This window comes from Pseudomonas sp. 13159349 (assembly GCF_013305685.1).
Lineage (GTDB): Bacteria > Pseudomonadota > Gammaproteobacteria > Pseudomonadales > Pseudomonadaceae > Aquipseudomonas > Aquipseudomonas asiatica.
On sequence record NZ_CP045553.1, the window covers coordinates 5,012,046 to 5,067,509 of the forward strand.

Genomic DNA, 55,464 nt, shown 5'->3' on the forward strand with positions numbered 1-55,464 from the left:
CGCCTGTGCTGGCCTCTTCGCGGGCTTGCCCGCTCCCACAGGGATATCACCAAGCCTGAGGGCAGTGATATCCCTGTGGGAGCGGGCAAGCCCGCGAAGAGGCCAGCACAGGTAGTACAAAGCTCAGCCCAGCGGATACTTCTGCAAGTTGGCCATCATCTGCTGCAACGCCTGCAAGCTGTCCTGTGGGTGCACTGCCCCGTCGAAGTCGCCAATCCGTGCCCAGTTCTCCGCCACCTGCTCCGGAGTAAAGCCTTCACGCGGATCGAAGCCTACCCCCAGGCTGCGCTCCCAACGCACCTTGCCCACCCAACCGCCACCCACTTCGAACAGCTCACCACTGCCCTGGCACTGCTCGCTGCCCAAATACACCACCAGCGGGCTGACCAGCTCAGGCTTGAGCCGCTCGAACACCTGGGGCGGGATCAACCCTTCGGTCATGCGGGTGCCACCCGTGGGGGCGATGGCGTTGACCAGGATGCCGTGCTTGCGCCCTTCGATCGCCAGGGTACGTGTCAGCCCATACAGGCCCAGTTTGGCCATGCCGTAATTGGCCTGGCCGAAGTTGCCGTAGATGCCGGACGTGGAAGCGGTGAAGATCACCCGCCCCCAGTTCTGCTCGCGCAGGTGCGGCCAGGCGGCGCGGGTGACCTTGTAAGCCCCCTCGACATGCACCTGATACACCTGCTCCCAGTCGCTGTCTTCCATCTTGTGGAAGGTTTTGTCACGCAGGATGCCGGCATTGTTCACCAGCACATCGACCCGGCCGAAGCTGTCCAGGGCCTGCTCGACAATACGCGCGCCGTGGCTGACCGAATCATGGTTGGCAATGGCACTGCCCCCGGCAGCGCGGATCTCCTCTACTACCCGGTCGGCGGCGGAGGCGCTGGCACCTTCACCGTGGGTGGACCCGCCGAGGTCGTTGACCACCACCCGCGCACCACGGGCAGCGAACAGCAGCGCATGGGCACGGCCCAGGCCGCCCCCGGCTCCGGTGACTATCACCACGCGATCTTGCAGACAGACAGGCTCGCTCATGCTCATGGCTCCAGGCAGGTTCAGGTAGGCCGAGTGTCCGCCGCCAGCGGCGGGCGGACAATCAAGCTCACGCAGGCTGAATGCCTGGCAATAACGCAGCACGATGGTTATGGGGCCGCTTTGCGGCCCATCGCCGGCAAGCCAGCTCCCACACCAACCGCGCCGGCCTCCAGGCATGCGCTGTACCTGTGGGAGCCGCCTTGCCGGCGATGAGGCCCTGTCAGGACCACGCCACTTTCTGCTGGAAACAGCTCAGCGGTTGTTCACGAAAGGCCAGGTAATGGCGTAGCACCTGCACCGGCGCTTCGGTATGCGGGTAATGGCCGATGCCCTGCAACTGCACGGTGTCCGGCTCCGGCACCAGTTGCCGGTACCGCTCCACCATGTGTGCGCCGGAAAGCGGGTCGTCCACGCCATTGATGAAACGCAGCGGCACGCCTTCGTGCTGCATCGCGCCAACCCAGCGGTCCCGGTGCAACCTGCGCTCTGGCATATAACCCACCAGCTTGTGCAGGATGCGCGTGCCACGGTTGGCGGCTATCAGGCTCCAGAAGTCATCCAGCGCACTTTCACTAGGGTGGGTGCAAGGGCCGTAGACCTGGGTCACGTTGCGCACCAGGTCGTCGCGACCGAACGAGCGCCCTACCAGCCAGCCCAGGCGGCTGAGCAACAGCTTCTGTACCAGCAGCATGCGGCAGCTTTCGGGGAACAGCCCGCTGTTGAGGAACACGCAGCTGGCAATGCTGGCGCGCTGTTCATGATGCCGCGCCAGCATTTCCTGGGCCACACTGCCGCCGTAGTCATGGGCCAACAGATGCACCGGCTGGTCGACCTTCAGCTCGGCGAGCAAAGCCTGCTGCAGGTCGGCCTGCTCCATCAGGCTATACACGTGATCGACCGGTTTGGCCGAATCGCCAAAGCCGAGCATGTCACAGGCGATAACCCGGAAGCGCTGGGCCAAAGGCCCCCAAAGGTAGTGCCAATCCCAGCTGGCGGTGGGGAAACCGTGCAACAGAAGCAGGGGCTCTCCTTGCCCTGCGGTCCAGTAACGGATGCTCTGGCCCCGGAAGCTGAAACTCTGTCCCCGGGTACGCCAGACGCACAATGGAATTTCGGCCATGGGCATCAGAACGGTCCCGGTGAAGTGGTGTTGGCGGAATAGAGCAAGGCTGCGGTCATTGCATGTCACCTCGGCACTTACATGTGCTCTCTATGTCGAGGCTGAGTCTAGCCAGCAGCCCATGGGCTGGAACTTGCGTTGCCAGCCAGCTTGATGACTTGGCGAGTCAGTGGCACGAACGGTCAGAGCAGCACAGCCAGCAGCGGTGCCGCGAACAGGTTCAACAGCCCGGTCAGGACCATGACCAGGCCGGCCACCGAACCCTCCTCCCGGCCTACCTCCTGTGCCCGGCTGACACCGGCACCATGGGCGCCCACACCGAACAGCGCGCCCCGCGCCAGCGGCGTGCGCAACGGCAACCAGCGCAGTAGCACGCCGCCGAGCATGGCGCCCAGTACGCCGGTGAACATCACGAACACCGCCGTGAGCTCCGGTACGCCACCCAGGTCATGGGCCAGTGGCATGGCAAAGGGCGTGGTGATAGAACGCGGCACCAGCGACAGGCTGGTCGCGCTGTCCAGCGCCAACATATGAGCCAACCCCCAGGAACTGGCGATCGAAGCGCTACTACCGGCGACCATACCCATCATCAGTGCCGGCCAGTGGCGCGCCAGCATGGCCCGTTGCTGCCAGATCGGCACCGCAAATGCCACGGTCACCGGGCCAAGCACACTCATCAGCCAGTGGGTGTTGCGGGCGTACTCGGCATAAGCGGTGTGCAGCGGCACGGCCACCGCCAGCAACAGTACCGGCACCAGGATCAGCGGCGACAGCAGGTAGCGCCCGCTGCGCCGGTACAGCCAGCGGCTGCCCAGGTACGCCAGCAAGGTCAGGGCCAGCCAGAACAGCGGCATGGGTTCAAGGCTCATGGCGCAACCTCCAGCGGCACACCAGTTCCACAGTCAACGCGGTCACCACCATTACCGTCAGGGTGCTCACGGCAATCACCAGCAGGATGCGCCAGCCCTCGTCACGGATCAGAGCGCCATAATCGAGCAGGCTCATCAGCGCCGGAATGAAGAACAGCAGCATCTCAGCCATCAGCCAGCCTGCGCCCAGTTGCAGCATGGCTGGCTTGAGCACACCTGAGGCAAACAGCAACAGCAGCAATGCCAAGCCCATCACTCCGCCAGGAATCGGCCAGCCCAACCAAGTGGCAAGCTGGCCACCGAGCAGGAACAGAGCACAGAGGATCGCCAGCTCGACGAGCAGGCGCAGGGCTTTTTTCAACAACGCAGGTTTCATGGGGGGGTCCTCTACAGGCCCTCATTTTAAGTTTTGGCTGCCTAGGCCAGAAGCGAATTGTTAGACTGAACAACATTCCAGAATGGAATTGTGATCATGGAATTCAAACAGCTGCGCAGCTTTATCGAAGTGGTCCACCGCGGCGGTTTTACCCAGGCCGCGCAGACCCTGCACATCAGCCAGTCGGCGGTGAGCAAGCAGGTGGCTCAGTTGGAGCAAGATGTGGGCCAGCCGCTGCTGGAGCGCCAGGCCTCGCAGTTGCACCTGACCGCTGCCGGGCGCATCGTCCTGGAGCGCGGCGAAGCCTTGCTGCGTCAACGTCAGGCATTGCTCGGCGAACTGGACGACCTCAGCCAGATGAGCCGCGGCGAACTGCGGCTGGGCCTGCCGATGCTGGGCAGCGACGCGCTGTTCGCCGGGTTGTTCGCCGAATATCGGCGGCGTCACCCGAACATTGCAATCCACTTGCTAGAAGGTGGCAGTCGCAGCATCGAACAGGCGGTCAGAAGTGGCGAACTGGAACTGGGAGGCAGCCTGACGCCCAGTGACGAGGCGTTCGACTACCAGCCGTTCTGCAACGAGCCAATGGATGCACTGTTGCCTGCCGGGCACGAGCTGGCAGGCCAGGAAGCGGTAGATCTGTGGCAGCTGGCCGATACCCCGTTCCTGCTTTACCAACGCAGCTTCGTGCTCAATGACCGGCTGCTGAAGGCGTGCCAGCAGCAGGGTTTTACCCCCAAGGAAGGCGGTCGCAGTGGCCAGGCGGATTTCCTCACGGCGCTGGCAGCGGCGGGCCAGGGTGTGGTGTTGCTGCCCCGTGTGGTGGCGAAAGCGCTGGGGCGCCCCGGTGTGGTGCGCCTGCCCCTTCGCTCACCGGCGGATTTGCGTTGGGATATCGCGTTCATCTGGCGGCGCGGGGCGTATCTGTCACGGGCGGCGCAGGCGTGGTTGTCTTTACTACGCAAACATCACGGCTGACGCGATCCCTGTAGGAGCGGCCTTGTGTCGCGAAAGGGCTGCAAAGCAGCCCCAGCAATATCTGCTGCGCTGCCGAATCCAGGGGCTGCTTTGCAGCCCTTTCGCGACACAAGGCCGCTCCTACAAGGGCTCGCGTGAAGCCTCGAGTCAGGCCTTCAGTGCTTGAACAAGCTCAGCCAACCAAGGCTCTGCATCCGCCTCCGGAGTCACCGTCTCGCTGGCATCCAGGCGCAACATCGGTTGCACTTCGCGCACGCCCAGTTCGGCAAAAAGTTCGCGCATCTGCTCGCCACCACCGCAATAGGTATCGCCATAACTGCTGTCGCCCAAGGCAATCACCGCACCCGGCAGACCACGCCAGGCCGCAGGCAGGGTATCGCGAATGCTGCAATACAACGGCATGAGGTTGTCCGGCAGTTCGCCCATGCCAGTGGTCGAGGTCACGGCCAGCAAGGCGTCGGGGGCGAAACCTTCAAGGTCCTGCAAGGTGGCGCGCGCCGCATGCCAGGCCTCCAGGCCCGCAGCCTTGAGCAGCGATTCAGCGTGACGGGCGACTTCTTCGGCGGTGCCGTAGACCGATCCGGAAATAATGGCGACTTTCATCGGGTAGTGGATTCCGAAACTGAGTGAAAACGTAGGATACTAGCATCCGGCGCTGGCAAAAGGCCGCCTCTACCAAAGTCACCATCCTAAGCCCTGCTTCGCACCCTTGTTTATTCAATGGCCCGAACATGATCAACGCGCAACTACTGCAATCCATGGTCGATGCGTCCAATGACGGCATCGTGGTCGCCGAACAGGAAGGCGACGACACCATCCTCATCTACGTGAACGCGGCCTTCGAACGCCTGACCGGCTACAGCCGTGACGAAATCCTCTACCAGGATTGCCGCTTCCTGCAGGCCGACGACCGCGACCAGCTTGGCCGCGCCCGCATCCGCAAGGCCCTGGCCGAAGGCCGACCGTGCCGCGAAGTGCTGCGCAACTACCGCAAGGATGGCAGCGCTTTCTGGAACGAACTGTCGATCACCCCGGTAAGGCACGACGCCGAACAGCGCACCTACTTCATCGGTATCCAGAAAGACGTCACTCGCCAGGTCGAACTGGAGCGGGAACTGGCGCAACTGCGCGTTCGTCCGAAACCCGACGAACGCACCTGAACCAAGTACGCCACGCACGGTCAATCCCGTTGAAGAAATCGCCATCGAGTTCGATCATGCAAGCAGAAGCGCTCCTGACCCAGGACGAGCTGGATTTCATACAGAACATGCAGCATTCGCCGCAGTTGAACCTGGCCGACCCCATGTCGAGCCTGCTGGTCAATGGCGACCGCCGCATCCAGAGCTTGCTCACCCGCTTGGTGGCCAACGAGCAGGTAACCCTGCAGGCCCAGTTCAACAACCAGCAAATCAGCTTCCCGCTGCAACTGGTGGAAGACGAGTTCCACGCCCTGCACCTGCAACTGGGCTCACCGGAAATCTACGAGGACGGCCCCATGCTGCGCCCCTGGCGCCTGTCGATGGAGAAGCCGAGCGCACTGCTCGATGCCCATGGGCAGGAAACTGGCCTGTGGGTTCGCGAGATCTCGTTCAAGGGTACATTGCTGGAAGTCCGTGGCCTGCCAGCGGCACCAGCCCACTTCGAATTGCGCTTCGCCCCTGATGGCATCCCCCCCATCGAACTGCATGGCGTGCTGGGCCGGCGCATCGGCCCGGACCTGGCAGCCTACGACCTCAGCCAAAGCCCGGCCGAAGAGATCGAACGCCTGCGCGACTACATCCTCCAGGCCCATCGCCGGGCCCACCCCGAGCTACACACTCAGGTATCGAACTGACCGGCCAGAAACTGCCGCAAACGCTGGCGCATCACGCTACCCTGCGCACCCAGGCAAGCGATCGGGCTGCCAGCCAGGCTGTCCTGTGCCAGTTCCGCCGCTTCACCCGCCAGTAACAACGGGCACTCCAGCCCAGCCACCAGGCGCGTCAGCCGCCGTGTGAGCTCCGTCGTGGGCGGCTGATGGGAAAACAGCACCAGGGCATCCGGTTTCAGGCGTTCGCAGACCAGTGCCAGTTCTGCCAGCGGCTGCGCGCTCGCCAGTGGCGTCACGCCAACTTCATCGCAGCCCAAGGTCAGGCTGGTCACCAGCAAATCCAACTCGTGGCACTGCCCCGGCAATGGCGCCAGCAGCACCATGCGGCTGCGCGGCGCGCGGGCGAGTTGCAAGCGGGTATACACCCGGCCACGCAGGAACTGATCGAGGAACAGCCACTCGCTGGCCTGCCCGTAGCCGCCCTGACCGGCCGCCAGGTCATGCCACACAGGCATGAACACTTCACTGAATACCTGGTCCAGGGTGCAGGCGGCAAATACCTCGTCGAACAGGCGGTCCAGGCCGACAAGGTCAAAACGTTGTAACGCCTGGCGAATTTGCTGCTGCCAGCGCCCCCATGCGCCAGTCGCGACACCTGCCTGCCCGGCACGGGCATGGTCGCGCGCGAGGATGCTGGCAACCTTGCTTACCGCAACGCCGCGCTCCAGCCAGCCAAGGATGCGGCGGATGTCATCGATGTCGGCCTGGGAATACAGGCGGTGGCCGCTGTCGGTGCGGGTAGGCTGGATCAGACCGTGGCGGCGCTCCCAGGCGCGCAAGGTCACGGCATTGACGCCAGTCAGGCGGGAAACCTCACGGATCGGAAACAGGTCCTGCGCGAGGCCCGCATCGATTACCGGATTCAGTCCCTGTTCGTTCATCTGCACGGGGTTCCCTGTGTGTCCAAGTTGAACACCTAGTCTACTACGGCAATACCAGGCGCTGGGGCGCAACCGTTTGCCGGCTTACAGTTGCCGAAGATCGCAGATGGGCGATAATCCGCGCCCGATTCTTGCATGCATGCCTGTGTCGCCCACCACCCCGGGCCACTCAGCCAAAGGGGCCGGCTACCCGCCAGCCCCGTTGCCAGGAGATACACGATGTCTACCCCACCCGTCACCTTGATGGTGTCGCGCCGCGCCGCCCATGGCCGCTACCAGGACCTGCTGGCCTGGCTGCATGAAGGCGAGCAGCTGGCCACCGACTTCCCCGGCTACCTTGGCTCGGGCATCCTCGCGCCACCCCGCGACAGCGACGAATTCCAGATCATCTTCCGTTTCAGCGACGAGCCGACTCTGCATGCCTGGGAACATTCCGCCTCGCGTCGGGCCTGGTTGCAACGCGGCAACGGCCTTTTCGAACGCCCCAAGGAAGCGCGCGTGAGCGGCATCGACGACTGGTTTGGCACCAACATGGTGCAACAACCACCACGCTGGAAGCAGGCTGTGGCCATCTGGCTGGCCTTCTTCCCGGTCTCGCTGGTGTTCAACCTGGTGTTCGGCCACTGGCTCGCTGCGCTGGACCTGGTACCACGGGTATTGCTCAGCACCCTGGGCCTGACGCCGGTGATGGTCTACCTGTTCATCCCCCTGTCCACCCGTCTGCTGGCCGGCTGGCTGCATGCGTCCCCCGCCCCTGCCGGCGCCCTGCGCAGCCGCTGAGGCCAGGCCGTACACGCGGTAGACAGTTCGGGTATGCTGGGCGGCAACCAAAGGACAGACAAGTTGACCGCCCCGAACATGAACAGCCCCATTCTCGTTACCGGAGCCAGCCAGCGCGTCGGGCTGGCCCTGGCCCTTGAACTGGCGCAGGCCGGCCATACGGTGGTCAGTGCCAGCCGCAGCGTCCAGCCACAAGCGGCTCACCCGAACATCGTGCAGTTCCAGGCTGACCTGTGCCAGCTGGCCGATCGACAGGCCCTGATCGACTACTTGCACAACCATTACGACGGCCTGCGCGCGATCATCCACAACGCCTCGTTGTGGCTCGACGATGGCCTCGACAACCTCGAGACCATGTTCCGCCTTCACGTCGAAGCGCCCTACCACCTCAACCTGGCCTTGGGCGACCTGCTGGCCAAGGTGGAAAAGGCCGACATCATCCACATTTGCGACGAAACCTCTTCGCGCGGCAGCAAAAGCCACATCGGCTACGCCGCGACCAAGGCCGCGTTGCAGAACATGGTGCTGTCTTTCGCCGAAAAATATGCGCCCAAGGTGCGTGTGAACGGTATCCTGCCCGGGCTGCTGATCCTCAAGGAAGGGGGTGACGAAACCTACCGCCAGCAGACCCTGAAAAAGGCCCTGCTGGAGTTCGAACCCGGCGCCGGCCCGCTGATCGAGACGGTCAGGTACCTGCTCGCCAGCCAGTACAGCACCGGCAGCCAGGTGGTCATCAACGGTGGCCGCCACCTGAAGAACCGCATGACCTGAGAGAAGCCCATGACCCCACAGCAACAGCTCGAACTCGAGGCCGCCGCGTTCCGGCGCCTGGTCGAACACCTGCAGAAGCGCACCGACGTGCAGAACATCGACCTGATGAACCTGTCCGGCTTCTGCCGCAACTGCCTGTCCAAGTGGTACAAGGCCGCGGCTGACGAGCGCCAGCTCGACCTGAGCCTGGATGACGCCCGCGAAGCGGTGTACGGCATGCCTTACGCCGAGTGGAAAGCCCAATACCAGAAAGAAGCCAGCGCCGACCAACAAGCGGCGTTCGAAAAAGGAAAACCTCGTGACTGACCTGAACACCCTGCGCGCCAGCCTGGCCAGCGGCCAACACGTGTTTGCCGACACCCTGGCGTTCATTGCCGACAACTACAGCTACCAGCCACAGGCCTTCGACAATGGCGGCGTGGCGAATGCAGCCGGGCAGAACGAAGGTTCGTGCAAGACCCTGGGCCTGGCGCTGCTGGAAGGACTGAGCGACCAGGAAGCGCTGCTGGCCTTTGGCGAGCACTACCGTGACGTGGTGGCCACGCCCGAGGGCAGCGACCATGGCAATATCCGTGCGCTGATCAAGCATGGGCTGGCGGGCGTCAAGTTCGCCGAGCTGCCGCTTGCGCGCAAGGCTTGAGATAGCCGGGGCTGCTTTGCAGCCCATCGCGACACAAGGCCGCTCCTACAGAAGACCGCGTTCCCTTGTAGGAGCGGCCTTGTGTCGCGATAGGGCCGCAGAGCGGCCCCAAAATCTCGAAACCAACCTCAGCTGATGATGGTTCCCGGCACCCCTCCCGCCAAGCCACCCTGCTGCAACCACTGCAAGGCCACCGGCCACAAACTTTCGCGAAAGCGGTCATGGAAGAACGCGAAATGGCCAATTTCATCGACCGAGATATCCACAGGCGCAATACGCAGGTGCTGGCGCTCGGCGCCCTGCAGATAACCCAGCAAACGCTCGGTCGCCGCCACGGTACCAAAGGGATCATCGGTCAGGCTGATGGCCAGCGTCGCCGCCCGCACCTGGGCGAACGGTAGTGCCTCCAGTGCACGCCCGCTGGGTCGGTGCTCATAGCGCGGGGTACGGGTGGTCCAATCGTGCACCACGCCGGATGGCGTATCCTCCAGCCAACCCAGACGCTTGCCGGGAAAATAACCGAACACACGGGTGAGCAGCGGCATTACCACATGCCACTTGCAGAACAGCTGCCAACGCTGGTCAGCCGCATAATCGCGCCAGTAGGCGAATTGCGCGCCAACCATCACCACCCGGCGTACCTTGTGCGCCGACGGTGCCAGCCCCACTGCGCAGCCGCCAAAACTGTGCCCCACCACATCCACCGGCTGGCCGGGGAAATGTTCTGCGGCATTCACCAGCATGGCTTCGAAATCCAGCCGGCCCCAGTCGCTCCAGGATGCCTGGAAGCCACGCAGCGAGGCCGGGCGGGATTCGCCAATGCCACGGTAGTCGTATGTCAGCACATCGCAACCTTGGGCGAACAGGTAGTCGGCGAAACGCGAGTAGTAGTGGCAGCGTACCGAAGTGGCAGCGTTGATGATCACCAGCGGGCGCTGGGGGTCAGGTCGGGCGTGGCGCCAGCGGAAACCGCCGAGGCTGTAGCCGTCGGCTGCGGTGTGGCGAAAGGCAGTGGCGGGTTGGGTGAGGCTGCTCATGGCACATTCCCTGTTGTTGTGCGCCAAAGCTAGCAAAGATTTTATAGCCTGTACCGGCCTCTTCGCGGGTAAACCCGCTCCTACAGGTACTCCATCTCCCTCAAGTTAAAAGGGATCCCTGTGGGAGCGGGTTTACCCGCGAAAGGGCCGATACAGGCCGGCAGCGATTACAGCTCGATGCAGTCGAACTTCACATCGGTAGCCACGTCTTCGTCGTAGTTGACGTCAGCGCGCTCGAAGCCGAACAGGTTGAGGAACTGCTTCTTGTAACCGGCATAGTCGGTCAGCTCGAACAGGTTCTCGGTGGTCACCTGTGGCCACAGCGCCTTGCAAGCGTCCTGCACGTCATCACGCAGTTCCCAGTCGTCCAGGCGCAGGCGGCCCTTCTCGTCGACTTCGGCCGGCGCGCCGTCGGCACGGTACATGCGGTCGCGGTACATGCGGTCCAGCTGGTCCTGGGTGCCTTCGTGAACACCCTTCTCCTGCATGATCTTGAACACCATCGACAGGTACAGCGGCATCACCGGGATGGCCGAGCTGGCCTGGGTAACCACCGACTTCAGCACCGCCACGTTGGCGCCGCCCTTGACTTCACCGGCCAGCTTCTTGTCCAGGCGCAGGGCGGTTTCGTCCAGGTCCTGCTTGGCCTGGCCCAGCGCACCGTGCCAGTAGATCGGCCAGGTGATGTCGCTGCCGATGTAGCTGAAGGCCACGGTGCGGGCGCCTTCGGCCAGCACGTTGGCGCCAGCCAGGGCGTCGATCCACAACTGCCAGTCCTGGCCACCCATGACGGTGACGGTGTCGGCGATTTCCTGCTCGGTAGCCGGCTCGATGCTGGCCTCGATGATGGTGTCCTTGTTGGTGTCGATGGCGGTCGACTTGTACGGCTGGCCGATCGGCTTCAGGGCCGAACGCACCAGTTCACCGGTCTGCGGCAGCTTGCGCACTGGCGAGGCCAGAGAGTAGATGACCAGGTCGACCTTGCCGCCCATTTCGTTCTTGATCAGCTCGATGACCTTGGCACGGGCTTCGTCGGAGAAGGCGTCACCATTGATCGACTTGCTGTACAGGCCCTCGGCCTTGGCGAACTTGTCGAAGGCTGCAGCGTTGTACCAGCCAGCGGTGCCGGCCTTGGTCTCGGTGCCTGGTTTTTCGAAGAACACGCCCAAGGTGTCGGCCTTGAAGCCGAACGCCGCGGTGATGCGAGCTGCCAGGCCGTAGCCGCTGGAAGCACCGATGACCAGAACCTTCTTCGGGCCATCCTCGCGCACGCCCAGCTTGCGGGTGGCTTCGATCTGGTCACGGACGTTGAGCTCGCAGCCCTTCGGGTGAGTCGTGGTGCAGATGAAACCGCGGACCTTAGGATGAATGATGGCCAATGTCTGTACCTCGTCAGGTTTATGCCGGGGGAAGCGCCGCCATGGGCGATTCCGGTTGATCAGAGGGTGAGACTACCCCCGCAGGTTATCCGACACATATTACGGGGTGATCAAAGGGATTCAAAACCAAGGTTTGCCTGTGCCGGCCTCCTCGCGGGTAAACCTGCCCACAGAGACCGCGCAGATCTTGAGGGCTGCGCAGTAGCTGTGGGAGCAGGTTCAGCCGGGAAGTGGCTGCCAACGTCAATCGCGGTGCCGACGGCGCCCCGTGATCATCGACCACGGCAGGTTTTCCCGCATGCGCACGCTCTCGTAGATTGCCGCCAGCACATGCACGCAAACCAGCACCAGCAGCGCGTTGGCCAGCCAGCTGTGCAGGTCCATCGGCCAGTCGACACCAAACAGTGCGTCCACCTCCTGCGACGCCCACCCGGTAAGGCCCAGGCCGGCGATACAAGTCAGCATCAGCACCATCACCAGGGCGCCAATCGGCGAATGCCCCATATGATGGTCAAGCCCCCCATGCAGCAGCGCACGGGCATGTCCGACCAGGCTTGCCGGGGATGGCCAGAAATCGGCCCAGCGCGCGCTGCGTGGCCCGACAAAGCCCCAGACCACACGCACCACCACAACGGCTAGTGCGTAGTAGCCCAGCCACTGGTGCCAGCCTTCACCCTCTTCGTTGAAGAAGTAGTTGGCGAAGAACACCACGGCGATCGACCAGTGGCACAGCCGCAGCAGGGGGTCCCACAGCTGTACCGTGCCGTCGCTGTTCAATCGTGGTACTCGGTCTTGACTGCCTTGCCCGTCACTGGGTCATGGTAGATCTCGACCTTCTTGCCATCCTTGTCGAAACCGTAGATCTCGTAGCAGTTACCCTTGGTGACCTTGAACTTGTTGATCTTGTAGCCCTGCTCCTTGAGCTGCGCCTGGAATTTTTCCTGATCCTGCCAGGTGCTTTTGTCAGCGGTGGTGCATTCGGTGGCGGCGAATGCAGCGCTGCTGCCGATCAGGAGGGTCATGGCGATCAATGTACGCATGGGCATGTGCTCCCATCCAGATGAGTGTAATAGCGCATCCCTGAGCATAGTTCCGCAGGTCGCTTCGCGCTCATTCATTTGCTTTACACATCAATCGCAAAGAAAAACAAACTTAACAAATGAGCCAAAGCCACCGATGCTTGAGGCATTACGCCCATCGCACGGAGAACAACAACATGAACGACGTGGTCATCGTCGCCGCAACCCGTACCGCCATCGGCAGCTTCCAGGGCGCCTTGGCCACTGTGCCTGCAGTAGACCTCGGTGCCGCCGTGATCAAGCGCCTGCTGGAACAGACCGGGTTGGCCCCGGCGCAGGTCGATGAAGTCATCCTCGGCCAGGTGCTTACCGCCGGCGCCGGGCAGAACCCGGCACGCCAGGCCGCGATCAAGGCCGGCCTGCCCTTCAGCGTGCCGGCAATGACCCTGAACAAGGTCTGCGGCTCGGGCCTGAAGGCACTGCACCTGGCCGCTCAGGCCATTCGCTGCGGTGATGCCGAGGTGGTAATCGCCGGTGGCCAGGAGAACATGAGCCTTGCCCCTTATGTGATGCCGGCGGCCCGCACCGGCCAGCGCATGGGCCATGGCCAGCTGATCGACAGCATGATCAGCGACGGCCTGTGGGATGCCTTCAACGACTACCACATGGGTATCACCGCCGAAAACCTGGTGGACCAGTACGGCCTCAGCCGTGAGCAGCAGGATGCCTTCGCCGCCGAGTCGCAGCGCAAGGCGGTGGCGGCGATGGAAGCCGGCCGCTTCGATGATGAAATCACCCCGATCGTGCTGCCGCAGAAGAAGGGAGAACCCAAGGTGTTCGCGCGGGACGAACAGCCACGCCCGGATACCACCGCTGAATCCCTGGGCAAACTTCGCCCGGCGTTCAAGAAGGACGGCAGCGTCACCGCTGGCAACGCCTCGAGCCTGAATGACGGTGCCGCCGCCGTACTGCTGATGAGCGCCGCCAAGGCAAAGGCCCTGGGCCTGCCGGTGCTGGCCAGGATCGCGGCTTACGCCAGTGCCGGTGTAGATCCGGCGATCATGGGCATCGGCCCGGTGTCGGCCACCCAGCGCTGCCTGGACAAGGCCGGCTGGCAACTGGCCGAGCTGGACCTGATCGAAGCCAATGAAGCCTTTGCCGCGCAGGCGCTGGCCGTGGGCAAGGCGCTGGAATGGGATGCCACGCGGGTCAACGTGAATGGCGGAGCGATTGCCCTTGGCCACCCGATTGGTGCGTCCGGGTGCCGGGTGCTGGTGACCCTGCTGCACGAGATGATCAAGCGGGACGCCAGGAAAGGCCTGGCAACCCTGTGCATTGGTGGCGGGCAAGGCGTGGCCTTGGCAATCGAGCGGTGATCTCGGACTGACTCAAGCAGGCTCGGCCTCTTCGCGGGCTTGCCCGCTCCCACAGGGACCCCACTGAGCTGAATCCAGTGATATCCCTGTTGGAGCGGGCAAGCCCGCGAAGAGGCCGGTACAGGCAACAAGAAAATCAGGCAGTGGCACGCAGCTCGCGGGCAGCTGCGACCATGTTCACCAGCGCTGCCTCGGTCTCCGGCCAGCCGCGGGTCTTCAGCCCGCAATCCGGGTTGACCCACAGGCGCTCGGCCGGGATACGCTGGGCAGCCTTGTGCAGCAGCTTGACCATTTCCTCACGGGTCGGCACCCGTGGCGAGTGAATGTCATACACACCCGGGCCGATCTCGTTGGGGTAGGCGAACCGTTCGAAAGCCGCCAGCAGTTCCATGTCGGACCGCGAGGTCTCGATGGTGATGACGTCGGCATCCATCGCCGCGATCGACTCAATCACGTCGTTGAACTCGCTGTAGCACATGTGGGTGTGAATCTGGGTTTCGTCACGCACCCCCGAAGCACACAGGCGGAAGGCCTCGGTGGCCCACTCCAGATAATGGGCCCAGGCGCCGTGGCGTAGCGGCAAGCCTTCACGGAACGCCGCTTCGTCGATCTGCACGATCCTGATACCCGCCGCTTCCAGGTCGACCACTTCGTCGCGGATCGCCAGCGCCAGCTGGCGCGCCTGCACTTCGCGGCTCACGTCCTCACGCGGGAACGACCACATCAGCATGGTCACCGGGCCGGTCAGCATGCCCTTCATCACCTTGCTGGTCAGGCCCTGGGCATAAGTGATCCACTCCACGGTCATGGCCTTCGGCCGGCTCAGGTCGCCAACGATCACCGCAGGCTTCACACATCGCGAACCATAGCTCTGCACCCAACCAAAGCGGGTGAATACATAGCCATCGATCTGCTCGGCGAAGTACTCGACCATGTCGTTGCGCTCGGCCTCGCCGTGCACCAGCACATCCAGGCCCAGGTCCTCCTGGATTTTCACCGCATGGCGGATCTCGCTGTGCATGGCCTCGACGTAATCGGCCTCGGTCAGCTTGCCCTGCCTGTAGGCCTGGCGTGCCAGACGAATCGCCGAGGTCTGCGGGAACGAACCGATGGTGGTGGTCGGGAACGCCGGCAGGTCGAGCCCCGCACGTTGCTTGACGATACGTTGGGCAAAGGCTGATTTTCGCTGGCTGTCAGCGGGCTTGATGGCTGCCAGGCGGGCCTGCACGCCAGGCTTGTGAATACGCGGCGAAGCGGCGCGGCTGGCCTGCACGGCCTGGCTCTGGGCCAATGCGGCGGCCACGTCGGCGGCGTGCGGGGCATTGATGGCCTTGGCCAGCAGCGCCACTTCCTGGCACTTCTGCACGGCGAAGGCCAGCCAGCTGTGCAGTTCGGCATCGAGCTGGTCTTCACGGTCCAGGTCCACCGGGCTGTGCAGCAGCGAGCAGGACGGCGCCACCCACAGCCGCTCACCCAGGCGCTCATGGGCATGGCGCAGTACCTCCAGCGCCTTTTCCAGGTCGCAGCGCCAGACGTTGCGGCCGTTGACCAGGCCCAGCGACAGCACCTTGTAGGCCGGCAGGCGGTCGAGGATGGTCGGGTACTGCTCGGGCGCCCGCACCAGGTCGATGTGCAGGCCATCGACTGGAAGGTTGGCGGCCAGGCCCAGGTTGTCTTCCAGGCCGCCGAAGTAGGTGGCGATCAGCTTCTTCAGTGGCGCCCGCTGAAGGATGTTGTAGACGCGCTCGTAGGCATTCTTCCAGTCCTGAGGCAGGTCCAGGGCCAGGATCGGCTCATCGATCTGCACCCACTCCACGCCCTGGGCAGCCAGGCGGTTGAGGATCTGGTCATACAGCGGCAGCAGGCGGTCGAGCAGCTCCAGCTTGTCGAAATTGCCACCTTTGGCCTTGCCCAGCCACAGGTAGGTCAGCGGGCCGATTACCACCGGTTTGACCGCATGGCCCAGGGCCTGGGCTTCAGCCACTTCTTCGAACAGTTGCTCCCAGCTCAGGGCAAACTGTTGGTCGGCAGTGAATTCGGGGACCAGGTAGTGGTAGTTGGTGTCGAACCACTTGGTCATTTCCTGGGCGTGCGCGCCGCCGCAGCAATTGTCACCCACGGCGCCACGGGCCATGGCGAACAGGGTCTGGAGAGTGGGCCTGGCAGCGTCGTGGCTGCGGAAGCGCTGCGGGATCACGCCGAAGGTCAGCGAGTGGGTGAGCACCTGGTCGTACCAGGCGAAGTCGCCAACCGGCAGCAGTTCGATGCCGGCGTCTTTCTGCACCTGCCAGTGGCGGGCACGCAGCTCGCGGCCGACGGCGCGCAGGCCGGCTTCGTCGAGTTCGCCCTTCCAGAAGGCTTCCTGGGCCTTTTTCAGCTCGCGGTCGCGGCCGATACGTGGAAAGCCCAGGTTGTGTGCCAGTGCCATGTCTTGTCCCTCAGCATGCATAAATGAATGAGGGGATTTTCCGGGCACTTTCATCTTGAGACAAACTCATTAAATTTGAGATGAACTCAAGACTTATTCATGTTCTTGAATTTGTACTGCCTGTACTGGCCCTTTCGCGGCTAAAGCCGCTCCTACAGGTACCGCGCCACCCTGCGGGAGCGGCTTTAGCCGCGAAAGGGCCGGCACAGGCAAACCCGGATGTCTCATTCAGAGCACCACCCTGCGCATCCGGACATGACCGCACCCGCCTTCTGCCGCACAATGCCAGCCTGACCAAACCAGGTACCCGGCCCCATGAGCCTGCTGAAAACCGCGCTGCGCGAAAACACCTTCGTCTGCGTCATGGAGTTCGTCCCCAAGCCCTCCACAGAACGCTTTGCCGCCATGGACGCGATCCTGGCCCGTGCGCACCTGTGCGGCTGGCCGATGACCGTGGCAATCGGCGACCGCGTCGGCAGCCCGCTGGACATGTCGCCACTGGACGCCCTCGCCTCGTTCAGCAACCCGGTACCCGCCCTGCCGCACTTCTCCGGCAAGGACCGCGAACGCCACCACCTGCTCGCCCAACTGCAACGCATGGATGCCGCCGGCCTCGACCAACTGTTGCTGCTTACCGGCGACCGCCTGCCCGGCCACCAGCCTGGCCAACGCCCGGTGCGCTACCTGGAATCGGTCGCAGCCCTGCAGATCGCCCGCCAGGCCTGCCCACACTGGCTGCTTGGCGCGGCGCTCAACCCGTTCAAGTACTGCGAGGAAGAAGGCGGCGCCCAATACTTCAAGGCCGAGAAAAAACTGGCGGCGGGCGCCGACTTCTTCACCCTGCAACTGGGCTTCGATGCCGGCAAACACCAGGAAGCCATGCACTGGATGAGCCGCCAGGCCATGCCCAGGCCGATGCTGGCCTGCCTGATGAGCCTCACCCACGGGCGTGCGACGATGCTCGAGCACGTGGCTGGCGTGACCGTCACGCCGTCCATGCGCGACATGCTGGAAGCGGAAGCGGCGCAGTCCAAGGCCTTTGCCCAGGCGCGCAGCGTCGACCGCCTGGCCTTGCAGATCATCGGCGTGAAGCTGATGGGCTACGCCGGCGTGCATCTGTCGGGGGTTCACGAACTCAAGCAACTGCTGGCCCTGGAGGCACGCATCGAACACTGGCAGGCGCAAATCCACACACTGGAACAATGGGCGCCGGCCTGGCAGGCCAGCTGGCAGATGCCCGGCCTGCCGGCAGTCAGCTTCCATCCGCCGCAGGCAAGCTGGCGCCAGGGCGAGTCACGGGTCGATGCCTCGTTCAAGGAGAAAGCGCGCTATCACCTGATGCACGGCATGCATTCGCTGCTGTTCAGCCGCCGCAATAGCCTGAGCAAGGCATTTGGCTGGGCCGTACGCCAACCGATGTGGGCTACCCGCCTTGGCGCACAGGTACTGCACAAGGTGGAACACGCGGTGAAGCACCCGCTGGTAGGCTGCGACACCTGTGGCCGCTGCCGCCTGGAGGACACCCTGTACATCTGCCCGGAAACCTGCCCCAAGGGCCTGGCCAACGGCCCCTGCGGCGGCACCGCGCTGAACCGCTGCGAGTTCGGCGACCGCGAATGCATCCACAGCGTCAAGTACCGCACCGCCAAGGCGGTGCGGCAGACGGCGCTGCTGACCGAGCGCCTGATCCCGTGCATCGAGCTCGAGACACGCCACCGCAGCTCATGGCCGCAGTGGTTCCAGGCCCAGACGCCGCGTCAGCTCAGCCCGCAGCCAGCGCCTCGAACCCAGCCCGAATCGTAGCCTCGGGCAATTCGTCAGCGATGAACACCATCACGCTCTCGCGAGTTTCACCCTCGGCCCACTCGGCGTCCCAGTCGAAGCCATAGAGCTTGAGCACACCCTGGAACACCAGCTTGCGTGCTTCACCGGCAATGTTCAGCACGCCCTTGTAGCGCAGCAGCTGCTTGCCGTGGGTTTCCAGCAGTTCGTTCATGAAGTCGCTGAGGCGGTCGATGTTCAGCGCGCTTTCCGTGCGCAGCACCAAGGTGGAGATCCGGTCCGGGGTAGCGGGCTTGAGCAGCGGGCGTAGCGCTGGCTTCAGGTTCGCGCCCAGATCGGGGTTGAGGTTGAAACCACGCACATCCAGCAGCTCGGCCAGGTCGATGCGACCATGCTCGACCACGCGGATCGCCGCCCGGCCATTGATGCGGGCCAGGCGCTCGCGCAGGGCCTCCACCGCAGCGGGCTCGACCAGGTCGGTCTTGCTCAGCAGCAGGCGATCGGCAAAGCCGACCTGGGCCTGGGCGATGGTCTGGGTCAGGTGCAGCTCGGCGTGGGCGGCATCGACCAGGGTGATGATGCCATCGAGGATGTAGCGCTCACGCAGTTCCTCGTCGATGAAGAAGGTTTGGGCCACCGGCGCCGGGTCGGCCAGGCCGGTGCATTCGATTACCAGGCGGTCGAAGGCGATCTCGCCGGCATCCAGGCGTTCGAGCAGCAGGTACAAGGCGCGGGTCAGGTCGCCGTGGATGCTGCAGCACACGCAGCCATTGGCCAGGGTCATCACCTGCACCGGCTCGTCGCCCAGCAGCTGGCTGTCGATGCCGGCCTCGCTGAATTCGTTTTCGATCACGGCGATCTTCAGGCCGTGCTCGGCCTTGAGCATGTGCTTGAGCAAGGTGGTCTTGCCGGCACCGAGGAAGCCAGTGAGTACGGTTACGGGGATAGGCGTCTGCACGCAGAACATCTCCTGTGCAGTGAAATGGACGGGGAGAGCGCGATCCATGTAGGAGCGGCCTTGTGTCGCGATCGGGCCGCAACGCGGCCCCGGATTTTCAGCTTCGCAGCCAAAATTGCCGGGGCCGCGTTGCGGCCCGATCGCGACACAAGGCCGCTCCTACATAGCACCGCGCTAGCCTGGACTTAGCAGCACTTGGGCCCGGACTTGCCGCCGTAACGCGCTTCCTGGCGTTCGCGGAAGAACTCCTCGTACGTCATGACCGGCTTGTCCGGGTGCTTGGTCTGCATGTGCTCGACGTAGTTGTCGTAGTCGGGCATGCCGACCATCAGGCGGGCTGCCTGCCCCAGGTATTTACCCAGTCGACCCAGGTCGTTGAACATCGCAGCAGTCCTCTCAAGCGTCAGGCAGGGCCTGGAACGGGGTTTCCTTGTCGGTGCGCTCTTTGCGGCCGAGGGCGGCGAAGCCGACCTTTACAGCGAAGAACAGCACGCTGAACACCACCACCAGGAACAGCACGGTCAGGCCGGCATTGGTGTAGGCGTTGAAGATCACGTGCTGCATCTGCCCGATGTCCTTGGCCGGGGCCAGTACCTGGCCGGCGTCCAGCGCGGCGCTGTACTTCTTGGCCAGGGCCAGGAAGCCCACTGCCGGGTTCGGATCGAACAGCTTGATCAGGCCGGCAGTGGTGGTGCAGATCAGCAGCCACACGGCCGGCAGCAGGGTGACCCAGACGTAGCGCTGACGCTTCATCTTGATCAGCACCACGGTGCCGAGCATCAGGGCGATACCCGCCAGCATCTGGTTGGAAATGCCGAACAGCGGCCACAGGGTATTGATGCCACCCAGCGGGTCGATCACGCCCTGGTACAGCAGGTAGCCCCACAGGGCCACGCAGCCGGCAGTACCGATCAGGTTGGCAGTCCACGATTCGGTGCGCTTGAGCGCCGGCACGAAGCTGCCCAGCAGGTCCTGCAGCATGAAGCGCCCGGCACGGGTGCCGGCGTCCACTGCGGTGAGGATGAACAGCGCCTCGAACAGGATCGCGAAGTGGTACCAGAAGGCCATGGTGTTTTCACCCGGCAGCACCTGGTGCAGGATCTGCGCGATACCCACAGCCAGGGTCGGCGCACCACCGGCACGAGCCAGCACGGTGTGCTCGCCAATGTCGCGGGCAGTGGCCTCGAGTTGCTCAGGGGTGATCAGGAAGCCCCAGCTGCTGACCGTCTGCGCCACCGACGCCACATCGGCACCGACCACCGCGGCCGGGCTGTTCATGGCGAAGTACACGCCTGGTTCGATCACCGAGGCGGCGACCATGGCCATGATGGCAACGAACGATTCCATCAGCATGCCGCCGTAGCCGATGTAGCGAGCGTTGGTTTCGTTGTCCAGCAGCTTCGGCGTGGTCCCCGAGGAGATCAGCGCGTGGAAGCCGGACACCGCACCACAGGCGATGGTGATGAACAGGAACGGGAACAGGGTGCCCTTCCACACCGGGCCAGTGCCGTCGGTGAACTGGGTCAGCGCCGGCATCTTCAGCTCGGGCGCGATGATCAGGATACCGATGGCCAGGCCGACGATGGTGCCGATCTTGAGGAAGGTCGAAAGGTAGTCACGTGGCGCAAGTACCAGCCATACAGGCAGTACCGCGGCGACGAAACCGTAGCCCACCAGCATCCAGGTGATCTGCACACCGGTAAAGGTAAACGCCGGGCCCCAGGTCGGGTCTGCGGCAATCTGGCCCCCCAGCCAGATCGAAGCCAGCAGCAGCACCACGCCGATGACCGATATCTCACCGATATGGCCCGGACGGATGTAGCGCATGTAGATGCCCATGAACATCGCGATCGGGATGGTCGCCATCACCGTGAACATGCCCCAAGGGCTTTCGGCCAGGGCCTTGACCACGATCAATGCCAGCACCGCAAGGATGATGATCATGATCAGGAAGCAACCGAACAGCGCGATGGTGCCTGGAATGCGGCCCATCTCCTCGCGCACCATGTCGCCCAGCGAGCGGCCGTTGCGGCGGGTGGACAGGAACAGGACCATGAAGTCCTGCACCGCACCAGCCAGCACCACGCCGGCGATCAGCCACAGCGTACCGGGCAGGTAGCCCATCTGCGCGGCGAGTACCGGGCCGACCAAGGGGCCTGCGCCAGCGATGGCGGCGAAATGGTGACCGAAGAGGATGTGTTTGTTGGTCGGAACGTAGTCCAGGCCGTCGTTGTTGAGCACCGCCGGGGTGGCACGGCGAGGGTCGAGCTGCATCACCTTGGTGGCGATGAACAGGCTGTAGTAACGATAGGCGACCAGGTAGATGGCCACTGCCGCGACCACGATCCACAAGGCATTGATCGCCTCGCCGCGACGCAGGGCAACCACACCCAGCGCACAGGCTCCTATGACTGCCAGCGCCAGCCACGGAATGTGGCGTAGCAGGCTATTATTGTTGTTCATGGTTTGCTTCCAGCTGGTGGATTGGAAAAGACCGCCCATCGAGTCTAGGGCGAGTCATCGCGCATTGCCACACTTGCTTTGGTCTAGAGCCTCTGCGGCCAGATTGCGGTACCTGATGTACATACCACTCTAACTATAGTCAGGATGTCACCTGAAGACCTATGCGAGGATCTAACCCATGAGCGACCACGACGAACGCCGCCGTTTCCAGCGCATCGATTTCGACGCCCCCACCGAGCTGCGCCAGGGCCTGCGACGCTGGCCTGCGAAGCTGCTGGACCTTTCCCTCAAGGGTTTGCTGATCGAACGACCGGCCAATTGGGATGTCGACCTGACCCAGGACTTCGATGCCATCATTCACCTGGGCCCCGATGCACGCGTGCAGATGCAGGTTGAACTGCGCCATGAGGAACCAGACCGCCTGGGTTTCATCTGCTTGTACATCGACCTCGATTCGATGAGCCATCTGCACCGTCTTGTGGAATTGAACGTGGCCGACAGCACCGAAATGATGCGTGAGCTGCGCGAACTGATCGAATAATGAAATCTCTTAGCTAGCTAATCGCTTCCCCACCTTTTGTTTCCTGTCTACCCAGACAGCTTTAAGCCTGGGTAGCAGCGCTTTGTACACACCCCTCTAGTACAGCCTCTGACAAGTTGGTACGCCTTCTGCATTGAGCTCTCGCACACCTTGCGGGCGCTCTTGTGCGCGCTCCGATCAAAATATTGTATACAATTCTTGTGGCAATCATTTGTAGGAAGTGTCTACAGTAGCACCACAACAATAAACAGAGAGCCTGCTCCATGACTACGTCCCCTAGCACGTCTCCCGCCAAGCGCCCCGAGGATGAAAACCTCGGCCTTGGTGCCAACCTGGCCTATGGTCTGCAGCATGTGCTGACCATGTACGGGGGGATCGTCGCGGTACCCCTGATCCTGGGGCAGGCCGCGGGCCTGAACGGTGCCGAAATCGGCATGCTGATCGCCGCTTCGCTGTTTGCCGGTGGCCTGGCCACCCTGCTGCAAACCCTCGGTCTGCCGTTCTTCGGCTGCCAGTTGCCGCTGGTGCAGGGCGTTTCGTTCGCCGGTGTGGCAACCATGGGTGCAATCCTCAGCAGCGAGGGCGGCGGTGGCCTGCCGGGCGTGCTCGGTGCGGTCATGGCAGCATCGCTGATCGGCTTTCTGATCACCCCGGTGTTCTCGCGCATCACCAAGTTCTTCCCGCCGCTGGTGACCGGCATCGTCATCACCACCATCGGCCTGACCCTGATGCCCGTGGCCGCTCGCTGGGTGATGGGTGGCAACAGCGCCTCGCCGGAATTCGGCAGCGTGGCCAACATCGGCCTGGCGGCCCTGACCTTCGCCATCGTGCTGCTGCTGAGCAAGCTGGGCAGCGCGGCGATTTCACGCCTGTCGATCCTGCTGGCCATGGTGGTCGGCACCCTGATCGCCTGGGCGCTGGGCATGGCCGACTTCAGCAAGGTCACAGAGGGCCCGATGTTCGCCTTCCCCACGCCGTTCCATTTCGGCATGCCGGAATTCCACATCGCCGCGATCCTGTCGATGTGCATCGTGATCATGGTGACCTTGGTGGAAACCTCGGCCGACATCCTCGCCGTGGGTGAGATCATCGACACCAAGGTCGACTCCAAACGCCTGGGCAATGGCCTGCGCGCCGACATGGCATCGAGCATCCTGGCGCCAATCTTCGGCTCGTTCACCCAGAGCGCGTTCGCCCAGAACGTCGGCCTGGTAGCCGTGACCGGGGTCAAGAGCCGCTACGTGGTGGCCACCGGTGGCTTGATCCTGGTGGTGCTCGGCCTGCTGCCGATCATGGGCCGGGTGATTGCCGCAGTCCCTACTCCGGTACTGGGTGGCGCGGGCATCGTGCTGTTCGGCACCGTGGCAGCCAGCGGTATCCGCACCTTGTCCAAGGTCAGCTACAAGAACAACGTCAACCTGATCATCGTCGCTGCCTCGCTGGGCTTCGGCATGATCCCGATTGCCGCACCGACCTTCTACCACCACTTCCCGAACTGGTTCGAGACCATCTTCCACTCGGGCATCAGCTCGGCGGCGATCATGGCCATCCTGCTGAACCTGATCTTCAACCACTTCACCGCCGGCAACTCGGACCAGCAGTCGGTGTTTGCCGCCGCGTACGAGCGCACCATCCAGTACTCGGACATTTCAGCGCTGCGTGATGGCGACTACTTCAAGGATGGCAAGCTGTTCGATGCCGAGGGTAATGAGGTGCCGATGCTGGAACTGGACGAGCATGGCAATGAAACGGTCAGGCGCAGTGCGGTTGCCGAGCATTGACCGCTGACTGAGCGGTGAGGTGGGGGGCCGATGCGCATCGTCGGCCCCTTTTTCATTTACCTGTACCGGCCTCTTCGCGGGCGCGCCCGCTCCCACAGGGACTGCACAAGTTTCGGAGACTGAGGTGATCCTGTGGGAGCGGGCGTGCCCGCGAAGAGGCCGGTACAGGCGACAAACTATTCGAACAACGCATCCAGAGCCTGCTCCAGCCGGGTAACGGCAATCACCTGCAACCCGGCCGGAGCCTCTTTCGGGGCATTGCCCTTGGGCACGATGGCCCGCTTGAAACCATGCTTGGCGGCCTCCTTCAAACGCTCCTGACCACTGGGCACCGGCCGTACCTCGCCAGACAGGCCGATCTCGCCAAACACCAGCAGGCCATGGGCCAGGGGCCGGTTGCGCAGGCTGGACATCACCGCCGCCAGCAACGCCAGGTCAGAAGCGGTTTCCAGCACCTTCACCCCACCCACCACGTTGAGGAACACGTCCTGGTCATGGGTGGGAATACCGCCGTGGCGGTGCAGCACCGCCAGCAACATTGCCAGGCGATTCTGGTCAAGGCCCAAGGTCACCCGGCGCGGGTTGGCCAGGTGGCTGTCGTCGACCAGCGCCTGCACCTCCACCAGCATCGGCCGGGTGCCTTCCCAGGTGGCCATCACCACGCTGCCCGGTACTTCCTCCTGGGTGCGGTTGAGGAAGATCGCCGAGGGGTTGGACACCTCCTTCAGGCCCCGGTCGGTCATGCCGAACACACCCAGCTCGTTGACTGCGCCAAAGCGGTTCTTGACTGCCCGCAGCAGGCGCAGGCGGCCATCGGACTCGCCCTCGAAATACAGCACGGTGTCGACCATGTGCTCGAGTACCCGCGGGCCGGCCAGCGAGCCTTCCTTGGTCACATGGCCGACCAGGAAGATCGCCGTACCGCTCTGCTTTGCGTAGCGCACCAGCAACGCCGTGCTTTCGCGCACCTGGGCCACGCCGCCGGGTGCCGATTGCAGCTGCTCGGTGAAAATGGTCTGGATCGAGTCGATCACCATGACCCGCGGTTTTTCGACGCGAGCCGTGGCGATGATGGTCTCGATGCAGGTTTCGGTCATCACCTTGAGCTGGTCCTGGGGCAGGCCCAGGCGCCGGGAGCGCATGGCCACCTGCTGCTGCGACTCCTCGCCGGTGACATACAGCGCCGGCATGCCCACGGCAATGTTGCACAAGGTCTGCAGCAGGATGGTCGATTTGCCGATGCCGGGGTCACCACCGATCAACACCACCGAGCCATCCACCAGGCCACCGCCCAGCACGCGGTCCAGTTCGGTGCTGCTGGTGGTGAAGCGCGGGATCTCCTCGACGCTGACTTCGGCCAGGGTCTTGATCTGCGCCTGCTGCCCGGTCCAGCCGGCACGGCCGGTACTGGGCGCAGCGGCACCGCCGCTTTCGATCATGGTCTCGACCAGGGTGTTCCAGGCCCCGCATTCGCCACACTGGCCGGCCCATTTGGGGAAGGTCGCACCGCACTCGGTGCAGCCATACAAGCGCTTGGCCTTGGCCATGGCTGGGGTCTCCTGGAAAAAAACCGCCATGATAGCCGAGCTGGACGTGCCTCGAACGCCTCGGGATGCGACAAAACTATTCGTTCTAACAGCAGTCTGTGGCCCTGAGCACAACGCATGAAGCGTTTGAGTGGCTTACACTGCGTAAACCTTACCTTTTGTTACAAGGAACCAAACATGGGCATGATCAGTGAATTCAAGGCCTTCGCGGTCAAAGGCAATGTCGTCGACATGGCGGTTGGTATCATCATCGGCGCGGCCTTCGGCAAGATCGTCTCGTCTTTCGTCGGTGACGTGGTCATGCCGCCATTGGGCCTGTTGATCGGTGGCGTGGACTTCAGCGACCTGGCAATTACCCTGAAGGCTGCCGAAGGTGACGTTCCGGCGGTGATGCTGGCGTATGGCAAGTTCATCCAGACCGTGATCGACTTCCTGATCGTGGCCTTTGCCATCTTCATGGGGGTGAAGGCGATCAACCAGCTCAAGCGTGAAGAGGCCGTGGCGCCGACTGCACCGCCTGTGCCGACTGCAGAAGAGACCTTGCTGACCGAGATTCGCGACCTTCTCAAGGCGCAGAACCAGAACCGCTTGCCTTGAGATTGCCGGGGGCTGCCTTGCAGCCCTATCGCGACACAAGGCCGCTCCTACAAGGTTTTTGCATCTCCCAGGAATCGCGGTTCCTGTAGGAGCGGCCTTGTGTCGCGATGGGCCGCAAAGCGGCCCCAACGGCCTTACCAGTAGTTTTCCACAGCCACCTGCCCCGGCCGCTTGCTCAGGCTCAATTGCAGGTCGCGCGCCTTCAGTACCTTGCGCGTCTCATCAATCATCTCCGGGTTGCCACACAGCATCACCCGCGAATGTTCCGGCGACAGTTCCAGCCCCGCCGCCTTCTCCAGCTCGCCATTCTCGATCAGCGTGGTAATCCGCTGGTTCAACGCCCCTGGGTGCTGTTCACGGGTCACCACCGGAATGAACTGCAACTTGCCGGCGAATTCGGACAGGTAATCGCGCTGCTCCAGCCCGGCAATCTCGTCCACATAGGCCAGCTCTTTCGCTTCGCGCACCGAGTACACAAGCTTGATGTTGTCGAAACGCTCCCAGGCCTCGAAGTCCTGCAGGATCGACATGAACGGCGCAATACCAGTACCGGTCGCCAGCAACCACAGGTCACGGCCACCAACGAAGCGGTCGAGGGTAAGGAAGCCGAAGGCCTGGCGGTCGATCAGCAGGGTATCGCCTGCCCCCAGCCGGCTCAGTTCGCTGGTGAACTCCCCGCCTGGCACCACGATGGAGAAAAAATCGAGGTGCTCGTCATGGGGCGCGCTGACCATGGAATAAGCGCGCCACACCACACTGCCATCAGCCTTGGTCACACCCAGGCGGGCAAACTGGCCGGAACGGAAGCGGAACCCCGCATCGCGCGTAACCCGCAGGCTGAAGAGGTTCGGCGTGAGTGGCTGAACATCGAGCAGGGTCTGGCGGGTGAACTTTTCGGCGCTAGCGGTCATATCGGGCTCCAGGTTTGGCGTGCGCACAGTGTCGCGCAAAGTGACGCGGATAAAAACCACTGCTTTGTAGGGCCTCGTCTGCGGCGATCCTGCCGAAGTCGCATCGGATCCTGACCGCTATAACAAAAAAATCTCAGCACATTGGTAGGTCCTTTCCTACAATCATGCGGGCACCCAAACGGACTGGACCTGAGGCTCAAGGAGTATTTCAGATGCGCCACTGGAGACCCGAGTATCTTCGTGCGTTCGACGCCGAACGCTGCCCACAGAAGTTGTTCGGCATGGCCGTACATATGGTGCAGGATCTGGGCATGGAGTACCTGGGGTTGAACATTCGCATCCAGATCGCTACGCAAACACCCCACCTGTTCCTGTACAGCAACTACCCCCAAGAATGGATCGAGCGCTACCAGCGCGATGACCTGCACAAGCAGGACCCGGCTGCCGATTTGAGCCACAAATCCACCATGCCTGTGCTATGGACCGATGACCTGTATCGCGGGGCTCCGCTATTTCGTGAAGCTGCCTGCCAGAGCGGTTTGCGCCATGGCTGGACGCAGTCATTGCACGACCAGCAGCACAACGAAAGCCAGATAAGCGTGGCCAGGTCCACCAGGCCCATCAGTATTGTCGAACTCTACAGAAAGGCCGGCAATGTGCAGTGGTTGAGTCACAAACTGCATGAGGTGATCAGCGCACATCACCTCACTGCACTATGCCCGCCGCAGCCGAAACTGAGCGAGCGGGAGCTGGAAGTGCTGAAATGGTCGGCCGCCGGCAAGACCGCCGCCGAGTGCGCCTGCATCCTGTCACTGTCGCAAAGCACGGTGAACTTCCATATCCGCAGTGTCATCACCAAGACCAACGCCGCCAACAAGGCCGGCGCCATCGCCATCGCCGTCATGCGTGGCTGGATCTGACCTTCAAACCTGCGACCTTGGGCAAAGCCCTGTAGAATCGCCCGGCAAAGCCCGGGGCGAACCGCAACGGGCAGTTTCGTACCCGAGCCAGACGCCATGCCCCTGTTGACCACCCCCTACGCCGAACTCGACCTGATCCGCCAGCCGGAACAGGCCAACGACCCGCTGCAGGCTTTCGATGCCGCCGACGAGTACCTGCTTGCGCAGCTGCACGAACAGGCCCCAGGGGCCGACTGCCGGGTGCTGGTGCTCAATGACAGCTTCGGCGCCCTGGCCGCCAGCCTGGCAGGCAAGCTGCAGGTGGTCAGCAGTGGCGATTCGCACCTGGCGCACCTGGCACTGGAAAAGAACCTGGCACGCAATGGCCTGCCGTTCGACAGCGTGCCGTTCGTGCCGGCCAGCGAACATTGGCAAGGCCCGTTCGACCGGGTACTGGTGCGCGTGCCCAAGACCCTGGCCCTGCTCGAAGAACAGCTGATCCGCCTGCAGGGCCACCTGGCACCCGGTGCGCAGGTGATTGCCGGGGCGATGATAAAGCACCTGCCACGGGCGGCCGGAGACCTGATGGAGAAGTACATCGGCCCGGTGCAAGCCTCGCTGGCGCAGAAAAAGGCCCGCTTGCTGACCGCGACGGTGGCCGAACGGCCGGTCGCCCGCTCGCCCTACCCTAGCCGCTACCGCCTCGACGCGCCGGCGCTGGAGCTGCTCAACCACGCCAACGTGTTCTGCCGGGAGGGGCTCGATATCGGCACGCGGGCGTTCCTGCCGCACCTGCCCCGCGAACTGGGCCGCGCGCGAGTGGCGGACCTGGGCTGCGGCAACGGCGTGCTGGCGATAGCCAGCGCCCTGGCCAACCCGGATGCCCAATACACCCTGGTCGACGAGTCGTACATGGCGGTGCAATCTGCGCGGGAGAACTGGCAGGCCGCGTTGGGCGAGCGCCCGGCGGTGTTCGAGGCAGCCGATGGGTTGGCGGGGGTAGAGAAGCAGTCGCTGGACGTGGTGCTGTGCAACCCGCCGTTCCACCAGCAGCAGGTGGTGGGCGATTTCCTCGCCTGGCGCATGTTCCAGCAGGCGCGTGAGGCGTTGGTGGTGGGCGGGGCGCTGTATATCGTGGGTAACCGGCACCTGGGCTATCACAGCAAGCTGGCGCGGTTGTTCCGGGGGGTGGAACAGGTGGCGGCAACGCCCAAGTTCGTTATCCTGAAAGCCCGCAAGTAAGCCTGTACCGGCCCTATCACCGGCAAGCCAGCTCTCATAGAACAACACATGACTCATTGGTTCGGCGAGGTTCTGTAGGAGCAGCCTTGTGCTGCGAAGAGGCCGGTACTGACAAAGCCTGTCTGTTGCTTGTACCGGCCTCTTCGCAGCACAAGGCTGCTCCTACAAAGGCCGCGTCAAACGAGCGATATTTGTTCTCTGCGCGACAGCGCAGCCCAAAAGGGCTGGGTAATCTCCCACAGGTACTGCACTGCATTCAAGGACAGTGACTTACCTGTGGGAGCTGGCTTGCCGGCGATAGGGCCAGAGCAGGCTTACCTCAATGGGTGGTCAGCCCCGCAGCCCCCATGAACAGGCGCATCACGTAGGCCGCCACGCCCAGGGCCGCCACGCTCATCGCCCAGATCAGCAGCAGCCAGCCCAACCGCTGCCACAGGGGTTTCTTCTCCTCCAAGCCAGGCTTGCCGGTCATCATGCAGCCCTCCTAGTGATAGCCGTCTTCATGGGTCACCTTGCCGCGGAACACGTAGTAGCTCCAGAAGGTATACATGAGGATGAACGGCAGGATGAACAGTGTGCCCACCAGCATGAAGCCCTGGCTCTGCGGTGGCGCCGCGGCATCCCAGATCGAGATCGACGGCGGGATGATGTTCGGCCACAGACTGATGCCCAGGCCGCTGTAGCCGAGGAAGATCAGCACCAACGTCAGCAGGAACGGCGTGTAGTGCGCATTGCGCGCCACCGCCTTGAGCAACCCGTAGAAGGTTACCAGCACCAGGATCGGCACTGGCATGAACCAGACCAGATTAGGCATGCTGAACCAGCGCTCAGCGATCTGCGGGTAGGCGATCGGTGTCCACAGGCTGACAATGCCGATCACCACCAGCAGCACCAGCGCCAGCGGCCGGGCAATGTCGTGCATCTTCTGCTGCAGCGCCCCTTCGGTCTTCATGATCAGCCAAGTGCAGCCCAGCAGGGTGTAGGCAACGATCAGCCCCAGGCCACAGAACAGGCTGAACGGGGTCAGCCAGTCAAGGGTGCCACCGGCGAAATGCCGGTCGACCACCTTGAAACCTTCGAGGAACGCACCCAGCGCCACGCCCTGGAAGAAGGTGGCGATCAACGAGCCCCAGATGAACGCCTTGTCCCAGATGTGGCGCTTGTCGGCCTTGGCCTTGAAGCGGAACTCGAAGGCCACGCCGCGGAAGATCAGACCGATCAGCATCAGGATCAATGGCAGGTACAGGGCCTCCAGCACTACCGAGTAAGCCATCGGGAACGCCCCGAACAGCCCGGCACCGCCCAGCACCAGCCAGGTCTCGTTACCATCCCAAACGGGGGCGACGGTGTTCATCATCACATCACGGTCATGCTCGCCCTTGACGAACGGGAAGAGCATGCCGATCCCCAGGTCGAAACCATCCATCACCACGTACATCATGACGCCGAAGATAATGATCACGGCCCAGATCAGCGGAAGGTCGATACCCATGGCTCAGTTCCCCTTGCTCAGGCTGGCGGAGTTGGCCTCTCGGCCATCATCGGCGGCGGACAGCGGTCGCGCCGGCGTGCGTTTGGTGCCAGGGCCACCAGGGTTGTGCTCGTCTCCCTCACCGGTCCGCGGCCCTTTGCGCACCAGGCGCATCATGTAGCCAAGGCCGGTGCCGAACAGGGCGAAGTACACGACCACGAAGGCCACCAGGGTGAAGCCGAGCTGGGCGTAGCTATGGTTGGACACACCGTCTGCGGTGCGCATCAGGCCATACACCACCCAAGGCTGGCGGCCGATTTCGGTGGTGAACCAGCCGGCCAGCAGCGCGATCAACCCGGAAGGGCCCATCCACAGGGCCACGTACAGGAACGGCCGCGAGGTGTAAAGCGTGCCGCGCTTGCGCAGCCAGAGGCTCCACAGGCCGACGAAGATCATCAGGAAACCCAGCCCGACCATGATCCGGAACGACCAGAAGACGATGGTCGAGTTGGGCCGGTCTTCGGGCGGAAACTCCTTCATCGCCGGCACCTGCTTGTCCAGGCTGTGGGTCAGGATCAGGCTGCCGAGTGCCGGGATCTCGAGCTTGAAGCGGGTGGTTTCGGCCTGCATGTCGGGGATGCCGAACAAGATCAGCGGGGTCGGCTCGCCGGGCACGTTCTCCCAGTGGCCTTCGATCGCGGCAATTTTCACCGGCTGGTGCTTGAGGGTGTTCAGGCCATGGAAGTCACCGATCACCGCCTGGATCGGGGCGACGATCAGCGCCATCCACATGGCCATCGACAGCATCTTGCGCACGGCCGGGTTGTCACGCCCGCGCAGCAGGTGCCAGGCCGCCGAGGCACCGACGAAGAACGCGGTGGAAACGAATGCGGCAGTGGCCATGTGCATCAGGCGGTAGGGGAACGAGGGGTTGAATACCACTGCCAGCCAGTCCACCGGCACAACCCGGCCGTCGATGATCTCGTGACCTTGCGGGGTCTGCATCCAACTGTTGGAGGCGAGGATCCAGAAGGTCGAGACCAAGGTGCCGAGCGCCACCATCACCGTGGAGAAGAAGTGCAGGCCACGGCCGACACGGTTCCAGCCAAACAGCATGACCCCCAGGAAGCCAGCCTCGAGGAAGAACGCGGTCAATACCTCGTAGGTGAGCAGCGGGCCGGTGATAGCGCCGGCGAAGTCGGAGAAACGACTCCAGTTGGTACCGAACTGGTAGGCCATGACCAGGCCGGAGACCACCCCCATGCCGAAGTTGACGGCGAAGATTTTCGACCAGAAGTGATAGAGGTCACGGTAGACCTGGTTGTTGGTCCGCAGCCAGAGGCCTTCGAGGACTGCCAGGTAGCTCGCCAGGCCAATGGTGATGGCCGGGAACAGGATATGGAACGACACGGTAAAGGCAAACTGCATTCGGGCGAGCTCTAAGGCCTCTATTCCGAACATGGTGCTTCCTCTTCAGATAATCCGGCGTCCGGGCCGCTGGCCCCGTCGCCCACTGCCCCCACGGTAGTCGAGTGCGGCGCGTTGGAATTGTTCTGTTCGATCGCAGGGATTTCGGCCCAAGGGCCCGATCGTTACATCTGGAACGATTGACCCAGATCAACGATTGCTAGGAAGCATAGTCCTGAATGGCCCGCCGGGCCGTGTGGTTGATTGCCGCGTGACCGGTTGCCCCACCCCCTTTCATGAGACGAGAAAAAGTGCCGTCCCCGGCAAACAGTAACTGTTTGTTACAAACAGATGATACGCTGCGCCCCCCTCTACTGCGCCGAGGCCCCTGGTTTCCGATGTCCGATTCCGCACCGCAGTTGTTGCGTCACCACCGCCCTTTCCTGGCCTTCTGGCTGGCCCGCGTGTTCACCGCCAGCGGCTTCCAGATGCTCACCGTGGCAATCGGCTGGCACCTCTACCAGCTGACCGGCAATGTGCTGGACCTGGGCTTGGTCGGCCTGGTCGAATTCGCCCCACGGGTGCTGTTCATGCTGCATACCGGGCATGTCGCCGACCGCTATGACCGGCGCAAGGTCGCTGCGCTGTGCCAGAGCCTGCAGGGGCTGATAGCCCTGGCATTGGCGCTGGGCAGTGCCACCGACAACGTCACCCGCGAGCTGATCTTCGCCCTCGCCTTCCTGCTCGGTGCCACGCGTTCGTTCGAAATGCCGGCGACCCAGGCGCTGCTGCCCAACGTGGTACCGGCCGGGCTGTTCCCACGCGCGGTGGCAGCTTCGGCCTCGGCCACCCAGTCGGCAACCATCGTGGCTCCGGCGGTGGGCGGCTTCCTGTATGCCTTCGGCAGCATCTGGGTATACGGCCCCACCGTGGCCCTTTACGCCATCGCCTGCGTGCTGACCCTGAGCCTGCAGGCACGCGGCCAGGTGGCACAGCGCGGGCGCGCCAGCATCGAATCGCTGCTGGCCGGCATCCGCTTCATTCGCAGCCGGCCGGACATCCTCGGCGCCATCTCGCTGGACCTGTTCGCCGTACTGCTGGGCGGGGCCACCGCACTGCTGCCGGTGTTCGCCAAGGACATCCTGCTGACCGGCCCGCTGGGCCTCGGCCTGCTGCGCTCTGCGCCAGCGGTGGGGGCGTTGCTGATGTCGCTGTGGCTGGCGCGCTTCCCGTTCGAGCGCAATGTGGGGCGGACCATGTTCACGGCAGTGGGCGTGTTCGGCGTGGCGACCATTGCCTTCGGCCTGTCGACCTCGTTCTGGTTCTCGCTGGCAGTGCTGGTGGTGCTGGGCGCGGCGGACATGATCAGCATGGTCATCCGCGGCGCTTTCGTGCAGTTGGAGACGCCGGATGAAATGCGCGGGCGTGTGAGTGCGGTGAACGGCTTGTTCATTGGTGCCTCGAATCAGCTCGGCGAGTTCGAATCGGGGGTGACCGCGCACTGGTTTGGCACAGTGCCGGCTGTGGTGCTGGGTGGGGTGGGCACTTTGGTGGTGACTGGGGTGTGGATAAAGCTGTTCCCGACACTGGCCAAGCGAGATCGATTGCATAACGGTTGATCGTAGGCCTGTTCTGGCCCTATCGCCGGCAAGCCAGCTCCCACAGGTACACCACAGTTTCCGAACCCTGTGCAGTACTTGTGGGAGCTGGCTTGCCGGCGATAGGGCCGGTACAGGCTATAGAGAACCCATTCCCCAACGGCCATAGGCCCCCGCCGAGCATGCTGGTATGATGCGCGGCTTTTTTCCGCCCCACACAAAACCACGGCAACCGGTACGGTCTGTGCTTTGCTGATGGGGTCGATATATTCATGGCGCCGGGGGCGCCTTGGGGAGCGGGCATGCTGGAAAGGCTGTTTCAACTAAAAGCACACAACACCAATGTGCGCACCGAGATTCTCGCGGGCGTCACCACCTTCCTGGCCATGGCCTACATCCTGTTCGTCAACCCGAGCATCCTCGGCGAGACCGGCATGGACAAGGGCGCGATCTTCGTCGCCACCTGCCTGGCCGCGGCCATCGGCTCGGTGACCATGGGCCTGATCGCCAACTACCCGATCGCCCTGGCGCCGGGCATGGGCCTGAACGCGTTCTTCACCTACACCGTGGTCCTGCACATGGGCCACACCTGGCAGGTGGCACTGGGTGCGGTGTTCCTGTCGGCGGTGATGTTCTTCCTGCTGTCGATCTTCCGCATCCGCGAATGGATCGTGAACAGCATCCCGCTGCCGCTGCGTTCGGCCATTGCCGCGGGTATCGGCCTGTTCCTGGCACTGATCGCCCTGCATAACGCAGGCATTGTCGTCGATAACCCAGCCACCCTGGTGGGCCTGGGCGACCTCAAGCAGCCGGCACCGATCCTCGCCACCCTGGGCTTCTTCCTGATCGTCGGCCTTGAGTCGCTGAAAGTGCGCGGTGCCGTGCTGATCGGCATTCTCGCCGTAACCATCGCCTCGATCCTGATGGGCGTGACGCCCTTCGGCGGCGTGGTCTCCATGCCGCCTTCGCTGGCCCCGACCTTCCTGCAACTGGACATCGCCGGCGCGCTGGACGTGGGCCTGGTCAGCGTGATCTTCGCCTTCCTGTTCGTCGACCTGTTCGACAACTCCGGCACCCTGATCGGTGTGGCCAAGCGCGCCGGGCTGATGGGCAAGGACGGCCACATGCCGAAAATGGGCCGTGCCCTGATCGCCGACAGTACCGCCGCCATGGCCGGTTCCCTGCTGGGCACCTCGACCACTACCAGCTACATCGAATCCGCAGCGGGCGTGAGCGCCGGTGGCCGCACCGGCCTGACCGCCATCGTGGTCGCCGTGCTGTTCCTGCTGGCGCTGTTCTTCGCCCCGCTGGCCGGTAGCGTGCCGGCCTTCGCCACCGCCCCGGCGCTGCTGTTCGTCGCGGTGCTGATGGCCTCGGGCCTGGCGGAAATAAACTGGGACGACGTCACCGAAGCCGCACCGGTGGTAGTGACCGCCCTGGCCATGCCGCTGACCTACTCGATCGCCAACGGCATCGCCTTCGGCTTCATTTCCTGGACCGCCGTCAAGCTGATCTCCGGCCGCCACCGCGACCTGAACCCGGCCCTGGTGATCCTTTCCATCCTGTTCGTCATCAAGCTGGGCTGGTTCAACGCATGAGTGCTGCTTTCGACCCCTCCTCCTACACCACCCAGCTGGACGCCAAGGTGGCCCGGCTGCGCGAGCTGCTGTCGCCGTTCGGCGCGCCGGAGCCGGCTGTTTTCGACTCGCCGCGCGAGCATTACCGCCTGCGCGCCGAATTCCGCCTGTGGCGCGAGGATGGCCAGCGCCACTACGCCATGTTCGCCCCGGGCGAGAAGCACAAGGCGATCCTGATCGAGGACTTCCCTATCGCCAGCCAGCGCATCAATGCACTGATGCCGCGCCTGAAGACGGCCTGGCAGGCCAGCGAGGAGCTGGGCAACCGCCTGTTCCAGGTGGAGTTCCTCACCACCCTGGCTGGCGATGCCATGGTCACCCTGTGCTACCACCGCCCGCTGGACGAGGCGTGGGAAACGGCCGCACGGCAGCTGGCCGAAGACCTGGGCGTCAGCATTATCGGCCGCTCCAAGGGCAAACGCCTGGTCATCGGCCGAGACTACGCGGTGGAAAAACTCGAAGTCGCTGGCCGTGTGTTCAGCTACCGCCAGCCGGAAGGCGCGTTCACCCAGCCCAACGGCGCGGTGAACCAGAAGATGCTGAGCTGGGCCTTCGAGGCCATGGGCGAACGCAAGGACGACCTTCTGGAGCTTTACTGCGGCAACGGCAACTTCACCCTGCCGCTGGCCACCCGCGTGCGCCAGGTGCTGGCCACGGAAATCAGCAAGACCTCGGTCAATGCCGCGCTGAGCAACCTCGACGAGAACGCTGTAGATAACGTGCGGCTGGTGCGCCTGTCGGCAGAAGAGCTGACCCAGGCGCTGAATGAGGTGCGGCCGTTCCGCCGGCTGGAAGGCATCGACCTTAAGAGCTACGAGTTCGGTACGGTGTTCGTCGACCCGCCGCGGGCGGGGATGGACCCGGATACCTGCGAGCTGACCCGGCGTTTCGAGCGGATCCTGTACATCTCGTGCAACCCGGAGACGCTGGCGGCGAACATTGCCCAGCTGCAGGACACTCACCGCATCGAGCGGTGTGCGTTGTTTGACCAGTTCCCGTATACCCACCATATGGAGAGTGGGGTTTTGCTGGTTCGGCGCTGACCTTCAGATCGCCGGGGCTGCTTTGCAGCCCATCGCGACACAAGGCCGCTCCTACAGGAGGAACGCGATTCCCTGTAGGAGCGGCCTTGTGTCGCGATGGGCCGCAAAGCGGCCCCCGAAGTCCAACTCAGAAGTCGAAGAACACCGTCTCCCCTTCCCCCTGAATACGGATATCGAAGCGATATGCCGTCTTCCCGTCCACCTCGCAACGCTTGGCCACCAGGGTCTCGCGCCGCTGCGGCTGCTCGATCAGGTTGAGCACCGGGCACTTGGCATTGGCCTCGGCCTCGTCATCGAAATACAGCCGCGTGTGCAGGTGGATGTTGATCCCCCGGGCAAACAGGCTGATGTTGATGTGCGGCGCCATCGGCACGCCCGCAGCGTTGTTCACCACACCCGGCTTGACCGTGTGCAGGGTCCATTCACCTGCATCGAAGGTGGTGGCAGTGCGGCCAAAGCTGTTGAAGGCGTTTTCCAGGTTGTAGGCATCCTGGTACTCGCCGTTGGCATCGGCTTGCCACACTTCCAGGAACGAATCGCGCACCAGGTGGCCGTTACCGTCATACACCTGGCCGATCAGCAGGATGTGCTCGCCCGGCGCGTCCGGCTTGGCCAGGCGGTTCCAGATTTCCTGGTCGCGGGTGGGGTTGCCGGCCGCTTCCAGGGCCAGGCCGATGTGTACGTAGGGGCCGGCGGTCTGCGAAGGGGTTTCCGGCAGCAGTTCGATTGGCATGGCGGGGTCCTCAGCAGTTTTCGAAGTGGGTCTTGCGCTGGCCGCGCAGCACGATGTCGAAGCGGTAGGCCAGGCAGTCCATCGGGTTGGCGTTGCTCATGTCGAGCTTGGCGATCAACTGCTGCACGGCTTGCGGGTTGGCGATCGACTTGACGATCGGGCACATCGGGATCAGCGGGTCACCCTCGAAGTACAGCTGGGTAATCAGCTTGGTGGCGATCGAAGGGCCGCTGATGGCGAAGTGGATGTGCGCCGGGCGCCAGTCGTTCGGGCCGTTGCGCCATGGGTACGGGCCCGGCTTGATGGTGCGGAAGCTGTAATAGCCATCACGGTCGGTCAGGCAGCGGCCGACGCCACCGAAGTTCGGGTCCAGTGGCGCCAGGTAGCGGTCGTTCTTGTGACGGTAGCGGCCGCCGGCGTTGGCTTGCCACATTTCCACCAGGGTGTTCGGCACAGGCTTGCCGTACTGGTCGACGACACGGCCGGCAACGATGATGCGCTCGCCAATCGGCAAGCCGCCGTTGTTGAAGTTCAGCAACAGGTCATGGTCATGGGCGCCGAAGCCCAGGTGGGAAAAGTCCGGGCCGGTGGTTTCGCTGATCGACTGCGGGATGCTGACCAGTGCCTGGCGTGGCGAACGGGCAATGGACGTCTTGTAGTCAGGCGTAAGAGCTTTCGGGTGCCAGTTGCGATCACGGATCACGAAGCGGCTGTTGTCCTGGGCGGGCATGCCGGTTTCCTCTCTTGGAATTATGGAAATGCGCGGGGGGATTATTTGAAACCCTGTCGCGGGCAAGCCCGCTCCCACATGCAGTTTCAGGCAGGTAGCGCGCAATGAATATTGAAATCAGCCACATCAAACATAACCATTTGGTTATGCATAAGCACCTTGGCCTGACACTCGCCGCTGTCGTGGACTAATCTTTGTCTTCTTGTTTCACGCTCCGGAGAGCATTCATGGATTGGCGAAAAGGTCGACGCAGCGACAATGTGGTCGATGCCCGAGGCGAAGGTGGTGGCGGCGGCATGCGTTTCGGCGGCGGCAAGGGGCTGGGGCTTGGTGCGGTGCTGCTGATTGTCGGCATCGGCTGGCTCACCGGCCAGGACCCGTTGCAGATTCTTGGCCAGCTCGCCGGCCAGATGGAGCAACAACAACAGCAGGCACCGAGCAGCGCGGGCGGCAAGGCGCCGCCGGCCAACGACCAGCAGGCCGAGTTCGTCGCCTCGATCCTGGGCGATACCGAAGACACCTGGAAAGCCCTGTTCGCCGAGGGCGGCAAGCAGTACCGCGACCCCAAGCTGGTGCTGTTCAGCGGCCAGGTCAATTCGGCCTGTGGCTTTGCCTCGGCGGCGGTGGGGCCGTTCTACTGCCCGGCAGACCAACGGGTCTACCTGGACATGTCGTTCTTCCGCGAAATGGAAACCCGCTTCGCCGCCGCCGGCGACTTTGCCCAGGCCTACGTGATCGCCCACGAAATCGGCCATCACGTGCAGACCCTGCTGGGCGTGTCGGCCAAGGTCGATGCTGCGCGCCGCAGCGGCCAGCGCATGGAAGGCGACAATGGCCTGCTGGTGCGTCAGGAACTGCAGGCCGACTGCCTGGCCGGTGTATGGGCCTACCAGGCGCAGAAGCGCCTGAACTGGCTGGAGCCGGGCGACGTCGAAGAGGCCCTGAACGCGGCCAATGCCATCGGCGATGACCGCCTGCAGCAGCAAGGCCGCGGGCGCGTGGTACCAGACTCGTTCACCCACGGCACCTCAGCGCAACGGGTGCGCTGGTTCAAGACCGGGTTTGCCGAGGGTGAGGTGAACCGCTGCGATACCTTCAGCGCGCGCAACCTTTGAATAGCTTCCAAAACCGACGCGATCCCTGTAGGAGCGGCTTTAGCCGCGAACACCGGCAAAGCCGGTGCCATCCACCGCGAAGGGCTGCAAGGCAGCCCCAATCAAGCCAGTTACAAATCTGCTGAAAAAGCGTTTCAGCTTCCTCCATCACTGCCGATAACCCCTGCACGAATCAGCGGGCATCCAGAACAACAACGCCTGGCGATCGAAGATCAAGCGAGCGAAAACAACTTCTGGAGAGCGTGCATGAACAGCTGGTTCGCCAACATCAGCGTCAACCTCAAACTCGGCCTGGGCTTCGGCCTGGTACTGATCCTCACCGGCCTGCTGGCCCTGACCGGCTGGACCAGCCTGGGCAGCCTGATTGACCGCAGCAACTGGATGGGCGATATCGGCCAGCTCAACAAGGACCTGACCGACCTGCGCATTGCGCGCCTGCAGTACATGATCGCCAACGGTGACGATGCTGCCGCCGCCAACACCCAGACCAAGCTTGACGCCTTCAGCAAGCAACAGGCCTACCTGGCCAGCACCTTCAAGAGCCCGGAAAACATCAAGCTGCTGGGTGAACTGGGCGAGACCATCAGCGCCTACAAGGTGTCCCTGAACAAGATGCGCCAGGGCTACGATGCCACCCGCACCGCGCGCACGGCCATGGACGGCTCGGCCAGCCGTGCCGACCAGGCCATGGACGCCCTCAGCCAGGAAGTCATGGCGCGCCCCGAAGCCGACAGCGTGCGCCTGGCCCAGTACCAGCTGATCAGCAAGGCCCGCCAGCAACTGCTGCAGGTGCGCATCGACGTACGCGGCTACATTGCCGAAAACAGCGCTGCCAACGAGCAGGCAGCCCTGCGCCAGCTGGACACCGCCCTGGCCGAAATCGACAACCTCAAGCGCCAGCTGCCGGCCGAAGACACGCGCCTGCGACAGTTCGAAGGCTCGGTGCTGGCCTACCGTGAAGCCGTGCGTCAATTCCGCGATGCGGTCGCCAACATCACCACTGCGCGCGCCGAGATGACCGTTCAGGGTGCCGACATCGTCAAGCGCAGCGACGCTCTGTACCAGATCCAGCTGCAGCGCCGCGACATGGAAAGTACCCAGGCCCGCAGCCTGCAGGCCATCGCCACGCTGCTGGCGCTGTTGGTCGGCGTGCTGGCGGCAGTGCTGATCACCCGGCAGATCACCCGCCCATTGCGCGACACCATGGTGGCAGTTGAAAAGATCGCCAGCGGCGACCTCACCCAGCACCTGCGCGTCACCCGCCGCGACGAACTGGGCGTGCTGCAACAAGGCATCGCCCGCATGGGCACCACTTTGCGCGAGCTGATCAGCGGCATCCGCGATGGCGTCACCCAGATCGCCAGCGCTGCCGAGGAATTGTCGGCAGTGACCGAGCAGACCAGCGCCGGCGCCAACAGCCAGAAGGTCGAGACCGACCAGGTGGCCACCGCAATGCACGAAATGGCCGCTACCGTTCAGGAAGTGGCACGCAATGCCGAGCAGGCCTCGCATGCTGCCACCGGTGCCGATGACGAAGCCCGTGCCGGCGACCGCGTGGTAGGCGAAGCAATTGGCCAGATCGAACGCCTGGCCGAAGAAATGCACCGTTCCACCGAAGCCATGAACCTGTTGCAGCAGGAAAGCCAGAAGATCGGCAGCGTGATGGACGTGATCAAGTCGGTGGCCGAACAGACCAACCTGCTGGCGCTGAACGCAGCGATCGAGGCGGCGCGTGCTGGCGAGGCAGGCCGTGGTTTTGCCGTGGTTGCCGATGAAGTGCGCGGCCTGGCCCAACGCACGCAGAAATCCACCGAAGAGATCGAAGAACTGATCGCCAGCCTGCAGCATGGGACCCAGCAAGTGGCTACGGCCATGCACGGCAGCCGTACCCTGACCGACAGCAGCGTCGAGTTGGCGCGCAAGGCCGGGGCTTCGCTGGAGAGCATCACCAGCACGGTGTCGAGCATCCAGTCGATGAACCAGCAGATTGCCGCGGCGGCGGAACAGCAGAGTGCGGTGGCGGAGGAGATCAGCCGCAGCATCCTGAATGTACGCGATGTGTCGGAGCAGACGGCGGCGGCCAGTGACGAGACGGCGGCGTCCAGCGTGGAGTTGGCGCGGTTGGGTGGGCAGTTGCAGACGTTGGTCAGCCAGTTCCGCGTCTGACCTGAAGACCCCGGGGGCCGCTTTGCGGCCCATCGCCGGCAAGCCAGGCTCCCACAGGAATAGCACAAGCCTCGGGGCTGCGCCGTACCTGTGGGAGCTGGCTTGCCGGCGATAGGGCCGGCACTGACGACCGCTTACTTGACGATCATCCCCACCCCACGCCCACGCGGATCCGAAGCGGTCTCCAGCTTCGTCCCATCAACCCGGATCGCCTGGATATCCCCCATCTCCCAGCCCTGGTCCTCCAGCACATAGCCCATCTTCTTCAGTTCATCAGCCACCGGCCCGGTCAGCGGCGCATAGCTGTCGAAGTAGATGGTGTCCTTGGGCAGCAACTGATGGTGCACGCGCTGCGCCGCCACCGCCTTGTCCAGCGGCATGTCGTAGTCGTACAGGTTGTTCATCACCTGGAAGATCGAGGTGAAGATCCGCGAGCCACCCGGAGTGCCGATGACCAGCTCGACCTTGCCATCGCGGGTCATCAGGCTGGGGCTCATGGACGACAGCATGCGCTTGCCCGGGGCGATAGCATTGGCATCGCCACCTATTACACCAAAGGCGTTCGCCGCCCCCGGCTTGGCGCTGAAATCGTCCATCTCGTCGTTGAGCAGGAAGCCGGCGCCTTTCACCACCACACCACTGCCGTAATCGAGGTTGAGGGTGTAGGTGTTGCTGACCGCATTGCCCTGCTTGTCGACGATCGAGAAGTGCGTGGTCTGGTGCGGTTCCAGGCCCGGCTTGACCTTGTCGGTATCGGAAATGGCCTTCGGGTTGACCTGCGCGGCGCGCTTGGCCAGGTAGTCCTTGGCCACCAGCTGATCCACCGGCACTTTGGTGAAGGCCGGGTCGCCAAGGTAGTCGGCGCGGTCGGCGAACACGCGCTTCTCGATCTCGGCCAACAGGTGAATGTACTGCGCCGAGTTGTGCGCCACACCCTTGAAGTCCGCCGCGCGGTTTTCCTTGATACCCAGCAGCTGGGCCAGGGCTACACCACCGGAGCTTGGCGGTGGCGCGGTATAGACCACATTGCCACGCCAGCTCACGGCCATTGGCTCGCGCCATACGGCCTTGTAGTCCTTCAGGTCTTGCTTGGTGATCAGGCCCTTGTCGGCTTGCATCTGCGCCACCAGCAGGTCTGCGGTCTTGCCCTGGTAGAACTCGCTCACGCCCTTGTCGGCGATGCGCTCCAGGGTCTGGGCCATTTCCGGTTGCTTGAACAGCTCGCCGACCTTCATGTTGCCGAAGTAGTCGTTGAAATTGGTCGCGGTCTTGAACATGCCCTGGGCGTCGTTGCGGTACTGGTACTGCTTGGCCGCAACCTTGAAGCCGTTTTTCGCATAGCCGATGGCCGGGGTCAGCAGTTCGCTCCAGGGCAGCTTGCCGAACTTCTGGTGCGCCTCCCACAACCCCATCACCGTGCCCGGAACGCCAGCAGCACGTGCCCCGACCAGACTGAGGTTTTCGATGACCTCACCCTTTTCGTCCAGGTACATGTTGCGCGTGGCGGCCTTGGGCGCGACTTCGCGGTAATCGAGGAAGTAGGGTTTGCCGTCGACGAACAGGGTCATGAACCCGCCACCGCCGATGTTGCCAGCCTCGGGATAAGTCACCGCCAGGGTGAAAGCCGTGGCCACTGCCGCATCCACCGCGTTGCCGCCTTTCTTGAGGATATCGGCGGCCACCTGTGCACCATATTGATCGGGCGCGGCCACTGCGCCGCCCTCAAGATTGGCGGCATGGACCGTGGAACAGCTCAGGATCGCGGCTGCGAGAGCCAGGTACTGGAACGGAGCAATACGCATGACACTTCCTTGGTGTTGTTTTTGTTGAGCAGTCAGTAAGGCCGAAGCGCTTCGACTGTGCAATCAACCGCAGGAAGTTTCGCCGCCCGTGGACAGGACCTGTCGCGTTCAGGCAACTCAGCTGGCGTACATCGCCAACTTGCGCTGGATGAAATCGAGGAAGCACTGGATACGCAGCGCCAGCTGGGTGTTGCGGTAGTACACCGCATGGATCGGCTGGCGATAGCCGTTGTTGGCTTCGCTCAGCAGCACTTGCAGGCGCCCGGCGCGAATGTCCTCGTGGGTCATGAAGTGCGACAGGCTGACGATGCCCTCGCCGGCCAGCGCCAATTGGCGCAAGGTCTCGCCGCTGGAGGCGATCAGCGACGGGCGAATGCTCCAGCGGTCCCCCTGGGCATGGCGCAGTGGCCAATGGTTGAGCGATTCGGGCTGGCTGAAGCCGAGCAGGCAGTGGTTGGCCAGGTCCTCGACCCGCTGCGGCGTGCCGTGTTGCTCGAGGTAGGCCGGGCTGGCCAGCACCTGTACCGGGCTGCATCCCAGGCTGCGTGCGTGCAGGCTGGAGTCGGCCAGTTCACCGATGCGGATCGCCACATCGGTGCTTTGCTCCAGCAGGTCGATGATCAAGTCGTCGGTATTGAGTTCCAGTTCGATACCAGGGTATTGGCGGCGGAACTCGCCGATCCACGGCAGGATGGCATGCAGCATGAACGGCGCGGCGGCGTTGATGCGCAGGCGCCCGGTAGGGGTCTGGCGGTTCATCGACAGTCGCTCTTCCATCTCGTCCATCTGTTCCAGGATCAACCGCGCGCGCTCGAGGAAGAAGCGGCCCTCCTCGGTCAGGTCCATGCGCCGGGTGGTGCGGTTGACCAGCGTGGTACCCAGCTTGCCTTCAAGGCGCGACAGGGTACGGCTGACGGCAGACGGGGTCTGGCCCATCTGCTCGGCAGCAGCGGAAATCGAGCCGCAGTCGATGACGGTGACGAATACCTGGAGCTCTTCGGATCGGGTTTTCACATCTGCGCCTGCGGTTGGTCTCTGCCGGAATAGATAGCCGCTTGTCTAGGCCAAGTCCAGCACAGAAAAACCTTACTGTGCCTTGCCAAACACCTTGTCCAGATGCGCCTCATAGGCTGCCAAAGCAGCCGGCACATCAGGCCGCTTCATCACATCCACCGCCAGGAAAGTCGGCAACCCGGTCATGCCGAGGAACTGGTTGGCCTTGTGGAATGGGAAGTACACCGCGTCCACCCCCTTGCCCTCGAAGAAATCGCTAGGGTCGTCGAATGCCTGCTGCGGTGCATTCCAAGTCAGCGAAAGCATGTACTGCTTGCCGTGCACCAGGCCACCACTGCCGTACTTCTGCGAGTGGTCCGCACGGGTACGGCCGTCGTTGGCATACAAGCTACCGTGGCCGGCGGTGAACACCTCGTCGATGTACTTTTTAACGGTCCATGGCGCACCCATCCACCAGCCGGGCATCTGGTAGATGACCACATCGGCCCAGAGGAACTTCTCCACCTCTTCCTGGGCATCATAGCCACCGTCGATGAAGGTCTGGCGTACATCGAAACCGGCCCGGTCCAGGTGAGCGATGGCCGCTTCGTGCAAGGTCGTGTTCAGACGACCGTCGGAGTGGGCGAACTGTTTACCACCGTTGAGCAAAAGGATCTTCTTCATGCGGGCCTCGCGGAAAAAATTCAGGCCGGCAGGTTAGGGGCTCGCGGGCGCGGGATACAGTAATGCAGCGGCAAAATACAATTGACCTGAAGTCACGAATCAATAATGCATTATTGCCTTAGAATCGCATCACCTCCCATCACCGAGTAGCGACCCATGAGTGAGCAGTACGCCTTCATCCTCAAAGCCAAGACCCGCCCGGAAATGGCTGAAGCGTTCGAAACGCTGTTCCGCGCTTACGTCGAGCCAAGCCGCCAGGAGCCGGGCTGCATCGAGTACCACATGCTGCGCGACAAGCAGGACCCGAGCCTGTTCGTGTTCTTCGAGGTCTGGGCCGACAAGGCAGCGCTGGATGTGCATTCGGCACTGCCGCACATGACCGCGTTCTTCGAAAAACGCATGGACTACCTGGAACGCGATTTCGACATCCAGATGATCGACATGCTCAGCGCATCAAGCGCTAACCGCTGATCAGCAAATGGCCGCCGAGCGCGGCCAGGCCGATGAAGAAGCACCGTTTGAACAGCGGCGTACTGATGCGCTGACGCAGCCACTGGCCGGCCAGCATGCCGACTAAGGCCGGCGCCAGCATCAGCAGCGAAGCACCCAGCGCCTGGCCACCCAGGACATGCTGCCCGGCCAGGCCAACGGCCAGGGCCAGGGTCGAAACCGTGAACGACAGGCCCAGGGCCTGGACCATCTGATCCCGATTCAAACCCAGGCTCTGCAGGTAGGGCACAGCCGGTATCACGAACACCCCGGTCGCCGCCGTGACCACGCCCGTGACCAGCCCGCAAAGCGGCGCCAGCCAAGGCTCCCGCCCCGGTGCCAGGCGCAGACCCGGACCGACCAGCCCGTACAGCGCATACACCATCAAGGCCGCGCCCAGTGCATGTGCGGCCCAAGGGCCGCTGTTGATCCCCAGCCAGGCGCTGCCCAGCAAGGTACCGACGAAGATCATCGCCAGCATCGGCCACAGGCGTGCCAGCAACCTCCGCAGGTGCCCCCCACTGGCCAGCTGCCAGAGGTTGGTGAGGGTCGAAGGCACAATCAGCAATGCCGCAGCCTGCGCCGGTGACATAGCCAGGCCCAGCAGGCCCATGGCGATTGTCGGCAGGCCGAGGCCGATCAAGCCCTTCACCGCGCCGGCCAGCAGGAAAGTCAGTACCACCAGCAGCGACAGCGCTGGGCCAATGTTCTGGTAGAAAGCGAGCAAGGTATTCATAGGCCGATAATGGCGTGCGCCAGCCGGGCTGAAAATCTGCCATATACTCAGCCAGACTCTTGCCAGGACAGAGCCACATGCATTTCGATCTGATCGACCTCAGGCTGTTCCAGCACACCCTGGAGTGCGGCAACATCACCGCCGGTGCCAGCCGCAGCCATCTTTCGCTGGCAGCAGCCAGTGCGCGGATCCGCGCCATGGAGGCTTCGCTGGGCATCCCTTTGCTGGAACGCAACCGCCGTGGCGTGCAAGCAACTCTGGCCGGCCAGGCACTGCTGCAGCATGCCCGGCTGATATCGCAGCAGGTCGAGCGCCTGCAGTTCGACCTGGGCCAGTACGTTCAAGGGCAGCAGGGCCAGGTGCGCCTGCTGTGCAACACGGCTGCACTCACGGAGTACCTGCCGGAGCTGCTGGCCGGCTACCTGGCTGAAAACCCAGGCGTCAGCGTGGATGTGCAGGAGTTGCCGAGCCTGCGCATCGTGCAGTCGATTACCCAGGGCATGGCGGACCTGGGCATAGTTTCGACCGCCGCCCCCAGCGAGCACCTGCAGACCCGGCCGTTTCGCGAAGACCCACTGGTGCTTGTAACGCCGCAGCGCCATCCACTGGCCAGCGAGGTAGCGCCGAGCTTTATCGATAGCCTGGCCCATGGCTATGTCGGCCTGGGTGCCGGCAGTGCACTGGCGTTGTACCTGGAAGAGCAGGCGCTGCGCGAGGGGCGGCGCATGCGGGTTCGGGTGCGTGCCGAAGGGTTCGATGGCGTGATCCGCATGGTTGCGGGCGGGGCCGGGGTGGGGGTGGTGCCGCTGGCTGCGGTGAAGCGTTGGCAAGGGGTGTTGCCGTTGCACTGGGTGGCGCTGACGGAACCATGGGCCAATCGCCGGTTGCTGGTGTGTGCACGCGATTTTGCGGCATTGCCGGGGTATGCCGCAGGGTTGGTAACCACCCTCACCCGCTGACCCGATCAGTATGTTGCATGTACTGCGCATGACTTGAAGCCAACGCGATCGATGTAGGAGCGTGCACAGTAAGTGCATTTTTTTAGCCGCTCGCACACAATCCTCCCATCGCACCACCGAAAAGGACTTTCCAGTGGCATCGATCTACCAGCTCAAACCGCGCTTCCAGGCCATGCTCCGCCCTGCTGTCCAGCGCCTCCACGACCGCGGTGTCACCGCCAACCAGGTCACTGTCGCCGCCGCCCTGCTGTCGATCCTGCTGGGCCTGCTGCTGGCTGCCCTGCCCCATCTCACCTGGCTGTTCATTCTGGTGCCAGTCTGGATGCTGCTGCGCATGGCACTGAACGCCGTCGACGGCATGCTCGCCCGTGAGTTCGGCCAGCAATCCACCCTCGGTGCCTACCTCAACGAACTGTGCGACGTGATCGCCGATGCCGCGCTGTACCTGCCCTTCGCCCTGCTGGCCGGTGTATCGCCAACCTTGGTCGTGCTCGTGGTGCTCAGCGCCACCTTCAGCGAATACGCCGGTGTCATGGGCCCACTGGCCGGTGCTTCACGGCGCTACGATGGCCCAATGGGCAAGAGCGACCGGGCCTTTGCCTTCGGTGTGCTGGGTACCGGTGTCGCCCTAGGCCTGCTGAATGGCACCTGGCTCAACGGCTTGTTGCTGGTCATCCTCGCACTCTCGCTCTATACCCTCTACAACCGGGTTCGCCAGGGGCTGGCCGAAACCCGCTGAGCCCACTGCCGTCGCAAAAGGATGTCGACCATGCGCCAAGCGCAAGCGCTGCACTTCTCCACCCATGACGGCGTCGAGCTGTATTACCGTCACTGGCCTGCCACGCGTAACCAACACCAGCCACGCCGGGCCGTGGTGATGTTCCATCGCGGCCACGAACACGGCGGGCGCATGGCACACCTGGCCGACGAGCTGGACATGCCGGGCTACGATTTCTTCGCCTGGGATGCCCGCGGCCACGGCCATTCGCCGGGCGCGCGTGGCGACAGCCCGGGCTTCGCCACCAGCGTGCGCGATGTGCAGACCTTCATCGAGCACATCCAGGCCAGCCATGGCATCGCCGAACAGGACCTGGTGGTGCTGGCGCAGAGCGTAGGGGCCGTGCTCGTCGCCACCTGGGCCCACGACTACGCGCCCAAGGTGCGCTGCCTGGTGCTGGCCTCGCCAGCGTTCAAGGTCAAACTGTATGTGCCGTTCGCCCGCACCGGCCTGAAACTGCTGAAAGCCTTGCGCGGAAACTTCTTCGTAAACAGCTACGTCAAGCCCCGCCTGCTCACCCACGACCCCGAACGGGTCATGTCGTACGTGGCCGACCCGCTGATCAGCCGGCCGATTTCGGTAACCATGCTGCTGGGCCTGTACGAAGCCGCCGACCGGGTGGTGGCGGATGCCCAGGCCATTCAGTTGCCAACCCAACTGCTGGTGTCCGGTGCCGACTTCGTGGTCGAACGCCAACCGCAGGAACGCTTCTTCGAACGCCTGGGCAGTGCGCGCAAGGAAATGCACATCCTGCCAGGTTTTTTCCACGACACCCTTGGCGAGCGTGACAGGGCCCATGCCTTGCGGCGCATCGAGCGGTTTGTCGAACATTGCTTCGCCAGCCCCGCCGCCCTGCCATCACTGCTCGATGCCGACAAGACCGGCGCCAGCTGCGCCGAGGCCGAAAGCCTGGCCGCACCGCTGCCGCGCAACTCGCCCCGCGACCTTTACTGGCGTGCTACCCGTGCCGGGCTGCGGCTGGGCAAGGGGCTGTCCGAAGGTGTGAAGCTGGGTTTCGATACCGGTTTCGATTCGGGCAGTACCCTGGACTACGTGTACCGCAACCAGCCGACCGGCAAAGGCAAGCTCGGTCGCCTGATCGACCAGAACTACCTCGACGCCATCGGCTGGCGCGGCATCCGCCAGCGCAAGCTGCACGTAGAGGAACTGCTGCGCCTGGCCATCGTCCGCCTGCGCGACCAGCAGCGGCCGGTGCACATCGTCGATATCGCCGCCGGCCATGGCCGCTACATTCTCGAGGCCCTGCAGGAGCTCGAACAACTGCCGGATTCGATCCTGCTGCGTGACTACAGCGAACTGAACGTGCAGCAAGGCAGCGCACTGATTGCAGAAAAAGGCCTGACCGACATCGCCCGCTTCGTCCAGGGCGATGCCTTCGACCGCCAGAGCCTGGCGACCCTGGAACAACCACCGACCCTGGCCGTGGTCTCCGGCCTGTACGAACTGTTCGCCAGCAACCAGTTGGTAGGTAACTCGCTGGCCGGCCTGGCCGATGCGCTGGAAGATGGCAGCTATTTGGTCTACACCGGCCAGCCGTGGCACCCGCAACTGGAAATGATCGCCCGCGCCCTCACCAGCCACCGCGGCGGGGAGGCCTGGGTCATGCGTCGCCGCAGCCAGGCCGAAATGGACCAGTTGGTAGAAGCGGCGGGGTTCCGCAAGCTGGCCCAACGCATCGATGAATGGGGCATTTTCAGCGTCAGCCTGGCACAACGGGTGCGCTGAATGAGCCCATCACGCGAGCCCCGGCTGATCCGCCGAGGCGTGTTCTGGCTTCTTTTGCTGGGGCCGCTGTTTTTTCTTAGTTACGGGCTGGCGAACAACCATACCGCCGGGCGCAGTGATGTCGGCAGCCTGGTGTTCGGCTGGGAAAGCCGCATGCCGTTGTGGCCGTGGACGATCATCCCGTACTGGTCGATCGACCTGCTCTACGGTTTGTCCTTCCTGCTGCCACGCACGCGCCAGGAAATGGACCGGCACGCGCTGGCGCTGCTAACCGCGCAGCTGATCAGCGTCAGCTGCTTCCTGCTCTGGCCGCTGCGCTTCACCTTCGAGCGGCCGGAACTGGGCGGGGTGTTCGGCTGGATGTTCGATGTGCTGATGGGCTTCGACAAGCCGTTCAACCAGGCGCCTTCGCTGCATATTGCCCTGCTGGTGATCATCTGGACGATGTTTGCCCGGCACGTGCAGCGCCAGCCCTGGCGTTGGCTGATGCATGGCTGGATGGCACTGATCGGGGTCTCGGTACTGACCACCTGGCAGCACCATTTCATCGACGTGCCGACAGGGGCATTGGCGGGGTTCGTCTGCGTCTGGTTGTGGCCACATCAAGGGCAACCGCCCTGGCAGCAGGTGCGCCTTGCGCGGGATGCCAAGTGTTGGCGGTTGGCGTTGTTCTATACAGTGGGTGGGCTGCTGTGCGCAGTGCCTGCCGTTGCGTTGGGCGGCGCCTGGCTGTGGTTGACCTGGCCGGCCGTGTCGCTGGCTTTGGTGGCGCTGAACTATGGCGTGCTCGGTGCGGGCGGGTTCCAGAAAGGCGCCGATGGGCGCTTGTCGAATGCAGCCAGCTGGCTGCTGGCACCCTACCTGATTGGGGCGTGGGTCAACTCGCGGTTGTGGACATGGCGGCACCCGCAGGCGGATGAAGTGTGTGATGGCGTCTACCTTGGGCGGATTCCTGGGTGTGACGCGCAGTTCGCTGCGGTAGTCGATTTGTGCGCAGAGCTACCGTGCCATGTTCAGGACAGCGCTCCTACACAGGTCGCGTCCGCCGTTGGCTACGCATGTTTTCCTACCCTGGACCTGATCGCCCCGGAAAGCCCATTGCTGCACCAAGCCGCCGTCGCCATCGAACGCCTGCGCTCGCAAGGCCCGGTGCTGGTCTGCTGCGCCCTGGGCTATTCGCGCAGCGCCAGCGCCGTGGCAGCCTGGCTGGTACTCACGGGCCGCTGCAGTGATGCTCGCCAGGCCGAAGCGCTGATCCGCAAGGCGCGCCCTGGCGTGGTGCTGCACAGCGCACACCGCCAGGCCTTGCAACAGCTAGGGACACAACCATGACGCTGTACGTGGTGGCCAGCCTGCTGGGCTGTGGCAAACAACTGGAACGCCTGTCGGACGGCCTCACCCTGCTGGCCCTGGCCTACGGCCTGGCGCCCTTGCTGGGTGCCCAGTTGCAACCGCTGGCCAGCCTGCTGTGCATTGCGCTGCTGGTACTAGGCGTGCTGCACAAGTACTGGGCCATCCGTGTGGCCATCGATGCCCAATTGTTCGCCCGCCTCGCCGCCAGCCGCGACCTGGCGGCGGACACCCAGGCCCTGGACCACGCACTGTTCGAGCTGAAACTCAAACCGCAGGCCGCCGACACCCGAGCATGGCCTGCCCGTAGCCGGGCCGCGCTGACCCTGTTACGCCGCCAGGCAGTGTGCCTGGGCCTGCAGCTGTCGCTGGCCTTGGCTACCCTGCTGACACTGCCTTTGAAGGGATGACTACCGATCCATGCTCGCCAACCTGACCGCCTACCTCATCACTTCCGCCGCCCGCCTGATCACCGGCGCCCGCGCCCTGTGGCTGGGCTGCACGCCGCTGCCGGTGCAGCGCCTGTATTTCGCCAACCACAGCAGCCATGGTGATTTCGTACTGCTGTGGGCCTCGCTGCCGCAGCCGCTGCGCAAGCGTACCCGTCCGGTAGCCGGTGCCGATTACTGGGCCAAGCCGGGCATTCGCGATTTTCTTATCCGCAAGGTCTTCAACGGTGTGCTGATCAACCGGCAACACAGCCCCGGCCAGGGCAGCCCGTTGCAGCCGATCCTCGAAGCAGTGGCCCAGGGCGACTCGCTGATCTTCTTTCCGGAGGGCACCCGCAATCTCGGCGACGAGCCGCTGATGCCGTTCAGGAGCGGGTTGTATCACTTGGCAGCAGCCAACCCTGGAGTCGAACTGGTGCCGGTGTGGATCGCCAATCTCAACCGGGTGATGCCCAAGGGGCGCGCCCTGCCGTTGCCGTTGTTGTGCACATTGAGCTTTGGCGAGCCGCTGCACCTGCAGGCGGATGAAAGCAAGCAAGCCTTTCTCGAGCGGGCCAGCCAGGCCCTGCTGAACCTGGCCCCCAAGGATGCCTGAGATGGACGACAACACCCTTTCCCTGTTTGCCGGCATCGGCGCCCTGCTGCTGCTCGCCAGCGTGATCGGCCGCCTGCTCAAATGGCGCGCCGGCCCGGCACCGCACGCGGTGATCGACAACCTCAACGCCCGCATCAACGCCTGGTGGGTGATGGTGCTGGTGATCGGCATCGCCTTCCTGTTCGGCAAGTACGGCGTGATCGTGCTGTTCTACGGCGTGTCGTTCTATGCTTTGCGCGAGTTCATGACGCTCACCCCGACCCGGCGCAGCGACTACCCGGCACTGGTGGCTGCGTTCTATGTGGCACTGCCGGTGCAGTACGTGCTGATCGCCATGGACTGGTACGGGTTGTTCAGTATCTTCATCCCGGTGTACCTGTTCCTGTTGCTGCCGATCCTGGCCAGCTTCGGCGGCGACACCACGCGCTTTCTCGAGCGCGCCTCGAAGGTGCAGTGGGGGCTGATGATCGCGGTGTACTGCGTGTCGTCGGTGCCGGCATTGATGACCCTGGACATCCCGGGTTACGAGGGCCGCAACCTGTTGCTGATTGCCTGGCTGATCCTTGTGGTGCAGATCAGCGACGTGCTGCAGTACGTGTGCGGCAAGCTGTTCGGCAAGCACAAGGTAGCGCCCAACCTGTCGCCATCCAAGACCGTCGAAGGCCTGGCCGGCGGCGTGGCACTGGCCACCCTGATCGGCGCCCTGCTGTGCTGGATCACCCCGTTCACCTTCTGGCAGGCCGCGCTGATGGCGTTGGCGGTGAACGCCATGGGCTTCTTCGGCGGGCTGGTGATGTCGGCGATCAAGCGCGACCGTGGGGTGAAGGACTGGGGGCACATGATCGAAGGCCACGGCGGCATGCTCGACCGCATGGATTCGGTGTGCTTTGCCGCGCCGGTGTTCTTCCACTTTGTGCGGTATTGGTGGGCGTAGAACGTGTTCGCCTTGAACTTTCTAGTACCCGTAAGATCGAGCGCCGCCCGCGCGGCGCTCGATCTCACAGGCACTGGAAAACTAAAGGCGAGCACTAAGCGGACTGATCGGATGGCAAAGTAAGCACATGCCTTCTGACACGTAAGAAATCAGCAAGTACCATCGGGCACCTATACCCCCCAGGAGTATCCGTATCGCCATAGCTTGGCCGGTCTGCTACTTGAGGTACGACCGCAGCAACGTCGCCACCTTGTCCGCCTCGTCCTGCCGCTCCTCGGCACTCAGCCCTTCCGCCACCAGGTGTTCGCGGATATGCCCTTCCATCACTTCGGCCATCAGCCCGTTCACCGCACCGCGCACGGCGGCGATCTGCTGCAGTATCGCCAGGCAGTCCTTGTCCTGCTCCAGCGCTGTCTCCAGGGCGGCGGCCTGGCCTTTGATCTTGCGCACCCGGGTCAGCAGCTGCTTCTTGCTCTTCAGGGTATGTGCCATTGGGTTTCACACCATGCTAGGTATACTGGGGTATAGTATATTTCTCGACGTTCCGGGAGCATGATAAACCATGGCAACACAAACCTCAGACCGCTGGCAGCACAGCCACCAGTTCCATACCAGCAACCTGAGCGCCGAGCGCAAGACGCGCCTGGCCGTGTGGCTGACCGCGGTAATGATGGTGGCGGAAATTACCGGGGGCTGGTTCTTCAATTCCATGGCGTTGCTAGCCGACGGCTGGCACATGAGCTCCCACGCCCTGGCCCTGGGCCTGTCGCTGCTGGCCTATGCCGCCGCGCGGCGTTATGCCGGCGACCGGCGCTTTGCCTTCGGCACCTGGAAGATCGAGATTCTCGGCGGCTACTCCAGCGCCCTGCTGTTGCTGGGCGTGGCCGGGCTGATGGCATTCCAGTCGGTGGAGCGCCTGCTGGCACCGGGGCCGATCCACTATGACGAGGCGATCTTCATCGCCGCCGTGGGCCTGGCCGTCAACCTGATCTGCGCCTGGCTGCTGCGTGACGACCATCACCATCACGATCATCACCACCATGGCCACGACCATCACCATGACCATGGCCACCATCACCACGACCTGAACCTGCGCTCGGCCTACCTGCACGTGATGGCCGACGCCGCGACCTCGGTGCTGGCTATCGTCGCCCTGCTGGCCGGCAAGTACTGGGGCGCCGGCTGGCTCGACCCGGTCATGGGCCTGGTCGGTGCGCTGCTGGTGGCGCTGTGGGCCCGCGGGCTACTGCGCGATACCGGGCGAGTGCTGCTGGATGCGGAGATGGACGCGCCGGTAGTGGAGGAAATCCGCGAGGTGGTCGCGCAGCTGCCGGTGCCGGCCAGCATCACCGACCTGCACGTGTGGCGCGTGGGCAAAGACCAGTACGCCTGCATTCTCGGCCTGGCCGCCCGGGCCGAACTCAGCGCCGACAGCGTGCGCCAGTCCCTGGGCGTACACGAAGAACTGGCACACATCACCGTCGAGGTCAACCGCCTGGCATAGCGCGACCAGACAGCTGGACGTCGAGCCCAGGCAACTGCGGCTCGGCCGATGGCCCTATGGTGACGAGTCATTCAGCCAGTCACCAGGAGTTGTGCCATGTCCGATTTCATCACCGTCCTGCGCGAAACCTGCCCGACGCCGGTCGTGGACGCCACCAAGTGGAAGCGCATCGGCGGCGATCCGCACACCGTCAACCTCAACGCCTACCTGTCGGCCGACGGCAGCAAGATCATGGGCACCTGGATCTGCACCCCGGGCAAGTTCGAGGTCAACTACGAGAAGTGGGAGTTCTGCCACTTCCTTGATGGCTACTGCATCATCACCCCGGAAGGCGAAGAGCCGAAGCACCTGAAAGCGGGTGATGTGTTCGTGATCGAACCGGGGATGAAAGGCACCTGGGAAGTGGTCGAGACCGTGCGCAAGTACTTTGTCTTTGCTTGATTCATAAGCGGACCTTGGTTTGGGTCATGTGGGATGAGTGAAAACTCCCACATGACTCTGCTCGCAATTCAACATGATGAATAAGGCAACCAGAAGTTTAATAAACATCACCCTATTGCAAGGATAACAGTTACATTTTTTGACATATGAATTCAGCTTCCCCCCTTCATTTGTAGTCCATTTCTGAACTGCACCTCTTCATCCCCTGAAGTATTGCCCCCGACTCATCGCAGGCCTAGGCTCTGCACATCATCCGGGTCACCGGGCAGCAATACCCAATTGATTCAATTGCCAGGGAGAAGAAAACGTGGCTTTCGACGCCTACATTCAGATCGACAACATTCCAGGCGAAGCACTGGACAAGCAATACAGCAAATGGATTGAAGTGCTTGGCTACGATTTCGGCGTCAGCCAAAGCACATCTGCCACTGCAAGTTCTACTGGCGGAGCCACTTCCGGCCGTACCTCTGTCACCAACTTCACTTTCACCAAATACCTCGACAGTGCCAGTTGCAAACTGATGGAGGCCAGTTGCACCGGGCAGCACCTCAAGGAAGTGAAACTGGCACTCTGCCGCGCGGGTGGTGACAAACTCAAGTACTACGAAATCATCCTCGAGGAAGTGATCATCGCCGAGTATTCGCAGAGCGTGGACACCGGCGTACCGCTTGAAGTAGTGCAGCTCAACTACGGCCGGATCAAGACCACCTATACCCAGCAGCGGCGCATTGATGGCGCCGGTGGCGGCAATATCGCCGGCGGCTGGGACCGGATCGGCAACAAGAAATACGCGTGAGGACAAGGCTATGTCTGAAGCCCGG

General features: G+C 63.4%; 57 protein-coding genes (1 of these 57 cut by a window edge). 31 read left to right on the top strand and 26 right to left on the bottom strand.

All coding sequences use genetic code 11. From position 1 onward, the window contains the following. Positions 1–123 precede the first annotated feature (123 nt). The 4 genes from GEV38_RS23105 to GEV38_RS23120 form a co-directional block, all read right to left on the bottom strand. The gene (locus GEV38_RS23105; RefSeq protein WP_015271775.1) at positions 124–1,038 is read right to left on the bottom strand and encodes an SDR family oxidoreductase; all 915 of its coding nucleotides are present in this window, start codon (positions 1,036–1,038) and stop codon (positions 124–126) included. Positions 1,039–1,258: 220 nt separating this feature from the next. Beyond that, positions 1,259–2,164, bottom strand: a complete 906-nt coding sequence (locus GEV38_RS23110) for an alpha/beta fold hydrolase (RefSeq protein WP_039613040.1) — start codon at positions 2,162–2,164, stop codon at positions 1,259–1,261. 176 nt (positions 2,165–2,340) lie between these two features. After that, entirely contained in the window at positions 2,341–3,027 is a 687-nt protein-coding gene (locus tag GEV38_RS23115) for an LrgB family protein (protein WP_015271777.1), read from the bottom strand. Next, on the bottom strand, positions 3,017–3,403 hold the full coding sequence (locus GEV38_RS23120) for a CidA/LrgA family protein (RefSeq protein WP_015271778.1): 387 nt from the start codon (positions 3,401–3,403) through the stop codon (positions 3,017–3,019). Before GEV38_RS23120 ends, GEV38_RS23115 begins: the two co-directional genes overlap by 11 nt. Before the next feature lie 96 nt (positions 3,404–3,499). Between GEV38_RS23120 and GEV38_RS23125 the strand changes: the two genes are divergently transcribed. Further along, positions 3,500–4,381, top strand: a complete 882-nt coding sequence (locus tag GEV38_RS23125) for a LysR family transcriptional regulator (RefSeq protein WP_015271779.1) — start codon at positions 3,500–3,502, stop codon at positions 4,379–4,381. A 147-nt stretch (positions 4,382–4,528) separates the two neighbouring features. Here the strand turns inward: GEV38_RS23125 and GEV38_RS23130 are convergent, their stop codons facing one another. Continuing rightward, a complete protein-coding gene (locus GEV38_RS23130) occupies positions 4,529–4,984 on the bottom strand; it encodes a flavodoxin (RefSeq protein WP_015271780.1) in 456 nt (151 codons plus the stop codon). Positions 4,985–5,112: 128 nt separating this feature from the next. Here GEV38_RS23130 and GEV38_RS23135 point away from each other — a divergent pair, with 128 nt between their 5' ends. Together GEV38_RS23135 and GEV38_RS23140 are read left to right on the top strand one after the other, a co-directional pair. Then, the gene (locus tag GEV38_RS23135) at positions 5,113–5,541 is read left to right on the top strand and encodes a PAS domain S-box protein (protein WP_054572763.1); all 429 of its coding nucleotides are present in this window, start codon (positions 5,113–5,115) and stop codon (positions 5,539–5,541) included. Positions 5,542–5,597: 56 nt separating this feature from the next. Further along, positions 5,598–6,215, top strand: a complete 618-nt coding sequence (locus tag GEV38_RS23140) for a hypothetical protein (RefSeq protein WP_015271782.1) — start codon at positions 5,598–5,600, stop codon at positions 6,213–6,215. Here the strand turns inward: GEV38_RS23140 and GEV38_RS23145 are convergent. After that, entirely contained in the window at positions 6,200–7,132 is a 933-nt protein-coding gene (locus GEV38_RS23145) for a MerR family transcriptional regulator (protein WP_015271783.1), read from the bottom strand. The genes GEV38_RS23140 and GEV38_RS23145 overlap by 16 nt on opposite strands. 219 nt (positions 7,133–7,351) lie before the next feature. Here GEV38_RS23145 and GEV38_RS23150 point away from each other — a divergent pair, with 219 nt between their 5' ends. Genes GEV38_RS23150 through GEV38_RS23165 form a run of 4 tightly spaced genes read left to right on the top strand, consistent with a single transcriptional unit; the run spans position 7,352 to position 9,323 of the window. Continuing rightward, positions 7,352–7,912 carry a hypothetical protein gene (locus tag GEV38_RS23150; RefSeq protein WP_054572762.1) on the top strand — a complete coding sequence of 187 codons (561 nt, stop codon included), beginning with the start codon at positions 7,352–7,354 and terminating at the stop codon, positions 7,910–7,912. A 33-nt stretch (positions 7,913–7,945) separates the two neighbouring features. Next, the gene (folM, locus tag GEV38_RS23155) at positions 7,946–8,683 is read left to right on the top strand and encodes a dihydromonapterin reductase (protein ID WP_054572761.1); all 738 of its coding nucleotides are present in this window, start codon (positions 7,946–7,948) and stop codon (positions 8,681–8,683) included. A gap of 9 nt (positions 8,684–8,692) precedes the next feature. Next, the gene (locus GEV38_RS23160) at positions 8,693–8,989 is read left to right on the top strand and encodes a DUF1244 domain-containing protein (protein WP_003260708.1); all 297 of its coding nucleotides are present in this window, start codon (positions 8,693–8,695) and stop codon (positions 8,987–8,989) included. Continuing rightward, a complete protein-coding gene (locus GEV38_RS23165) occupies positions 8,982–9,323 on the top strand; it encodes a HopJ type III effector protein (RefSeq protein ID WP_003260709.1) in 342 nt (113 codons plus the stop codon). Before GEV38_RS23160 ends, GEV38_RS23165 begins: the two co-directional genes overlap by 8 nt. Before the next feature lie 128 nt (positions 9,324–9,451). Here the strand turns inward: GEV38_RS23165 and GEV38_RS23170 are convergent, their stop codons facing one another. The 4 genes from GEV38_RS23170 to GEV38_RS23185 form a co-directional block, all read right to left on the bottom strand. Beyond that, a complete protein-coding gene (locus tag GEV38_RS23170) occupies positions 9,452–10,360 on the bottom strand; it encodes an alpha/beta fold hydrolase (RefSeq protein WP_015271786.1) in 909 nt (302 codons plus the stop codon). A gap of 167 nt (positions 10,361–10,527) precedes the next feature. Continuing rightward, on the bottom strand, positions 10,528–11,739 hold the full coding sequence (gene fabV, locus GEV38_RS23175; protein WP_015271787.1) for an enoyl-ACP reductase FabV: 1,212 nt from the start codon (positions 11,737–11,739) through the stop codon (positions 10,528–10,530). Between the two features lie 243 nt (positions 11,740–11,982). After that, complete coding sequence (locus tag GEV38_RS23180; protein ID WP_015271788.1) at positions 11,983–12,516, bottom strand: cytochrome b/b6 domain-containing protein; 534 nt, start codon at positions 12,514–12,516, stop codon at positions 11,983–11,985. Then, positions 12,513–12,779: a PepSY domain-containing protein gene (locus GEV38_RS23185; protein ID WP_003260712.1), complete on the bottom strand. Its 267-nt coding sequence runs from the start codon at positions 12,777–12,779 to the stop codon at positions 12,513–12,515. Before GEV38_RS23185 ends, GEV38_RS23180 begins: the two co-directional genes overlap by 4 nt. Positions 12,780–12,955: 176 nt before the next feature. Here GEV38_RS23185 and GEV38_RS23190 point away from each other — a divergent pair, with 176 nt between their 5' ends. Further along, positions 12,956–14,134, top strand: a complete 1,179-nt coding sequence (locus tag GEV38_RS23190) for an acetyl-CoA C-acetyltransferase (protein ID WP_054572760.1) — start codon at positions 12,956–12,958, stop codon at positions 14,132–14,134. 136 nt (positions 14,135–14,270) lie between these two features. Here the strand turns inward: GEV38_RS23190 and metE are convergent, their stop codons facing one another. Next, positions 14,271–16,562, bottom strand: a complete 2,292-nt coding sequence (gene metE / locus GEV38_RS23195; RefSeq protein ID WP_015271791.1) for a 5-methyltetrahydropteroyltriglutamate--homocysteine S-methyltransferase — start codon at positions 16,560–16,562, stop codon at positions 14,271–14,273. A 315-nt stretch (positions 16,563–16,877) separates the two neighbouring features. Here metE and GEV38_RS23200 point away from each other — a divergent pair, with 315 nt between their 5' ends. Further along, a complete protein-coding gene (locus tag GEV38_RS23200) occupies positions 16,878–18,365 on the top strand; it encodes a methylenetetrahydrofolate reductase C-terminal domain-containing protein (protein WP_054572759.1) in 1,488 nt (495 codons plus the stop codon). On the opposite strand, the gene yjiA is transcribed toward GEV38_RS23200, so the two are convergent. The 3 genes from yjiA to GEV38_RS23215 all read right to left on the bottom strand — a co-directional run bounded on the left by yjiA (position 18,325) and on the right by GEV38_RS23215 (position 21,765). After that, complete coding sequence (yjiA, locus tag GEV38_RS23205) at positions 18,325–19,302, bottom strand: GTPase (RefSeq protein WP_054572765.1); 978 nt, start codon at positions 19,300–19,302, stop codon at positions 18,325–18,327. The two genes, GEV38_RS23200 and yjiA, sit on opposite strands and share 41 nt — an antisense overlap. A gap of 185 nt (positions 19,303–19,487) precedes the next feature. Then, positions 19,488–19,685 (bottom strand): YbdD/YjiX family protein, encoded by a 198-nt coding sequence (locus GEV38_RS23210; RefSeq protein ID WP_013974210.1) that lies wholly within the window; start codon positions 19,683–19,685, stop codon positions 19,488–19,490. Positions 19,686–19,698: 13 nt separating this feature from the next. Continuing rightward, a complete protein-coding gene (locus GEV38_RS23215; protein ID WP_015271794.1) occupies positions 19,699–21,765 on the bottom strand; it encodes a carbon starvation CstA family protein in 2,067 nt (688 codons plus the stop codon). A gap of 178 nt (positions 21,766–21,943) precedes the next feature. Here GEV38_RS23215 and GEV38_RS23220 point away from each other — a divergent pair, with 178 nt between their 5' ends. Both GEV38_RS23220 and GEV38_RS23225 read left to right on the top strand, forming a co-directional pair. Then, entirely contained in the window at positions 21,944–22,306 is a 363-nt protein-coding gene (locus GEV38_RS23220) for a PilZ domain-containing protein (RefSeq protein ID WP_013974212.1), read from the top strand. 263 nt (positions 22,307–22,569) lie between these two features. Further along, positions 22,570–24,087, top strand: a complete 1,518-nt coding sequence (locus tag GEV38_RS23225; protein ID WP_013974213.1) for a nucleobase:cation symporter-2 family protein — start codon at positions 22,570–22,572, stop codon at positions 24,085–24,087. Between the two features lie 176 nt (positions 24,088–24,263). Here the strand turns inward: GEV38_RS23225 and radA are convergent, their stop codons facing one another. Then, positions 24,264–25,634 (bottom strand): DNA repair protein RadA, encoded by a 1,371-nt coding sequence (gene radA / locus GEV38_RS23230; RefSeq protein ID WP_015271795.1) that lies wholly within the window; start codon positions 25,632–25,634, stop codon positions 24,264–24,266. A 177-nt stretch (positions 25,635–25,811) separates the two neighbouring features. Between radA and mscL the strand changes: the two genes are divergently transcribed. Then, positions 25,812–26,231, top strand: a complete 420-nt coding sequence (gene mscL / locus GEV38_RS23235) for a large-conductance mechanosensitive channel protein MscL (protein ID WP_015271796.1) — start codon at positions 25,812–25,814, stop codon at positions 26,229–26,231. A gap of 134 nt (positions 26,232–26,365) precedes the next feature. Here mscL and GEV38_RS23240 read toward each other — a convergent pair whose 3' ends face one another. Then, positions 26,366–27,142 (bottom strand): ferredoxin--NADP reductase, encoded by a 777-nt coding sequence (locus tag GEV38_RS23240; protein ID WP_015271797.1) that lies wholly within the window; start codon positions 27,140–27,142, stop codon positions 26,366–26,368. A 212-nt stretch (positions 27,143–27,354) separates the two neighbouring features. On the opposite strand from GEV38_RS23240, the gene GEV38_RS23245 reads away from it, so the two are divergent. Both GEV38_RS23245 and GEV38_RS23250 read left to right on the top strand, forming a co-directional pair. Then, positions 27,355–28,062: an autoinducer binding domain-containing protein gene (locus GEV38_RS23245; RefSeq protein ID WP_054572788.1), complete on the top strand. Its 708-nt coding sequence runs from the start codon at positions 27,355–27,357 to the stop codon at positions 28,060–28,062. 96 nt (positions 28,063–28,158) lie between these two features. Continuing rightward, the gene (locus GEV38_RS23250) at positions 28,159–29,283 is read left to right on the top strand and encodes a methyltransferase (RefSeq protein ID WP_015271799.1); all 1,125 of its coding nucleotides are present in this window, start codon (positions 28,159–28,161) and stop codon (positions 29,281–29,283) included. Positions 29,284–29,602: 319 nt separating this feature from the next. On the opposite strand, the gene GEV38_RS23255 is transcribed toward GEV38_RS23250, so the two are convergent. Genes GEV38_RS23255 through GEV38_RS23265 form a run of 3 tightly spaced genes read right to left on the bottom strand, consistent with a single transcriptional unit; the run spans position 29,603 to position 32,215 of the window. After that, the gene (locus GEV38_RS23255) at positions 29,603–29,758 is read right to left on the bottom strand and encodes a DUF2474 domain-containing protein (protein WP_013974218.1); all 156 of its coding nucleotides are present in this window, start codon (positions 29,756–29,758) and stop codon (positions 29,603–29,605) included. A gap of 9 nt (positions 29,759–29,767) precedes the next feature. Next, complete coding sequence (cydB, locus tag GEV38_RS23260; protein ID WP_015271800.1) at positions 29,768–30,775, bottom strand: cytochrome d ubiquinol oxidase subunit II; 1,008 nt, start codon at positions 30,773–30,775, stop codon at positions 29,768–29,770. A 3-nt stretch (positions 30,776–30,778) separates the two neighbouring features. Then, positions 30,779–32,215: a cytochrome ubiquinol oxidase subunit I gene (locus tag GEV38_RS23265; RefSeq protein WP_015271801.1), complete on the bottom strand. Its 1,437-nt coding sequence runs from the start codon at positions 32,213–32,215 to the stop codon at positions 30,779–30,781. 344 nt (positions 32,216–32,559) lie between these two features. On the opposite strand from GEV38_RS23265, the gene GEV38_RS23270 reads away from it, so the two are divergent. The 3 genes from GEV38_RS23270 (at position 32,560) to trmA (ending at position 36,439) form a co-directional block, all read left to right on the top strand. Further along, a complete protein-coding gene (locus tag GEV38_RS23270; RefSeq protein ID WP_025340646.1) occupies positions 32,560–33,780 on the top strand; it encodes an MFS transporter in 1,221 nt (406 codons plus the stop codon). A gap of 281 nt (positions 33,781–34,061) precedes the next feature. Further along, entirely contained in the window at positions 34,062–35,357 is a 1,296-nt protein-coding gene (locus tag GEV38_RS23275; protein WP_015271803.1) for an NCS2 family permease, read from the top strand. After that, complete coding sequence (gene trmA, locus GEV38_RS23280; protein ID WP_054572787.1) at positions 35,354–36,439, top strand: tRNA (uridine(54)-C5)-methyltransferase TrmA; 1,086 nt, start codon at positions 35,354–35,356, stop codon at positions 36,437–36,439. Before GEV38_RS23275 ends, trmA begins: the two co-directional genes overlap by 4 nt. A gap of 127 nt (positions 36,440–36,566) precedes the next feature. Here trmA and pcaG read toward each other — a convergent pair whose 3' ends face one another. Further along, positions 36,567–37,172 carry a protocatechuate 3,4-dioxygenase subunit alpha gene (gene pcaG, locus GEV38_RS23285; protein ID WP_015271805.1) on the bottom strand — a complete coding sequence of 202 codons (606 nt, stop codon included), beginning with the start codon at positions 37,170–37,172 and terminating at the stop codon, positions 36,567–36,569. 10 nt (positions 37,173–37,182) lie between these two features. Further along, entirely contained in the window at positions 37,183–37,902 is a 720-nt protein-coding gene (gene pcaH, locus GEV38_RS23290) for a protocatechuate 3,4-dioxygenase subunit beta (RefSeq protein WP_003251597.1), read from the bottom strand. 227 nt (positions 37,903–38,129) lie between these two features. On the opposite strand from pcaH, the gene GEV38_RS23295 reads away from it, so the two are divergent. Together GEV38_RS23295 and GEV38_RS23300 are read left to right on the top strand one after the other, a co-directional pair. After that, positions 38,130–39,017, top strand: coding sequence for a neutral zinc metallopeptidase (locus GEV38_RS23295; protein WP_015271806.1), 888 nt, complete (start codon positions 38,130–38,132; stop codon positions 39,015–39,017). 246 nt (positions 39,018–39,263) lie between these two features. Beyond that, complete coding sequence (locus GEV38_RS23300) at positions 39,264–41,183, top strand: methyl-accepting chemotaxis protein (protein ID WP_013974227.1); 1,920 nt, start codon at positions 39,264–39,266, stop codon at positions 41,181–41,183. 134 nt (positions 41,184–41,317) lie between these two features. On the opposite strand, the gene ggt is transcribed toward GEV38_RS23300, so the two are convergent. The 3 genes from ggt to GEV38_RS23315 form a co-directional block, all read right to left on the bottom strand. Beyond that, positions 41,318–42,985, bottom strand: a complete 1,668-nt coding sequence (gene ggt / locus GEV38_RS23305; RefSeq protein ID WP_054572786.1) for a gamma-glutamyltransferase — start codon at positions 42,983–42,985, stop codon at positions 41,318–41,320. 117 nt (positions 42,986–43,102) lie between these two features. Then, on the bottom strand, positions 43,103–43,999 hold the full coding sequence (locus GEV38_RS23310) for a LysR family transcriptional regulator (RefSeq protein WP_015271809.1): 897 nt from the start codon (positions 43,997–43,999) through the stop codon (positions 43,103–43,105). A 72-nt stretch (positions 44,000–44,071) separates the two neighbouring features. Continuing rightward, a complete protein-coding gene (locus tag GEV38_RS23315) occupies positions 44,072–44,662 on the bottom strand; it encodes an NAD(P)H-dependent oxidoreductase (RefSeq protein ID WP_015271810.1) in 591 nt (196 codons plus the stop codon). A gap of 156 nt (positions 44,663–44,818) precedes the next feature. On the opposite strand from GEV38_RS23315, the gene GEV38_RS23320 reads away from it, so the two are divergent. Then, positions 44,819–45,133, top strand: a complete 315-nt coding sequence (locus tag GEV38_RS23320) for a putative quinol monooxygenase (RefSeq protein ID WP_003258316.1) — start codon at positions 44,819–44,821, stop codon at positions 45,131–45,133. Here the strand turns inward: GEV38_RS23320 and GEV38_RS23325 are convergent. Beyond that, positions 45,123–45,887 carry a sulfite exporter TauE/SafE family protein gene (locus tag GEV38_RS23325; protein WP_015271811.1) on the bottom strand — a complete coding sequence of 255 codons (765 nt, stop codon included), beginning with the start codon at positions 45,885–45,887 and terminating at the stop codon, positions 45,123–45,125. The two genes, GEV38_RS23320 and GEV38_RS23325, sit on opposite strands and share 11 nt — an antisense overlap. A 77-nt stretch (positions 45,888–45,964) precedes the next feature. On the opposite strand from GEV38_RS23325, the gene GEV38_RS23330 reads away from it, so the two are divergent. From GEV38_RS23330 to GEV38_RS23360, 7 genes are all read left to right on the top strand, one after another. After that, positions 45,965–46,846, top strand: a complete 882-nt coding sequence (locus GEV38_RS23330) for a LysR substrate-binding domain-containing protein (protein WP_054572785.1) — start codon at positions 45,965–45,967, stop codon at positions 46,844–46,846. Positions 46,847–46,979: 133 nt separating this feature from the next. Next, on the top strand, positions 46,980–47,585 hold the full coding sequence (locus tag GEV38_RS23335; protein WP_015271813.1) for a CDP-alcohol phosphatidyltransferase family protein: 606 nt from the start codon (positions 46,980–46,982) through the stop codon (positions 47,583–47,585). A gap of 30 nt (positions 47,586–47,615) precedes the next feature. Next, complete coding sequence (locus GEV38_RS23340; RefSeq protein ID WP_015271814.1) at positions 47,616–49,370, top strand: bifunctional alpha/beta hydrolase/class I SAM-dependent methyltransferase; 1,755 nt, start codon at positions 47,616–47,618, stop codon at positions 49,368–49,370. Continuing rightward, complete coding sequence (locus GEV38_RS23345) at positions 49,371–50,702, top strand: phosphatase PAP2/dual specificity phosphatase family protein (RefSeq protein ID WP_054572784.1); 1,332 nt, start codon at positions 49,371–49,373, stop codon at positions 50,700–50,702. It begins immediately after the preceding gene. Continuing rightward, the gene (locus GEV38_RS23350; protein WP_054572783.1) at positions 50,699–51,130 is read left to right on the top strand and encodes a hypothetical protein; all 432 of its coding nucleotides are present in this window, start codon (positions 50,699–50,701) and stop codon (positions 51,128–51,130) included. Before GEV38_RS23345 ends, GEV38_RS23350 begins: the two co-directional genes overlap by 4 nt. A 10-nt stretch (positions 51,131–51,140) precedes the next feature. After that, the gene (locus GEV38_RS23355; protein WP_015271817.1) at positions 51,141–51,764 is read left to right on the top strand and encodes a lysophospholipid acyltransferase family protein; all 624 of its coding nucleotides are present in this window, start codon (positions 51,141–51,143) and stop codon (positions 51,762–51,764) included. A gap of 1 nt (position 51,765) precedes the next feature. Continuing rightward, positions 51,766–52,698, top strand: coding sequence for a phosphatidate cytidylyltransferase (locus GEV38_RS23360; RefSeq protein WP_015271818.1), 933 nt, complete (start codon positions 51,766–51,768; stop codon positions 52,696–52,698). A 216-nt stretch (positions 52,699–52,914) separates the two neighbouring features. Here the strand turns inward: GEV38_RS23360 and GEV38_RS23365 are convergent, their stop codons facing one another. Continuing rightward, positions 52,915–53,190, bottom strand: a complete 276-nt coding sequence (locus GEV38_RS23365; RefSeq protein WP_015271819.1) for a metal/formaldehyde-sensitive transcriptional repressor — start codon at positions 53,188–53,190, stop codon at positions 52,915–52,917. A gap of 70 nt (positions 53,191–53,260) precedes the next feature. Between GEV38_RS23365 and dmeF the strand changes: the two genes are divergently transcribed. The 4 genes from dmeF to GEV38_RS23385 form a co-directional block, all read left to right on the top strand. After that, positions 53,261–54,202: a CDF family Co(II)/Ni(II) efflux transporter DmeF gene (gene dmeF / locus GEV38_RS23370; protein ID WP_015271820.1), complete on the top strand. Its 942-nt coding sequence runs from the start codon at positions 53,261–53,263 to the stop codon at positions 54,200–54,202. Between the two features lie 96 nt (positions 54,203–54,298). Further along, on the top strand, positions 54,299–54,643 hold the full coding sequence (locus tag GEV38_RS23375) for a cupin domain-containing protein (protein ID WP_003258412.1): 345 nt from the start codon (positions 54,299–54,301) through the stop codon (positions 54,641–54,643). Positions 54,644–54,950: 307 nt separating this feature from the next. Further along, positions 54,951–55,439, top strand: coding sequence for a type VI secretion system tube protein Hcp (locus GEV38_RS23380; RefSeq protein ID WP_003258410.1), 489 nt, complete (start codon positions 54,951–54,953; stop codon positions 55,437–55,439). A gap of 10 nt (positions 55,440–55,449) precedes the next feature. Then, on the top strand, positions 55,450–55,464 hold the beginning of the coding sequence (locus GEV38_RS23385; protein ID WP_015271821.1) for a hypothetical protein. It continues 963 nt past the right edge of the window; 15 of the gene's 978 nt are visible here — the first part of the coding sequence; the start codon lies at positions 55,450–55,452; its stop codon lies beyond the right edge, outside the window.

Bases quoted from the DNA above. Each gene is read 5' to 3' on its own strand.
- folM (WP_054572761.1), top strand. From the start codon at position 7,946: ATGCTGGGCGGCAACCAAAGGACAGACAAGTTGACCGCCCCGAACATG.
- GEV38_RS23200 (WP_054572759.1), top strand. From the start codon at position 16,878: ATGAGCCTGCTGAAAACCGCGCTGCGCGAAAACACCTTCGTCTGCGTC.
- GEV38_RS23120 (WP_015271778.1), bottom strand. From the start codon at position 3,403: ATGAAACCTGCGTTGTTGAAAAAAGCCCTGCGCCTGCTCGTCGAGCTG.
- trmA (WP_054572787.1), top strand. From the start codon at position 35,354: ATGAGTGCTGCTTTCGACCCCTCCTCCTACACCACCCAGCTGGACGCC.
- GEV38_RS23245 (WP_054572788.1), top strand. From the start codon at position 27,355: ATGCGCCACTGGAGACCCGAGTATCTTCGTGCGTTCGACGCCGAACGC.
- GEV38_RS23295 (WP_015271806.1), top strand. From the start codon at position 38,130: ATGGATTGGCGAAAAGGTCGACGCAGCGACAATGTGGTCGATGCCCGA.
- GEV38_RS23105 (WP_015271775.1), bottom strand. From the start codon at position 1,038: ATGAGCGAGCCTGTCTGTCTGCAAGATCGCGTGGTGATAGTCACCGGA.
- pcaG (WP_015271805.1), bottom strand. From the start codon at position 37,172: ATGCCAATCGAACTGCTGCCGGAAACCCCTTCGCAGACCGCCGGCCCC.
- GEV38_RS23145 (WP_015271783.1), bottom strand. From the start codon at position 7,132: ATGAACGAACAGGGACTGAATCCGGTAATCGATGCGGGCCTCGCGCAG.
- GEV38_RS23325 (WP_015271811.1), bottom strand. From the start codon at position 45,887: ATGAATACCTTGCTCGCTTTCTACCAGAACATTGGCCCAGCGCTGTCG.
- GEV38_RS23185 (WP_003260712.1), bottom strand. From the start codon at position 12,779: ATGCGTACATTGATCGCCATGACCCTCCTGATCGGCAGCAGCGCTGCA.
- GEV38_RS23270 (WP_025340646.1), top strand. From the start codon at position 32,560: ATGTCCGATTCCGCACCGCAGTTGTTGCGTCACCACCGCCCTTTCCTG.
- GEV38_RS23250 (WP_015271799.1), top strand. From the start codon at position 28,159: ATGCCCCTGTTGACCACCCCCTACGCCGAACTCGACCTGATCCGCCAG.
- GEV38_RS23225 (WP_013974213.1), top strand. From the start codon at position 22,570: ATGACTACGTCCCCTAGCACGTCTCCCGCCAAGCGCCCCGAGGATGAA.
- pcaH (WP_003251597.1), bottom strand. From the start codon at position 37,902: ATGCCCGCCCAGGACAACAGCCGCTTCGTGATCCGTGATCGCAACTGG.
- GEV38_RS23375 (WP_003258412.1), top strand. From the start codon at position 54,299: ATGTCCGATTTCATCACCGTCCTGCGCGAAACCTGCCCGACGCCGGTC.
- GEV38_RS23110 (WP_039613040.1), bottom strand. From the start codon at position 2,164: ATGCCCATGGCCGAAATTCCATTGTGCGTCTGGCGTACCCGGGGACAG.
- ggt (WP_054572786.1), bottom strand. From the start codon at position 42,985: ATGCGTATTGCTCCGTTCCAGTACCTGGCTCTCGCAGCCGCGATCCTG.
- GEV38_RS23315 (WP_015271810.1), bottom strand. From the start codon at position 44,662: ATGAAGAAGATCCTTTTGCTCAACGGTGGTAAACAGTTCGCCCACTCC.
- GEV38_RS23265 (WP_015271801.1), bottom strand. From the start codon at position 32,215: ATGTTCGGAATAGAGGCCTTAGAGCTCGCCCGAATGCAGTTTGCCTTT.
- cydB (WP_015271800.1), bottom strand. From the start codon at position 30,775: ATGGGTATCGACCTTCCGCTGATCTGGGCCGTGATCATTATCTTCGGC.
- metE (WP_015271791.1), bottom strand. From the start codon at position 16,562: ATGGCACTGGCACACAACCTGGGCTTTCCACGTATCGGCCGCGACCGC.
- GEV38_RS23170 (WP_015271786.1), bottom strand. From the start codon at position 10,360: ATGAGCAGCCTCACCCAACCCGCCACTGCCTTTCGCCACACCGCAGCC.
- GEV38_RS23160 (WP_003260708.1), top strand. From the start codon at position 8,693: ATGACCCCACAGCAACAGCTCGAACTCGAGGCCGCCGCGTTCCGGCGC.
- GEV38_RS23330 (WP_054572785.1), top strand. From the start codon at position 45,965: ATGCATTTCGATCTGATCGACCTCAGGCTGTTCCAGCACACCCTGGAG.
- GEV38_RS23190 (WP_054572760.1), top strand. From the start codon at position 12,956: ATGAACGACGTGGTCATCGTCGCCGCAACCCGTACCGCCATCGGCAGC.
- GEV38_RS23255 (WP_013974218.1), bottom strand. From the start codon at position 29,758: ATGATGACCGGCAAGCCTGGCTTGGAGGAGAAGAAACCCCTGTGGCAG.
- GEV38_RS23140 (WP_015271782.1), top strand. From the start codon at position 5,598: ATGCAAGCAGAAGCGCTCCTGACCCAGGACGAGCTGGATTTCATACAG.
- GEV38_RS23350 (WP_054572783.1), top strand. From the start codon at position 50,699: ATGACGCTGTACGTGGTGGCCAGCCTGCTGGGCTGTGGCAAACAACTG.
- GEV38_RS23115 (WP_015271777.1), bottom strand. From the start codon at position 3,027: ATGAGCCTTGAACCCATGCCGCTGTTCTGGCTGGCCCTGACCTTGCTG.
- GEV38_RS23210 (WP_013974210.1), bottom strand. From the start codon at position 19,685: ATGTTCAACGACCTGGGTCGACTGGGTAAATACCTGGGGCAGGCAGCC.
- GEV38_RS23360 (WP_015271818.1), top strand. From the start codon at position 51,766: ATGGACGACAACACCCTTTCCCTGTTTGCCGGCATCGGCGCCCTGCTG.
- GEV38_RS23355 (WP_015271817.1), top strand. From the start codon at position 51,141: ATGCTCGCCAACCTGACCGCCTACCTCATCACTTCCGCCGCCCGCCTG.
- GEV38_RS23300 (WP_013974227.1), top strand. From the start codon at position 39,264: ATGAACAGCTGGTTCGCCAACATCAGCGTCAACCTCAAACTCGGCCTG.
- GEV38_RS23320 (WP_003258316.1), top strand. From the start codon at position 44,819: ATGAGTGAGCAGTACGCCTTCATCCTCAAAGCCAAGACCCGCCCGGAA.
- GEV38_RS23150 (WP_054572762.1), top strand. From the start codon at position 7,352: ATGTCTACCCCACCCGTCACCTTGATGGTGTCGCGCCGCGCCGCCCAT.
- GEV38_RS23365 (WP_015271819.1), bottom strand. From the start codon at position 53,190: ATGGCACATACCCTGAAGAGCAAGAAGCAGCTGCTGACCCGGGTGCGC.
- GEV38_RS23130 (WP_015271780.1), bottom strand. From the start codon at position 4,984: ATGAAAGTCGCCATTATTTCCGGATCGGTCTACGGCACCGCCGAAGAA.
- GEV38_RS23125 (WP_015271779.1), top strand. From the start codon at position 3,500: ATGGAATTCAAACAGCTGCGCAGCTTTATCGAAGTGGTCCACCGCGGC.
- GEV38_RS23215 (WP_015271794.1), bottom strand. From the start codon at position 21,765: ATGAACAACAATAATAGCCTGCTACGCCACATTCCGTGGCTGGCGCTG.
- GEV38_RS23275 (WP_015271803.1), top strand. From the start codon at position 34,062: ATGCTGGAAAGGCTGTTTCAACTAAAAGCACACAACACCAATGTGCGC.
- GEV38_RS23340 (WP_015271814.1), top strand. From the start codon at position 47,616: ATGCGCCAAGCGCAAGCGCTGCACTTCTCCACCCATGACGGCGTCGAG.
- GEV38_RS23240 (WP_015271797.1), bottom strand. From the start codon at position 27,142: ATGACCGCTAGCGCCGAAAAGTTCACCCGCCAGACCCTGCTCGATGTT.
- mscL (WP_015271796.1), top strand. From the start codon at position 25,812: ATGGGCATGATCAGTGAATTCAAGGCCTTCGCGGTCAAAGGCAATGTC.
- GEV38_RS23220 (WP_013974212.1), top strand. From the start codon at position 21,944: ATGAGCGACCACGACGAACGCCGCCGTTTCCAGCGCATCGATTTCGAC.
- radA (WP_015271795.1), bottom strand. From the start codon at position 25,634: ATGGCCAAGGCCAAGCGCTTGTATGGCTGCACCGAGTGCGGTGCGACC.
- dmeF (WP_015271820.1), top strand. From the start codon at position 53,261: ATGGCAACACAAACCTCAGACCGCTGGCAGCACAGCCACCAGTTCCAT.
- GEV38_RS23345 (WP_054572784.1), top strand. From the start codon at position 49,371: ATGAGCCCATCACGCGAGCCCCGGCTGATCCGCCGAGGCGTGTTCTGG.
- GEV38_RS23135 (WP_054572763.1), top strand. From the start codon at position 5,113: ATGATCAACGCGCAACTACTGCAATCCATGGTCGATGCGTCCAATGAC.